Source organism: cf. Phormidesmis sp. LEGE 11477, from assembly GCF_015207105.1.
Lineage (GTDB): Bacteria > Cyanobacteriota > Cyanobacteriia > Phormidesmidales > Phormidesmidaceae > Phormidesmis.
This window is the reverse complement of record NZ_JADEXO010000039.1, coordinates 1-48,503: the sequence shown is the minus strand read 5'-3', so window position 1 is coordinate 48,503 and position 48,503 is coordinate 1. Positions and strand designations below refer to the sequence as shown.

General features: G+C 50.8%; 46 protein-coding genes, 1 tRNA gene and 2 pseudogenes. 25 read left to right on the top strand and 24 right to left on the bottom strand.

Features of this window, described 5'->3' with window-relative positions:
• Nucleotides 1–856: pseudogene (locus IQ256_RS13320) on the bottom strand (AAA family ATPase); the annotation flags it as partial.
• 163 nt (nucleotides 857–1,019) lie between these two features.
• On the opposite strand from IQ256_RS13320, the gene IQ256_RS13315 reads away from it, so the two are divergent.
• Nucleotides 1,020–1,481, top strand: a complete 462-nt coding sequence (locus tag IQ256_RS13315; RefSeq protein ID WP_228024848.1) for a nucleotidyltransferase family protein — start codon at nucleotides 1,020–1,022, stop codon at nucleotides 1,479–1,481.
• On the opposite strand, the gene IQ256_RS13310 is transcribed toward IQ256_RS13315, so the two are convergent.
• Both IQ256_RS13310 and IQ256_RS13305 read right to left on the bottom strand, forming a co-directional pair.
• Entirely contained in the window at nucleotides 1,448–3,550 is a 2,103-nt protein-coding gene (locus tag IQ256_RS13310; RefSeq protein ID WP_193856027.1) for an FAD-dependent oxidoreductase, read from the bottom strand. The two genes, IQ256_RS13315 and IQ256_RS13310, sit on opposite strands and share 34 nt — an antisense overlap.
• A 41-nt stretch (nucleotides 3,551–3,591) precedes the next feature.
• Nucleotides 3,592–4,692, bottom strand: a complete 1,101-nt coding sequence (locus IQ256_RS13305) for a PRC-barrel domain-containing protein (protein WP_193856026.1) — start codon at nucleotides 4,690–4,692, stop codon at nucleotides 3,592–3,594.
• Nucleotides 4,693–4,854: 162 nt separating this feature from the next.
• Between IQ256_RS13305 and IQ256_RS13300 the strand changes: the two genes are divergently transcribed.
• Nucleotides 4,855–5,745 (top strand): hypothetical protein, encoded by an 891-nt coding sequence (locus IQ256_RS13300; protein ID WP_193856025.1) that lies wholly within the window; start codon nucleotides 4,855–4,857, stop codon nucleotides 5,743–5,745.
• Between the two features lie 103 nt (nucleotides 5,746–5,848).
• Here the strand turns inward: IQ256_RS13300 and IQ256_RS13295 are convergent, their stop codons facing one another.
• Complete coding sequence (locus IQ256_RS13295) at nucleotides 5,849–6,796, bottom strand: phosphodiester glycosidase family protein (RefSeq protein WP_193856024.1); 948 nt, start codon at nucleotides 6,794–6,796, stop codon at nucleotides 5,849–5,851.
• Between the two features lie 50 nt (nucleotides 6,797–6,846).
• On the opposite strand from IQ256_RS13295, the gene IQ256_RS13290 reads away from it, so the two are divergent.
• The 3 genes from IQ256_RS13290 (at nucleotide 6,847) to IQ256_RS13280 (ending at nucleotide 8,734) form a co-directional block, all read left to right on the top strand.
• Entirely contained in the window at nucleotides 6,847–7,437 is a 591-nt protein-coding gene (locus IQ256_RS13290) for a hypothetical protein (protein WP_193856023.1), read from the top strand.
• Between the two features lie 291 nt (nucleotides 7,438–7,728).
• Nucleotides 7,729–8,028: a hypothetical protein gene (locus IQ256_RS13285; protein WP_193856022.1), complete on the top strand. Its 300-nt coding sequence runs from the start codon at nucleotides 7,729–7,731 to the stop codon at nucleotides 8,026–8,028.
• A 181-nt stretch (nucleotides 8,029–8,209) separates the two neighbouring features.
• On the top strand, nucleotides 8,210–8,734 hold the full coding sequence (locus IQ256_RS13280; protein ID WP_228024847.1) for a hypothetical protein: 525 nt from the start codon (nucleotides 8,210–8,212) through the stop codon (nucleotides 8,732–8,734).
• Between the two features lie 95 nt (nucleotides 8,735–8,829).
• Here IQ256_RS13280 and IQ256_RS13275 read toward each other — a convergent pair whose 3' ends face one another.
• Nucleotides 8,830–9,996 (bottom strand): DNA cytosine methyltransferase, encoded by a 1,167-nt coding sequence (locus IQ256_RS13275; protein WP_193856021.1) that lies wholly within the window; start codon nucleotides 9,994–9,996, stop codon nucleotides 8,830–8,832.
• A gap of 161 nt (nucleotides 9,997–10,157) precedes the next feature.
• Here IQ256_RS13275 and IQ256_RS13270 point away from each other — a divergent pair, with 161 nt between their 5' ends.
• Nucleotides 10,158–11,972, top strand: coding sequence for an NACHT domain-containing NTPase (locus IQ256_RS13270; protein WP_193856020.1), 1,815 nt, complete (start codon nucleotides 10,158–10,160; stop codon nucleotides 11,970–11,972).
• A gap of 214 nt (nucleotides 11,973–12,186) precedes the next feature.
• Here IQ256_RS13270 and IQ256_RS13265 read toward each other — a convergent pair whose 3' ends face one another.
• Together IQ256_RS13265 and IQ256_RS13260 are read right to left on the bottom strand one after the other, a co-directional pair.
• Nucleotides 12,187–12,618, bottom strand: coding sequence for a hypothetical protein (locus tag IQ256_RS13265; RefSeq protein WP_228024846.1), 432 nt, complete (start codon nucleotides 12,616–12,618; stop codon nucleotides 12,187–12,189).
• Nucleotides 12,619–12,712: 94 nt separating this feature from the next.
• Nucleotides 12,713–12,913, bottom strand: coding sequence for a hypothetical protein (locus IQ256_RS13260; protein ID WP_193856018.1), 201 nt, complete (start codon nucleotides 12,911–12,913; stop codon nucleotides 12,713–12,715).
• Between the two features lie 431 nt (nucleotides 12,914–13,344).
• Here IQ256_RS13260 and IQ256_RS13255 point away from each other — a divergent pair, with 431 nt between their 5' ends.
• Nucleotides 13,345–13,626, top strand: a complete 282-nt coding sequence (locus IQ256_RS13255) for a hypothetical protein (protein WP_193856017.1) — start codon at nucleotides 13,345–13,347, stop codon at nucleotides 13,624–13,626.
• A 57-nt stretch (nucleotides 13,627–13,683) separates the two neighbouring features.
• On the opposite strand, the gene IQ256_RS13250 is transcribed toward IQ256_RS13255, so the two are convergent.
• A complete protein-coding gene (locus tag IQ256_RS13250; RefSeq protein WP_193856016.1) occupies nucleotides 13,684–14,175 on the bottom strand; it encodes a hypothetical protein in 492 nt (163 codons plus the stop codon).
• Nucleotides 14,169–14,504 carry a hypothetical protein gene (locus tag IQ256_RS13245; protein ID WP_193856015.1) on the bottom strand — a complete coding sequence of 112 codons (336 nt, stop codon included), beginning with the start codon at nucleotides 14,502–14,504 and terminating at the stop codon, nucleotides 14,169–14,171. The genes IQ256_RS13250 and IQ256_RS13245 overlap by 7 nt, the downstream gene beginning before the upstream one ends.
• 35 nt (nucleotides 14,505–14,539) lie before the next feature.
• On the opposite strand from IQ256_RS13245, the gene IQ256_RS13240 reads away from it, so the two are divergent.
• Nucleotides 14,540–14,731: a hypothetical protein gene (locus IQ256_RS13240; protein ID WP_193856014.1), complete on the top strand. Its 192-nt coding sequence runs from the start codon at nucleotides 14,540–14,542 to the stop codon at nucleotides 14,729–14,731.
• Between the two features lie 126 nt (nucleotides 14,732–14,857).
• Here IQ256_RS13240 and IQ256_RS13235 read toward each other — a convergent pair whose 3' ends face one another.
• Nucleotides 14,858–16,486, bottom strand: a complete 1,629-nt coding sequence (locus IQ256_RS13235) for a hypothetical protein (RefSeq protein ID WP_193856013.1) — start codon at nucleotides 16,484–16,486, stop codon at nucleotides 14,858–14,860.
• A gap of 139 nt (nucleotides 16,487–16,625) precedes the next feature.
• Nucleotides 16,626–17,051, bottom strand: coding sequence for an AbrB family transcriptional regulator (locus IQ256_RS13230; protein WP_193856012.1), 426 nt, complete (start codon nucleotides 17,049–17,051; stop codon nucleotides 16,626–16,628).
• A gap of 421 nt (nucleotides 17,052–17,472) precedes the next feature.
• Here IQ256_RS13230 and IQ256_RS13225 point away from each other — a divergent pair, with 421 nt between their 5' ends.
• The 6 genes from IQ256_RS13225 to hisC all read left to right on the top strand — a co-directional run bounded on the left by IQ256_RS13225 (nucleotide 17,473) and on the right by hisC (nucleotide 24,170).
• Complete coding sequence (locus IQ256_RS13225; protein ID WP_193856011.1) at nucleotides 17,473–17,946, top strand: Rrf2 family transcriptional regulator; 474 nt, start codon at nucleotides 17,473–17,475, stop codon at nucleotides 17,944–17,946.
• An 11-nt stretch (nucleotides 17,947–17,957) separates the two neighbouring features.
• Entirely contained in the window at nucleotides 17,958–19,040 is a 1,083-nt protein-coding gene (cbiB, locus tag IQ256_RS13220; RefSeq protein WP_370623440.1) for an adenosylcobinamide-phosphate synthase CbiB, read from the top strand.
• Between the two features lie 182 nt (nucleotides 19,041–19,222).
• Nucleotides 19,223–19,759: a bifunctional pyr operon transcriptional regulator/uracil phosphoribosyltransferase PyrR gene (pyrR, locus tag IQ256_RS13215; RefSeq protein ID WP_193856010.1), complete on the top strand. Its 537-nt coding sequence runs from the start codon at nucleotides 19,223–19,225 to the stop codon at nucleotides 19,757–19,759.
• Between the two features lie 86 nt (nucleotides 19,760–19,845).
• On the top strand, nucleotides 19,846–20,988 hold the full coding sequence (gene fni, locus IQ256_RS13210; RefSeq protein WP_370623439.1) for a type 2 isopentenyl-diphosphate Delta-isomerase: 1,143 nt from the start codon (nucleotides 19,846–19,848) through the stop codon (nucleotides 20,986–20,988).
• 259 nt (nucleotides 20,989–21,247) lie between these two features.
• Nucleotides 21,248–23,095: a signal peptide peptidase SppA gene (gene sppA, locus IQ256_RS13205; protein WP_193856009.1), complete on the top strand. Its 1,848-nt coding sequence runs from the start codon at nucleotides 21,248–21,250 to the stop codon at nucleotides 23,093–23,095.
• 4 nt (nucleotides 23,096–23,099) lie between these two features.
• Entirely contained in the window at nucleotides 23,100–24,170 is a 1,071-nt protein-coding gene (gene hisC / locus IQ256_RS13200) for a histidinol-phosphate transaminase (RefSeq protein WP_193856008.1), read from the top strand.
• A 27-nt stretch (nucleotides 24,171–24,197) separates the two neighbouring features.
• Here the strand turns inward: hisC and IQ256_RS30055 are convergent.
• The 3 genes and pseudogenes from IQ256_RS30055 to IQ256_RS13180 all read right to left on the bottom strand — a co-directional run bounded on the left by IQ256_RS30055 (nucleotide 24,198) and on the right by IQ256_RS13180 (nucleotide 26,387).
• A pseudogene (locus tag IQ256_RS30055) lies at nucleotides 24,198–24,683 on the bottom strand (Rid family hydrolase).
• 90 nt (nucleotides 24,684–24,773) lie between these two features.
• Nucleotides 24,774–25,589 (bottom strand): Uma2 family endonuclease, encoded by an 816-nt coding sequence (locus IQ256_RS13185; RefSeq protein ID WP_193856007.1) that lies wholly within the window; start codon nucleotides 25,587–25,589, stop codon nucleotides 24,774–24,776.
• A 69-nt stretch (nucleotides 25,590–25,658) separates the two neighbouring features.
• A complete protein-coding gene (locus IQ256_RS13180) occupies nucleotides 25,659–26,387 on the bottom strand; it encodes a pyridoxine 5'-phosphate synthase (protein ID WP_193856006.1) in 729 nt (242 codons plus the stop codon).
• A 167-nt stretch (nucleotides 26,388–26,554) separates the two neighbouring features.
• Between IQ256_RS13180 and IQ256_RS30400 the strand changes: the two genes are divergently transcribed.
• Together IQ256_RS30400 and IQ256_RS30395 are read left to right on the top strand one after the other, a co-directional pair.
• On the top strand, nucleotides 26,555–28,447 hold the full coding sequence (locus IQ256_RS30400; RefSeq protein WP_370623438.1) for a DUF2330 domain-containing protein: 1,893 nt from the start codon (nucleotides 26,555–26,557) through the stop codon (nucleotides 28,445–28,447).
• A gap of 33 nt (nucleotides 28,448–28,480) precedes the next feature.
• Nucleotides 28,481–28,768 (top strand): hypothetical protein, encoded by a 288-nt coding sequence (locus tag IQ256_RS30395; RefSeq protein WP_370623437.1) that lies wholly within the window; start codon nucleotides 28,481–28,483, stop codon nucleotides 28,766–28,768.
• 170 nt (nucleotides 28,769–28,938) lie between these two features.
• Here the strand turns inward: IQ256_RS30395 and IQ256_RS13165 are convergent, their stop codons facing one another.
• Nucleotides 28,939–30,054: a hypothetical protein gene (locus IQ256_RS13165; RefSeq protein WP_193856005.1), complete on the bottom strand. Its 1,116-nt coding sequence runs from the start codon at nucleotides 30,052–30,054 to the stop codon at nucleotides 28,939–28,941.
• Between the two features lie 225 nt (nucleotides 30,055–30,279).
• Between IQ256_RS13165 and IQ256_RS13160 the strand changes: the two genes are divergently transcribed.
• From IQ256_RS13160 to IQ256_RS13150, 3 genes are all read left to right on the top strand, one after another.
• Nucleotides 30,280–31,035, top strand: a complete 756-nt coding sequence (locus IQ256_RS13160; protein WP_193856004.1) for a proteasome-type protease — start codon at nucleotides 30,280–30,282, stop codon at nucleotides 31,033–31,035.
• Between the two features lie 422 nt (nucleotides 31,036–31,457).
• A complete protein-coding gene (locus tag IQ256_RS13155; protein WP_193856003.1) occupies nucleotides 31,458–34,220 on the top strand; it encodes a cation-transporting P-type ATPase in 2,763 nt (920 codons plus the stop codon).
• Nucleotides 34,221–34,307: 87 nt separating this feature from the next.
• Complete coding sequence (locus IQ256_RS13150; protein ID WP_193856002.1) at nucleotides 34,308–34,763, top strand: universal stress protein; 456 nt, start codon at nucleotides 34,308–34,310, stop codon at nucleotides 34,761–34,763.
• A gap of 53 nt (nucleotides 34,764–34,816) precedes the next feature.
• Here the strand turns inward: IQ256_RS13150 and IQ256_RS13145 are convergent, their stop codons facing one another.
• From IQ256_RS13145 to IQ256_RS13135, 3 genes are read right to left on the bottom strand one after another with little or no spacing between them, the layout of a single operon-like run.
• The gene (locus tag IQ256_RS13145) at nucleotides 34,817–35,722 is read right to left on the bottom strand and encodes a transglutaminase family protein (protein WP_193856001.1); all 906 of its coding nucleotides are present in this window, start codon (nucleotides 35,720–35,722) and stop codon (nucleotides 34,817–34,819) included.
• 6 nt (nucleotides 35,723–35,728) lie between these two features.
• Nucleotides 35,729–36,829 carry an alpha-E domain-containing protein gene (locus tag IQ256_RS13140; RefSeq protein ID WP_193856000.1) on the bottom strand — a complete coding sequence of 367 codons (1,101 nt, stop codon included), beginning with the start codon at nucleotides 36,827–36,829 and terminating at the stop codon, nucleotides 35,729–35,731.
• Nucleotides 36,830–36,835: 6 nt separating this feature from the next.
• A complete protein-coding gene (locus IQ256_RS13135) occupies nucleotides 36,836–38,278 on the bottom strand; it encodes a circularly permuted type 2 ATP-grasp protein (protein WP_193855999.1) in 1,443 nt (480 codons plus the stop codon).
• Between the two features lie 158 nt (nucleotides 38,279–38,436).
• Here IQ256_RS13135 and IQ256_RS13130 point away from each other — a divergent pair, with 158 nt between their 5' ends.
• Nucleotides 38,437–39,321: a helix-turn-helix domain-containing protein gene (locus tag IQ256_RS13130; RefSeq protein WP_193855998.1), complete on the top strand. Its 885-nt coding sequence runs from the start codon at nucleotides 38,437–38,439 to the stop codon at nucleotides 39,319–39,321.
• Between the two features lie 100 nt (nucleotides 39,322–39,421).
• Entirely contained in the window at nucleotides 39,422–39,844 is a 423-nt protein-coding gene (locus IQ256_RS13125; RefSeq protein ID WP_193855997.1) for an ester cyclase, read from the top strand.
• A gap of 9 nt (nucleotides 39,845–39,853) precedes the next feature.
• Here IQ256_RS13125 and IQ256_RS13120 read toward each other — a convergent pair whose 3' ends face one another.
• The 3 genes from IQ256_RS13120 to IQ256_RS13110 all read right to left on the bottom strand — a co-directional run bounded on the left by IQ256_RS13120 (nucleotide 39,854) and on the right by IQ256_RS13110 (nucleotide 41,789).
• Complete coding sequence (locus IQ256_RS13120; protein ID WP_193855996.1) at nucleotides 39,854–40,702, bottom strand: PhzF family phenazine biosynthesis protein; 849 nt, start codon at nucleotides 40,700–40,702, stop codon at nucleotides 39,854–39,856.
• 62 nt (nucleotides 40,703–40,764) lie between these two features.
• A complete protein-coding gene (locus IQ256_RS13115) occupies nucleotides 40,765–41,394 on the bottom strand; it encodes a LysE family translocator (RefSeq protein WP_193855995.1) in 630 nt (209 codons plus the stop codon).
• A gap of 26 nt (nucleotides 41,395–41,420) precedes the next feature.
• On the bottom strand, nucleotides 41,421–41,789 hold the full coding sequence (locus IQ256_RS13110; protein WP_193855994.1) for a hypothetical protein: 369 nt from the start codon (nucleotides 41,787–41,789) through the stop codon (nucleotides 41,421–41,423).
• Nucleotides 41,790–41,998: 209 nt separating this feature from the next.
• On the opposite strand from IQ256_RS13110, the gene IQ256_RS13105 reads away from it, so the two are divergent.
• The 3 genes from IQ256_RS13105 to IQ256_RS13095 all read left to right on the top strand — a co-directional run bounded on the left by IQ256_RS13105 (nucleotide 41,999) and on the right by IQ256_RS13095 (nucleotide 45,180).
• Entirely contained in the window at nucleotides 41,999–43,510 is a 1,512-nt protein-coding gene (locus IQ256_RS13105) for a PLP-dependent aminotransferase family protein (RefSeq protein ID WP_193855993.1), read from the top strand.
• An 84-nt stretch (nucleotides 43,511–43,594) separates the two neighbouring features.
• A complete protein-coding gene (locus tag IQ256_RS13100; protein WP_193855992.1) occupies nucleotides 43,595–44,338 on the top strand; it encodes a Uma2 family endonuclease in 744 nt (247 codons plus the stop codon).
• A gap of 56 nt (nucleotides 44,339–44,394) precedes the next feature.
• Nucleotides 44,395–45,180 carry a TSUP family transporter gene (locus IQ256_RS13095; protein ID WP_193855991.1) on the top strand — a complete coding sequence of 262 codons (786 nt, stop codon included), beginning with the start codon at nucleotides 44,395–44,397 and terminating at the stop codon, nucleotides 45,178–45,180.
• Between the two features lie 97 nt (nucleotides 45,181–45,277).
• On the opposite strand, the gene IQ256_RS13090 is transcribed toward IQ256_RS13095, so the two are convergent.
• Together IQ256_RS13090 and IQ256_RS13085 are read right to left on the bottom strand one after the other, a co-directional pair.
• Complete coding sequence (locus IQ256_RS13090) at nucleotides 45,278–45,868, bottom strand: Uma2 family endonuclease (protein WP_193855990.1); 591 nt, start codon at nucleotides 45,866–45,868, stop codon at nucleotides 45,278–45,280.
• 160 nt (nucleotides 45,869–46,028) lie between these two features.
• Entirely contained in the window at nucleotides 46,029–47,495 is a 1,467-nt protein-coding gene (locus IQ256_RS13085) for a phosphoglucomutase/phosphomannomutase family protein (RefSeq protein WP_193855989.1), read from the bottom strand.
• Between the two features lie 235 nt (nucleotides 47,496–47,730).
• On the opposite strand from IQ256_RS13085, the gene IQ256_RS13080 reads away from it, so the two are divergent.
• A tRNA-Pro gene (locus IQ256_RS13080) sits at nucleotides 47,731–47,804 on the top strand.
• Between the two features lie 79 nt (nucleotides 47,805–47,883).
• Here IQ256_RS13080 and IQ256_RS13075 read toward each other — a convergent pair.
• Nucleotides 47,884–48,138, bottom strand: coding sequence for a hypothetical protein (locus tag IQ256_RS13075; protein ID WP_193855988.1), 255 nt, complete (start codon nucleotides 48,136–48,138; stop codon nucleotides 47,884–47,886).
• Nucleotides 48,139–48,503 lie beyond the last annotated feature (365 nt).

Genomic DNA, 48,503 nt, shown 5'->3' with positions numbered 1-48,503 from the left:
GGTGCCAATGGTGGGCGATCGCCTTCGCAGTCAAAGACTTGCCTGTGCCTTGGATGCCGACTAGCATCAGCCCCCGAGGATGAGGCAATCCATATTGCCGGGCGCGTTCAGAAAAAGCACCGCCGCGTTTGAGTAGCCAGTCTTTGAGATTATCCAGACCACCGATATCAGAGATCCTTTCGCTGGCTGGATAGAACTCTAGGATTTGAGTCTGACGGATGGTTTGTTGTTTCTCTTCTAGAATCAAGTCAATATCACTGGGCTCGAAGCTGCCGTGGGCGGCAATGCCCCTGGCTAAAACGCGGCGGATGCGCTCCATCGCTAGCCCCTGACAGGAGCGAACCAGCTCGTCGGTATCGCGCGGGGAAAGGTTGCTGCCAGTCGTCGAAAGCAGGCGTTCAACTTCGGTGCGGATTTCGCTGGGGCTGGGTAAGGGAAACTCTAGGACGGTGATGATGCTGCTGAGTTCACTTGGAATCGTGAGTTCAGCAGAAAGAATAATGATGTTCTTGGGCTGGGATCTCAGCAGCTTTAGCAGGTTGCGGAGCTTGCGAGAGATGGCGATGTCTTCTAAGAAACGGTGAAAATCTCGTAGGACGAAGATCGCGGCGGCTGAGCTGGGAATTTTCTCGATTAGCTCTAGCGCTTGCAGGGGATTGCGTCTGCCAAAGCCAGCATCGGTAGGGTTGCCCTGATAGCCATCTACATAGTCCCAGGTATAGACAGCGCGGCTGCCGCCAATCTCTTGGGCGCACTCGGCTACGGCGCTTTCTGCCCGCTCTTCTTCTCGGGTGGGAATGTAAATCAAAGGGTAGCGCGATCGCACCAACAAACTCAGCTCATCTTTAAAACCCATGTCGGCTTCTGGTTAGCTCCGCTGCATCAGCCTCTAAATAATAAGCCTTTGCCGATCCAGGAGATATTATCGAGGTCTATATTCCTAATTGAGGCATCAACCATCATTTGGGCTAGCTCATAATCAAAGCTACAAAGGCATGAGAGTCACATATGATCTATCTATGGCAATACCGATAGCACAGCTTTATGAACGATTAGGAGTTTCTGCTGAGAAGCTTCAAAATTTTTGTGAGGAAAAGCCCATCGATGAACTGGCTTTCTTTGGCTCTGTCTTGCGTGCAGATTTTCGTGAAGATAGTGATATCGATATCTTAGTTGTACTAGATACCGACTGTCAGATCGGGCTATTAGAGTTTTTCTCTCTAGAGGAGCAGTTCTCCGAACTATTTCAGCGAGATGTAGATCTTTTAGAGCGAGGCCCTATTGAAAAGGACTACAACTGGATTCGTCGTCGTGAGATACTAAATACTGTGCAGGTTATTTATGAATCGCTTTGCTACCGCAGCAGTAAGCTGAATCATGCAGTCATATCGCTTTCTTTTGAGCTAGCGTCGAAGCTATCGAAGTCAATAGTAGGGGCTTCTCGTTTTTATATCTCCAGTCGGTGCTTCAACAGCGCGTAGAATGCGCGTGATAGCTCTCGCCGACTCAGCGGCGTATTATCTGGTGCCAGTCGCTCAAAGGCTTGATCAAACGCATCTGGCACCGACGCTTTGATCAAGTAAGAGAGCTGCCTTCTCGTAATCGGGGTATCTGGAGAAAAGCGACCTCTGCCAACGCCTGCAATCATCCCCTGTGCCTTTAGCGTTTCAATATTGCTGTATGCCCAGTGCTGACCGGGCTGTACATCGCTAAAGCTAGGCTGAGGTGGAATCACTTTTTCTAAGCCTAATAAACTGACTAGCGCCGTTGCTACCACGGCCCGAGTCACATTCGCATAGGGCCGAAAGTGCAAATTATTTGCGTTCTCACTGCGGATAATGCCTGTGGTCGCCATTACCTGAATCGCTTCAAAATCCGGGTCATCGTGGGCTACGTCATCAAACCAAAACAGCGGTACGCCATTGCGAGCCATGAACCCTTGAAGCTTTCGCAGCAGCGGCGTAGCTTCAACGATTCGGCGCGGACTTTCGCCAGTCCAGGCGGCAAATACGGCCAAAAATCCGCTGGCTTCACCAATCGCCCATTCCATCGGGTGCATCCGATAGGCGGCGTTGGTGATGTGGGTGGTGCCAATGCTTTTGGCCGATAAGACCAGGCCGTCTATGGTCATGGGAACGAGGGCGGTGGCTGGCAGAGAAAAGGGCAGCGCGATCACGTCTTTGCCTTTGGGGGTGATGTGGCCTTCGACGAGGTTGCCGTGCAGGTCGAGGTAGTGGTACTGGCCGATGCCGAGGCTGTCGTTAAAGTTGCGGGCACGAGCCTGGTTGGGGAAAAAGGCTTCGGCGACATCTTCGTGGCGGATGGTGGTGATGGCAATGCCGCGTCTGGCCTCGCGGATGTAGGGTTCTAGAGCGATGCCGTCTGGGGTCCAGGTGAAATCGCCTCGGGTTTTGAGATCTTTGACGCCGTGGGTTTGTAGATAGTAGATGTATGCCTGGGCGCGATCGCGTGCCCGCTGCACAATTTCTTTTCTTTCCTGACGGCTAATTCCAATCAAGTGTCCTCGCCGAAAGTCATTTCCACAGCATTCACCTTTGTATGGATGCGCTGAAGTGCCCCAGTTAATCGCCGCCACATCGCCGATGCTGACGATCTTTTCATGACTCTTTCGCCTTAGCACCCGTCGATAGCGAAAAATACCAAACGGATCAAAAAAGTCACGTTTCGACCACCTGCCGCCTCGGTAAATCCAGTAGACGCTGGTGAAATCATTGGAATTTAGCCACGGTTCTTTGTCATAGCCCAGCGGAGCTGCTAGCCGCTTTCCCTGTCCTGGCGCAGTGTGCTCTACCATCACGTTGAAGGTAAATGACTGCTGACAGGCCGGAATCGCCTGCTCGGGCAAAATCGCTTCACCGGTATCAGTCCTAGCCTCTTGGCCTACCCGCGAGGGAAAATTGCCCAGCTCTAGCAGGTCGCCAAAGTCGGTGGCTTCTACCGTTACCGATGCCATGACGGTAAAAGGTTCACCCGTTTTCAGGTTTTGGAATTTGACACCTGTGACGCGAGAACGGCCTGCTTCTGGCATCTGCGTCACCAGCACCTCTGTGGGCTCGCTCTCCACCACCAGCCGCAGCTTGCCACTTTCTAGGTATGGAATTAGCGGCTCATTCAGCGCCGTTGCGGCCACCACAGGTGTTGTCGTCATCTCGCATACCCAGGCCCCGCCCGGATTATTTTGCACTCTCCCCATCACCGGCTGAAGCTGCCTTTGCCGTTCGCGAAACCATCGCTGGCTTCTCGAAATCGCAAACTGCTCGCCGTCTACCCGGCTAAAGCTAGCCTTTTGCTTGAGCAGATCGCCATCGTCCGAAGCCGGCAGTCCTTGCGCCGTGAACTGTCCGCCCACTAACTTTTGTGGCTGCACTAGGCACACCTCTACATTCATTCGCAAAGCGGTCAGCGCTGCAGTGTAGGCCGCCGTCGAGCCGCCAACGACCAAAATCCGGCAGTTCAGCGTTTGATCAGCAGTCGGCTGGGTAAACGCTGCTGGCGTCAGCACGCCATCTCTCTGACTTATTCTGCTCACAGCGACTCTTCCTTGATGTCCGTAACAGCATCGTGCTGTTATCAAGTATCCCCGCTGCTGGTCTCATCTTCTTCCCAGACTTCAAAAGACTCTACATCAATCGGATCGCCTGCTAGATCAGCGCTTTGAGGATTGAGTTTGTCGAATGTCTTGCCCAACGCTCGCCCGAATGCCGTCTTACCCAGCTTCTTTTCTAGTCCTCTGTTGCCAATCTGCGTTCTAGCTTGCTCTCTAACTCGCTCTTGGGCTCTCTGAAGCTGCTGCTTCATCTGCGCTGTCTTTTCCTGAAGCTGTTCTGTGATTTCAGGCAATTCTTCTCTGTTCTCTCTTTCGCTTTCACTACCTTCGGTAAACCGCTTGGCCTGCTCTCGCACCCTTTCACCCACCTGTCCGGCCAGAGACTGGCCTTTTTGCAGCAGTTCGCCAAAATCTGTCGGTATTTCTGGGAGCTGTTCTGGTTTCCAGTTCGATTTCAACGGTTCTGCCGCTTGCTTTGGCGGCAGGGTTAGCAATTGATGATAGGGCTGCGATCGCGCTGCATCTTCTTCAGCAATCATCATCCGCTTACGCCCCGCGCTAATGATCGTCCGAGGCTCAATCGCATAGACACTTGCGGCAACGCTACTCAGCGACTCGTCGTCTTCGCCTATCGCTTCATCGTCTGCTGTCTCTAGATCAAGCGTCGCCGTCTCATCAGCGGGTTTGGCCGTCGCTTTCTTGGCCGCTTCCGCCTCTGCCGCGTCTTCCTCCACCTTCAAAGCAAACAAATACTGCTCAACTTGCCCACTGCCTTGGTCGAAGCAGATATCGACCACTCGCCCGATCAAATCGCCGCCATCGGTCCATACTTCTAGGTTGGTCATATCTTGCGCCGCTGACAGCCTAGACTCTACCGCTTCCCTGATCTCCGACTGCACCACAATCCGATCCTTGCCAATCTTCACAAGCTGCGCCCAGTCCAAATGCTGTCGCCGTCCGATTAGACCTAGCGCCTTATGGGGCGTCTTGTAGGTGAGGCCAACCACCTTCGCCTGCTGCACATTCACCAGCAGATGCTCTACCACACCCACTTCTTCAGTCGTTTCGTACGCCATCATGCCGCGCCCGACGAGTTCACCTTGACGAATAATTGCTGCCTCCACCGTGCTCACCTCTAGAATTTTGCTTTGTAGGTCGTCTTTAGTTTAGCGACACCAAGCCCAAGCCCATTCGACACCTTACGACCTAACGATATCCGTGAAGGGAACGGTATTCTAGACAGAATAGGAATAGCGTCTGATACTAACTTATTGCTTGTGTTTGTCATGACTGAGAACCAAAAAGTCACACTTGCTGGCGTGCCTGCACTCATTCGATCACCTAAAACCGATATCGGAAATGCACCTCTCATCGTGCTATGGCATGGCTATGGCCCCCCTAGTTCTGAGCAAGCGCTGGCTGAACTTTTGCCTTTAGATGATGTCCCAGCTTGGAAGGTTTATCCCACGCTGCCGATGTTTGGGGACCGGCTGCCGGAGGGCGGTATAGATGAGATCATGCGGCGTCAAATGTCGGATTATGTGCTCGAGCTGTTGCTGCCAACAGTAGAACGAGCAGTGGCAGAGTTACCGCAAGTCACTGCTGGGGTTGAGCGCCAGTTTGGTGCTGATATCAGTAGCATTGGGCTATTTGGATTTTCTGCTGGAGCCGCTACGGTTACTCATGCACTTCTAGATGGATCGGTAAAGGTTCGTGCCGCAGTGCTGGCCGGGGCACCTGCCAGTCTGGATATGGCCGTGTCAAACTTTGAAAAAGGATCTCAGATTCATGCTGACTATCTCCGTGAGAACTACGACTGGTTCAAAGATGAAATGCTGACGTACTCGTGGAGCGACACCTCAAAGACAGCGCGATCGCGGTTTGATCTTGGTGGAAGGTCTAGTGAACTACTGCTTGCAGACATACCGCCCGCTGTATTGCTAACACACGGGGAGCAAGATGAGATGTATTCAGTGGCGAAGATACGAGCCCTAGGAGATACGCTTCGCGCAACATACGAAACAAATGGCATAGCTGAGCGAACTGATGTGCAGACATTTCCACACATCGCGCATCATCTAGATCCTACAGCGGCAGATGAGACAGAGGTAGAGGCTGAGCTTTCGGCGTTTCGAGAGATCGTGTCAGCATGGTACCAGCAGCATCTCTTCCACTAAAAAGGTCTGATTAGATTTGGCTGCAGATTTAGGCTTGCACCATTCTATCGGTCTAATTTTTAACAATGTCTATAACAGCCGTCCTCCCACATTGGATTCTGTTTCAATCGGACCGAAGCGGATTGGCAAAGAAGCCTAAATGGTTTGCAACAGGTCTCTCATTCCCAGGAATCTTTGCGTGAATGATGCCGTTGATGACATCAGGATCATCGTCGGATTCAATAGCTAATGTTGTAGATCCGCCCCCATCTAGCTGCACCGCACTCTGCGCCCCTAGCGCCTGCAAGAAATCCGCCACCTCTGGGCGAGTCATTCCTTCACTATAAAGCGGCTGCTTACCGTCTACTAGCAGCAGCCAAAGCGTTGTTCCTGCCGCGTCCAAAGCCGCAACGCAAACCGGATAGAACTTGTAGAAAGTTTCAGAGTCTTGCGGCGGACGAGTCTCTAAGTTCAGTCGCAACCCCGCAACGGCCTGCCTGGTATCTGATGGACAAACGCCGTCATCTCGAATTTCTGCGCGTCCGCCCAGAAAGCAAAGGGCCGGATAGTTTTGGTTTCCTGGTGACACTATCTCACCCTCAGAAATTGCTAAGCCGATTAGGTTGCCAGGCTCGCCTTCGCGAGGGCTGTACTGCCAAGGCGTTGTTTCAGCAAAAGGATTGAAGAAGTTAGCGTTGACTGCTAGCTGTAGTCCATACATTTCTAAGAAGCTAGAAGTCTTTTGAGCAATGGTTTCATATTGTTGAACAGATTCATATTGTTGGATAGACGAGCTGGTCGGCTCTTCAGCAGCCTCTAGACTAGCGGCGTCTATACCGGGTGTGACAAAAGGAACAATTCCTGATGCGGCTAGATCGATCTCTAGTAAATGGATGAGCTGCGGGCGAGGTTGCTGCCGGACGTAGCGGCTATAGGTGATACCTTCAAACAAAGGCTGACGGTTGATCGGCTCACGTTTGGGCCGGGTCATGACCCAGTAACCATACAGGGCCAGCGGCAGCAACAACCCTATCCAGATGAAAACCTCTTTCCACTTTTGAGAACGGGGCATAACGGCTTGTATCCTAAAGGCTGCCTAGAGACTGACTATAGCTTTCTATCATGACAACTCGTTCTACAATTCGTCGGCCAGCAAAGCTCATATTAACTGCAGGGTTAGGGTTTGTTGTACTCTATGCCTTTCATGCGCTGAGCGTGCTGACATTCGCGGCGATTGGGCAGATACCGGGTACGCCTAACGGGACGAAAGGGCTAGTGCTATCTGGTGTTTTGGCGATCGCATCTACTACCGTTTGCTTCCAAAGTCTAACCAGCCGACAGTCACTTTACCGAGGGTTAGGGACTCTCAGCAGCGCCGCGTCTGGGGCAATTTTGGGCGTATTCGTGGCGAGTCAACTAAGTGGACAGCAAATTACTTGGGTCGTACTGGGGCTGATGGCTGGCTGTTGTTGCTTTGGGTCTATGGCTTTCTGGGCTTATGGCGGGCAAGAAGAGGATATCCGGCGGCTAGTGGGGAGTGCGATCGCGCTGGTCAATGGACTCTGTGCCTATGCCTTAGCTTTTGGGCTGAGTGCTTGGTTTTTTGGCGCGATCGCAGCCAAATCTTGGCTACTTGCCAGCATGTTTGGTATAGCGACCCTATTGTCTCTGTTTGCAGCCCGCCGCTCTTTAGCCATTTGCGAATCGAAGTAGCTATCCTGAATGTTATGCGTTTGTCAAGCAGCTCAAATCTAGTCCCGGCAAAGTACTCGACGCAGGTTCTATAGCTAGACGTTTGCTCAGCCGTATCAGGCGACAAAACTGACGGCCTTGCTGTGGAAGCAATCATACGTAGGGCTACCTGTAGAGAAGTGCCGACTGAACCAACCCTTTCAGGCATGGCGTCTCAATACGTTTGTATCATGATCTGAGGACTAATTTAGAGCGTATGCTACTCTCTAGTGTCATTCACTTTGCTGAAGTAACAGTAATGGAGACAGATTGATGCAGAACGCGGTTAAAGCAGTCTCGGCTCGTGTGAAAGATGGCCAGCTAGAAGTCGTCTTCAGTACAGGGATGAGAAGCCTATGGCCGATCAGCAGCTTACAGTTTGCTAAGCGGATTAACGGAGTCCTCACTAATTTCTACCCTAGCGAGGAAGAACTCGTAGAGGTTGAAGTCTGGCCTAGTGGTGAAGTCATCGAATTTCCCAGAGTGGATCAGGCATTCCAAGTCTCAGCGCTGATGCGGGGCGAAGTTGGAAACGCGGAGTGGACGAGAAGTTTGACTGTGAGCGTTGCTTGAAGAGACCGTCAGACCTGCATCAGCACGTTGGATAGTACTCGAAGTCCAAGTAGTTGGCGTCATTGAGCTACGCTAGAAAATTGCACTGAAGTATTCAGTCATCCAGCGAAAAAGCTCGATATTAGGAGAGTTGTGTGCAGGAGACAGGCACTGCTTATACTAACGCTTAGACTTTCCTAGAGTGTCTGTGTTTCGCATCAACCCTTCAGCAGCTTATTCATTCTATAAACAGTTCATCCTTGACTACAGCCAGGATAAGTCAGCCATCTATGAACAGTATGGCTTCACGTTACAGGGTAGCGTTGGCTCTAAGGACTGGGAGGTCTTTGCCGCTATTCTGATGGGCGATCGCGCTAGCCCTGGTGATGGTGCTGACTTAGAAAACTTCGAAGTCAAGTCAGCGCTCATCGGCAACAGTTTTGAGTATCAATATCATCGCAATCGAGGGCTAGAGAAGCTCCAAAACGAACGCGCAGTCGATCACCTATTCGTGGTTAGAAGCAGCACCTACAAAGATGTCGAGGTTTGGCTTGTAGAACGTAGTGAGCTGATAGCGACTTTTGATAGGTGGCTACCAGAGCTTCAAGAGAATTATCGCGCTGCGTCTCGTCAGCGATTTCGACGTTCTGTCACTTACAGATTTGTCGTGTCACAGGGTACTAAGCTGATGGAGATCAGGAATGGCGCTTTGATTGAGCCGGTATAGCCTGTACCGGATGCATTCGGTACAGGCGCGTCATTTGACCCGTTAGAACACAATGCTTTCAGCCTGAAAGCTGTACCTCAGTCAAGTGACAAAAGCTATAGAAGCGTAGCAGCCAGAGGGTTCAATATGTTCTCGCCTATCCAGGTAACCACGGGAACGCATACAGCATCGCCGAAGCCTGTCAGCGCCTGGTTTATGTTCTTCGGTAGAGGATAGTCGTCTGGAACCCCTTGGAGCCGTGCATATTCTCGTGGGGTCATCATCCGCATTCTAATACCGTCAGGTCCTACTCTGACTAGCATTTGGCGACTGCTTCCGCCTCGCGCTGTCCGTAGGCATCCGGCGATATTGTCCTTGCGAAGTTCTGCTCGCTGCTGGCCGCTACGAACACGGCGATACATCGTGCGATAGGAATAGCCACAGCGTTGTTGTAGTTCGTCAATATGAGCGATGTTGATAGCACTCATCATCTGTAGATGACGCTCTACTTCTGAAGCTGCCCACCATCGCTCATCGACTTCTGATATATCTTCAACAATGCTATCTAGCGGCCTCGCTAGTCCATCAGGCAGTGGAGGAATGTTCAAAAAGTTCCACAGCAGGTCTTGGTTAGAAGCGATCGCTCGGTCTAACGATTTTGTCTTTAGAGACGTTGGCCTTCGCGCCAGTGTCAGCAAGTCATCACTAGGCTCAGCAGTTTGTACACCCACTACAAACACCCTCAGTCTGCTCTGCGGCACGAAACGAGCTGCGTCTACAGCAAAGACATCGCAAGCATAGCCAAGTCGGTTAAGTGCTTCTATCGTGAGCCGAAAGTCTTTCCCCTGATTTGATGTCAACCAGCCACCGACGTTCTCAAGCATCACTAAAGGCGGTCTGCTTTGTTGACGCTTGAGAGCTTCAATGAACCCCCAGAAAGCGCTTGAGTGATGACCACTCAGGCCGTTTTGATTGCCTGCTAAGGAAAGATCGATGCAGGGGAAAGAGGCTGTTGCCAGTAGAGAGGGCGGGACATTCGCCTGGCAGAGATCGAACACATTTTCGAGAGTGTAGTGATCCTCAGCTTCCTGGAAATAGGCAGCGTACATATCAAACTTCTCACGCGCCCAGTCATTGGCGAAAATGATGTTCCAGCCTGCTCTTTCTAGACCTAGCCGCACCAGGCCAATCCCGGCAAAGTACTCAGCACAAGTTCTATAGCTAGACGTTTGGCCAACCGTATCAGAAGATAAAACTGACGGCCTTGCTGTGGAAGCAAGCATAAGCAGGGCTACCTGTAGAGAAGTGCTGGCTGAACCGACCCTTTCAGAAATGGTGTCTCAATACGTTTGTATCATGATTTGAGGACTAATTTAGAACATATGCTACTCTCTAGTGTTATTCACTTTGCCGAAGTACCAGTAACGCTTAAGAAGGAACGCTCATGCCTCTATTTGAAAGTGCGATTGGCGGTATTGCTGTTTCTGTATTTGACCAGGCTATCAATGCAGGAAAGTATGCGGCGAAGGAGATTAGGGGTGCCTATAGCGAAACTCAACATGCACAGTGCGTCATTGAAGCCTCTGATGCGTACATAGAGAACTACATCAAATGGCAGTGCAAGATAAAGATCATGCCGGGGCTGATGAAAGAGCCTCTAGATCTAGAGAAGATCTACACAACTGTCAATCTGCTGGATGATGAGAGCCGTCGGGCTTTCGTTGGATTAGAAGAGCTAGAGGATGGGTATCGGACTCAGGGGCGACGAAGCTTTGGGGCCAGCGAGGCGAAACGACTCAAGGGTATGGACGTTGCTAACGCCAAGCAGTTTCTGATGGTGCTGGGCGGACCGGGTATTGGTAAGTCTACTTTTTTACGAAAGGTTGGTTTAGAAGCGCTGAAGAAAGACGGTCAGATTCATCAGGAGTGTATCCCTGTATTTCTAGAACTCAGGAAGTTTCGAGAAGAGCAGATTGATATCAAACAGAGGATTGTTCAAGAATTTGACAAGTACAAGTTTCCGGCGGCTGAAGCTTTGGTGGAGTCTGCTTTGGAGCAGGGGAAGCTGTTGGTGCTGTTCGATGGATTAGATGAGGTCGCTTCGCAGAATCTCGATCATGTGATTGAACAGATTGAGGATTTTGTCGATAGGTACGACAATAATCGCTTTGTGTCGTCTTGTCGAATTGCGGCCTATCGCAGTAGCTTTCGTCGATTCACGGATGTGACGATTGCCGAATTTGATGATGAACAGATTAAGCAGTTTATCGATCGGTGGTTTGGGTCCGCAGAAGATGAAGATTTGGGGACGGCTGATAAGTATCGCGAGCTACTGTTTGAAGACAAACACGAGGCGGCAAAAGAGCTGGCTCAGACGCCGCTGTTGCTGACGTTTCTGTGTTTGGTTTATGATCGGGAACAGACGCTGCCGAGCAAGCGCAGTGTGCTTTACGAACGGGCACTGAATATCATTTTGCATGAATGGTCTGCTCAAAAGCGTTTGAAGCCAGACCCAATCTATGAAGGCTTTCATCCAGAGTTAGAGAAGCTGATGCTGGCAAAGATTGCCTACGACAGCTTTGTACAAGACCAGCTCTTTTTCTCTAAAGCTGTTGTGACTGAGAGAATTGCGGTGTTTCTATCGGACACGCTGGATGCGCCAGGGTATCTGAATGCTGATGAGGTTTTGACAGCTATTGAAGTACAGCAAGGCATCTTGGTGGAGCGGGCAACGGATGCCTACTCGTTCTCTCATTTGACCCTTCAGGAATACTTGACAGCGCTACATATCGTAGAAGAGCAGAAAGAGAGAGAGTTGGTTGACGAGCATCTGACAGATGAGAGATGGCGTGAGGTCTTCTTGCTAGTGTCTGGTTTGATGTCGAACCGATCGATTCAGCTTTTTACAGCAATTGATTGGAAGACGCGAGCTTATATTGCTCCGTATCCAAGGCTTCAGAAGTTGGTGATATGGGCGGCAGTGAATAATGCGGGGTCTTCGGAATTGTCTCAACGAGCGGCTATGCTTGCGATCTCCATCGACATCGCCAGAACCAGAGCCATCGACAGCGACAGCGACAGCGACAGAGCCATCGACAGCAACAGCGACAGAGCCAGGGCCATTGACATCGCCAGAGCTAGAGCCATCGACAGCGCTATCGACAGAGCTATCGCCATCGACAAAGCTATCGCCATCGACAGCGCCAAAGCCAGCGCCAAAGCCAGCGCCAAAGCCAGCGCCAAAGTCATCATTCTTTAAATACTCGAGTCTTCAATCTAATTGCAGGTGACCTTTCAGCCTATAAAAGTCGCCTGCCTGCTGTTGATGATTTATCCGAAGCATGGCGAGTATGGGCAGATCAGCTTCAGCGTATTTGGCTAGAAGCGTTAGAGCTTAGCGCTGATGATGTTAGTTTCTCCTACAAAGAATCAAAGGCGCTTCAAAACTATCTCTATGTTAACGAGCTACTGATTCAGTGCAAGGAGGCTGCAATCCGCGTTTCTCGCAGTGAATGGGAGATGCTAGAGCGGCGGCTATTGACAATGGACGACGGCACAACATCGGCTGATGCATAGCGCCCCTTCGAGTAGGAAACCTCAATCACATCGCCGGGACAACTCTCCTCCCAGGGAGGAGTACCCGAAGGGGGAGGTGGGTCCGGTGTATGACGCGCGTTGCCGGACCCACCCCGGCCTACGGCCACCCCTCCCCGGAGGGGATTTACTTCGGGCGGTGCTGCTGAAAGTGTTAGCTCACAAGCATCTCGGGCAGTCAGCTTGACCAAATTTCTCTCAGTCACCAACGGGACCTGCTCAGTCGCACTCGGGAACCTTTCCGCACCATAGGGGAATCGTTGAGTCACCAACGGGACTTGCTCAGTCGCACTCTGCAATCGTTCAGTCATCAACTGTACTTTATCAGTCGCAGTCTGCATCAATTCCGCTTTATGCCAGCGCCATTCCCATCTGCACATTTAGGGAAAGCCTTTAGAATGCATTTCACTCCCACAGTCGAAGCTCTTCTTCAGGCAGAGGCTCAAAAAAGGCGTCATCCACAGAGCCTTCAATGAGACCTGGTTTTCTAGGTTGCTGAGGTTCTTTGTCCAGCCCCAAACGAAAGTCGTGAATCAGGTCGTAGATTTCGGCTAGCTTATCTTCAGGAATCTTTTGCAACTCTTGCATGATTTTTTGAATCCACATAGTTTCTATTCTGTTCCGTTGCCAATCAGAATAGCTTGGAACAGTCTTCGACTCACCGCACTTGACTCATCGCAAAAATCAGCCTACCTTCAATAGCTAAGGTGTGATGCCTATCACGCCTATTTTTCAGAACTCACTTGACTCAAGCGCCATCGGTAGGTGTTCCCGCACCCACCGACGGCTAGGCTGACAAACTGAATCAGGCAGTCTGCGAGCTTAAGGGTCACTGTACCTTAGCGCTCCGATTTGCACTACACTTTGCGGCGTCGCTGAGGTCAACAACTTTATGCGGATGCATTCGTATAAAGTTACGCCACATCGCCGAGACAGTCTATAGATATTCGCCAGTATTGTTGTGGTAAACGATGTGGCCCAATGTTAGAAGTTCTGGTTTCCTAGTTCACTTGTCTTAATTCGGAGACCAGACACTCATGTTTATCCCTTCTAACCAGGACGCCCATGCGTCCACTGCTTCGGCTGCGAGCACTTCCCCGTCAGCCGTCATTCCTTCATCCACGTTGTCACTACCGCAGGGGCAGGTTCGCCATCTGCTGCTCGGCCCACCGAGCGCTGTACACAGCACCATTTTACTACTGCACAAGCTGGGCTACGCTGGGCCGAATGACTGGAGCCGGGCGATCGCAATGGGCAAGCCGAATGAAGTCATGGCGATTTTGACCAAGCGAGTAAGCGTGAGCGCATCGCCTGAGTGAGTCCCTCGCCTGACTAGACAGAAGCAGCCTCTGCCTGGCTAACCGCACCGCCTGAAGTCAATCCTCTCTGGAGCGGTAGGACCCCGCGTCGTCGTATGGCGCTAGGGAATGCCTACCAAGACAGAGGTGGCCCGTTAGAGCTTTCAAGGTTTTATGGCGAATGTCTTCGTATTGGCCAATCTTGCTTGTCCATTCGCCATTCGCTAACTGTCTGGCGACGTGCTTTGGTGTCTGATAGGCATCACCGTAGATAGCGATTTTTAGAAAGCCAGCTTCCCTTGATGAGCTATCACATATCTCATAGCCAACAGTTTCAAACGCAGCAACAAAAGCCGATAGCGTTTCTTCTCGCAGAACACCTTCGGGCCAGTATTCTTGACCCATCGCATCTGGCCACCACCATTCTTCTTCTATCTCAACTGCCCAAGCAACGCAGTTATAGTCGATGGTATCTGGACTCGTCATGGTGTAGCCTTCGTCGGCTAACTCAGGAAATTGTTGCTCTAAGTGCTCTTTGGCGTAAGCATTCCAATCGCTGTTGCCTACCATTGATAGCCTTGCTGCTTTCCCCAAGCTAACCAAGCATCAGTCATTTTCTTAGTCTTGCCGCGATCGCCCTTAGGAACTGGATCTTCTCTAGTGATTGACTTCAAAGCCCAAAACCACCGCCCCGATTTTCTTTCGACTTCTCTTAATAGCAAGGGCACCACAGGTTGTCCTAATCCAATAATCTGCTGATAGGCCGGATGCATTGCGATGCGCTGAGTGGATGACTCCAAGCGAGTTTCCGATAGTACTTTTTGCGCTAGACGGTTGAAAAGACGCTCTAGATCATTCGGATCATATTTCAATAAATTCGAGGGAATAGTGGCTGTCATAGAGTTGGCCGTGATGACTTGCTGATCTTTATTGTATGGCGTTCGTCAATTTGCTTTGTACGGCAAGGGTTTCACCGCTAGAAGATGTGCGAAAGCAGAGTAGCGAACGCTATATTTATAGCAATGCGCGGATGCATACTCTACTCTTCGAGAACGCCAGAGGCGAACGAGAAGGCACTAGCGAAGCCATGCCGAAGGCTATAGCCTACGTGCAATTGTCTTGGTAGGCGTTCCCTAGCGCCGCAAAGCGACGCGGGTTCCTACCGCTGCTATGCACTTTGCATTGTCTGACAAGAGCTGTAGCCTTTCGTGGTGTAGTGAGCAAAGTGGGGAAAGCGATACAACAGACAGAGTCACTCTCTCGGCTTCTCGCCCGACGCTCTCACCGACATGACTTTGCGTAGAAGATCGAACCAAAAGCTAGCGCCCATCGATAGCGCCAGCGCCGTAATTCCCCAGCCGACTAGCCGGCGAGGAATCACGGGAACGGGCCAACTGTCTTCTGCAATTTGCTGCGCTCTAAAGATTTTCTGGGTGCGGCCAATCGGCAGCGGATAGTCGGCCAGGCTTTCTTCCACGGCGAGGCCAACCGAGCGCAGATCGCCTCTTAGCTCGCTGACGAGGGTGTCGGATAGATCGTCAATGCCTTGCTCTGCAGCTAGGGCTTCGGCACTTTCAAGGCTGCCAATATCTAGCTGGTCGGCGGTTTGCACGATGCTGCTGCGAACGGCCTGGTTGGTGCTAAGCCGATTGAACATGTAGAGCGTGTCGGCGTTGAGGATGAATGCGATCGCCAATCCCACCATCAGCCCTACCCCTTTGACATTGCGCCGATAGACGCCCGCTGCTCTTTCCATACCGTTGTCAAACCAGGTTTCGACTTCGGTTTGCAGTTGCTGCAGCTCTGTGCCAACGGCATCGACTCTGGTCTCAGCCCTAGTTGCCAGGGTAGCAAGACTCTCTTGCAACTGGGGCGGGATCACTTCTTCCTGTAGCTTTTCGAGGGCGTTACGGATCGCGCCGCCTTCCTTTTGGGCCAGGGCGACTAGCTCAGCATAGGTCGGTGAATTAGGATTGAGCAAATCGGTCAGGTCGGCTAGGCTAGGACGCAGTTTGGCCAACAGCAGCTCATTGGTCTCGGCATGGCCGCTTAGACCCATCCGCAGATAGCGAATTCGACTGAGAAACGTCTGAATCATCTCAGCATTTGCGCCTAGATCGGCTAGAGAGGCATTGGCCGCCCTGGTTTCAAATGCCTGCAGCTCGTAGAGCACCTGGTCTACGGCAGCATCGAGGGGGAGGCGACGGGCCGTGAGTTCGACGGCGATCTGATTGACCGACTGCTCGAAGTAGACGAGCTCGGCGTCCATCAGGTCTTCTTTTTGCAGGCGGGCGCGGAGCTCGTTCACGATGTTGTGCAGCGGGCCGATGACTTCGTCTTCTAAAAAGGTGCTGAAACGCGATCGCATCAGAATCTGCTGAAAGTCTTTTAGCTTCAGGCGGTCGATTAGGCTGGTGGCAAAGGCTTCGGATGGAATATAAGACGGGCCGCTGGTGCGATCGCCAAACACATTGCGGCTAAACGTAACCGTGCGATAGGCAGCACCCACCCCATGCAAAATCCGGCGCAATATAGCAGCGCCTCTACCCTGGGCCTCGTAGTTGAGATTTTCAATCAGTGGACTGCCATAGAGCTTATCTGCCAAGACTCTAGCTGCCTCTCGATTGTCCTCTGGCGGCGCACTCTTAGTATGCGGCACGCTGTCACCTGCCAAAAGCTGTTCGATCGAGCGCTTGAGATGTTCGGCGCGCCACTGAAACAAGGCGCTAAGGATTTCTTGAATCTCACTGGCAACCAGGCTCAAGGTCAGATAGATAAAGATCAGTCCAACCGCAATTTCTAAAACAATCGGCAGGCTCATAGCAAAGACGTTAGGTAGGTACTTTTGGTAGGGCGTTTTAAAGGCGAATAGACTCAACAAAGCGCGCAACCGTAAAAGGAGCGCAATAGTTTTCTATTCGTCTGAACCGTATCACAAGAGCCTATTTATGCATCATTTATGCATCGTCAAGTTATGTATCGCCCGGTGAGGCATCGATCGAGCCTCTAAAAGATGAGTATCACTCGTCGCTCTCATCGTATGGTCCATCTGTATGATCGTCATGATCGTTCGATTGACCAATCTGCTTTAGCTTGATGTGTTTGCGCCCCAGGGAAATTTCAAACTCATCGCCGGGCTGCAATCCCATCTGTTTGGTATAGGCAGAGCCGATCAGCAAATTGCCGTTAGATTGAACAGTAATGCGGTAGCTAGCACTGCGTCCGCCTCTACCTGTTCCGGGCTGAGTACTGTCAATTTGAATGCCTTCAGCTTCAATCAGCGCATTCAGAAACTTCATCATGTTCACGCGGGTTACGCCACTTTTTGTAATTGTGTAGTAACCACAGGTTTTAGCTTTTTCTTCTCTTGATAGATGCTCTAGTTCTTTTACCTTTTTAAGCAGTGCTTTCCCTGTAAGCGCTTCTGTCTCTGGATTGCTGACCATATTCTCTGTGTCTGACTCTCTAAGCGAATAAATGAAGATTGCAAGTAATAAACTCCGCTGCACTCATAAAAGCACGCGGTCTTTTCCCAAATTTGCTGCTTAAAGCTACCTAAGAAAACGATTCTCGTAGAATAGGCCGCAGCAACGTTTCGCTTTTATCGATTCTTAGTCTTATAATTTTGACCTTACTTATGAAACCATATTTTAAGGCGGGTGTAAATGTTACGAATAACCCACTGTATCTACCGATGAAAGGATAAAGCTAACCTATCGATCAAGGGATAAAATATCCTAATAACTACACCCTGTAGCTGTCGCAGAAACCATCTCTTTCTTGCTTTATAGAAAACCCGATTTTAGTCATAAAACGCCTTCTGAAGATTTGACTTGTGGGTATGTCTTTCTAATGTGATCTATGCCGATGAAACTGACTACCCGAGGCCATTACAGTGTCAAAGCTATGCTGGATCTAAGCCTGCAGCCAGTGGGGTCGCTCTCTTCGGTGCGGCAGATTGCCGAGCGACAGCAGTTACCCGCCCCCTATCTAGAAAAGCTGTTAATCGAGCTGAGGCGATCGCACCTAATCAATTCTGTACGCGGCGCGCAAGGCGGCTATCGGCTGGCTAAACCCGCTGCCCAGATCTCCCTCGGCCAGATCCTCGAAGCCGTGGGTGAATCAGCCAGTGCTATGACCGCAGTGACGAGCGCAATGACAGCCGGCAGATCTAAGAGTTCAACGCCGCTTCAAGCTGAAGACTGGGTGACTTCGATGCTGTGGAATCGGCTCAATCAAAAGATTCAAGAGGCGTTTCATAGCATTAGCCTAGAGGATCTTTATTACGATGCTAGGAGCTGGCAAGCGGCTCAAGGTGAGGGAGCTAGCTTTGTTGTTTGAGTTCTTTTAAAGTGAGTGCTTTCCTATTGAGCCCGCCGCTGAGCCTGTTTGATTTGCAGATTTTAGGGTTTGATCTGCCGCTGTCTAATTCTCTTTCGTTTAGTTCTTCTTTGCTTGGATCGTCCGAGGGGCATACCCGGCAGGCCGCCTTATTGATCGCCGCCGCCGGATTGGACTTTGTTGTAGGCGATCCTTGGAGCTGGCCCCATCCTGTACAGGCTATCGGCAAAGTCGTCGATATCTATGCCAAAGCCATTTTGAAGCGGGGCTGGTCGCTATTAGGGCTACGGCTAGCGGGGGTAGGGCTAGCTATTTTAGTAATCGGTGGAACGGGCGGGTTGAGCTGGCTGGGGCTAAGGCTATTGGCGAGTGGCTGGCCAGCGATCGCCTGGGCAGTCGAAGTGGTTTTGCTGGCGAGCTGTTTTGCCGGGCGCAGTCTCAGGCAGGCAGCAGCAGATGTCTTGACACCGTTAGAAAGCAGCGACATCGAAAGTGCGCGGCAGCGGCTAGCGCTGTATGTGGGGCGAGATACGCAGCAGCTATCGGCCCCTGAGATCTATCGGGCCATTTTAGAAACCGTAAGCGAAAATGCCATTGACGGTGTACTAGCCCCTTTGTTTTTTGCCATTCTGGGTGCTTTGGTAGGCGCTAGCGCGCCGCTGGCACTGGCTTATAAGGCGGCCAGCACGCTCGACTCTATGGTGGGCTACAAAGAAGCTCCCTATACCGATCTAGGCTGGTTTAGCGCCCGGTTAGAAGACGGCTTGACCTGGCTACCCTGCCGCATTAGCGTGCTAGCCGTCGCGCTACTGTCGGGGCGATCGCGGCAGGTTTTACAGATCTGTCGGCGAGATGCACCGACAGACCCTAGCCCCAACGCAGGCTGGAGCGAGTGTGCATACGCCGCTGCCCTAGGCGTTCAACTGGGTGGTGACAATACCTATAGAGGTCAAATCAAGCGCAAGCCGCTGCTAGGCAATCCGAATCGGGCGATCGCAGTCGATGTGATTAAACAAGCGCTCAAACTAACCCGCTATGCCTTTCTACTAGGACTGACCTTAGGCGTTTTAATGCTGCTAATTACTTTCGAGTGATTACCCTCAAACATGCGCCATGAAGTAGGTAAATATTATCTACTGATCAGAAGCTGATACGATGATTGACTTACGGTAGAAGTCCTATAGAAAACCGTTTTTAGAGATTATTTTCTCAGGGACTCAGTGTTACTTTCGCAACTGATTTTTCTCAACGCTGTTGATCTTTAAAGGTGGAACTGATGGCTCAGAAAGTAGTTGATATTTTATCTGCTGAAGAGTTGCGCCGGACACTGAACCGCTTGGCCTCAGAAATCGTGGAGCGATCTGGCGATTTGAGCAGCCTGGTGCTGCTAGGCATTCATACTCGCGGGGTGCCGCTGGCCAATGCCTTGACGGAGCAGATCGCGCGGCTAGAAGAGGTTGCGGTACCCGTCGGCGCGCTAGATATCACCTTCTACCGAGATGATCTAGACCAAATTGGCGTACGGGCTCCGGCAAAGACAGTAATCCCTTTTGATCTGACCGATAAGACGGTGGTGCTAGTCGACGATGTCATCTACAGCGGACGGACGGTGCGAGCAGCCTTGAACGCAGTCCATGACTATGGCAGGCCAGCGGCAGTGCGCCTAGCGGTGCTAATTGATAGAGGCCATCGCCAGGTGCCTATCCATCCTGACTTTGTCGGTAAGCAACTGCCGACCTCTAGCGATGAATCGGTACGGGTGCTGCTAGTCTCGATCGACGGACGGGACGCAGTGGAATTAAGCCGGTCATGAGGATGGGATTAAGTTATGTGCGATCGCCCGGCGGCTGGGTGGCAGCATCCTAAAATACTCCAAACCGTTTCGTTAGCCCTTTTCCCGTGAGCTCATCTTCTGTCAATGCCGATGCTCCCACCCTGGTCGAGCAGCCTGTTCAACCAACCAGTCAGTCAGTCAGTCAGCAAACTCAGGGAAGAAAAGCAGATCATCTACGGATTTGCCTAGACGAAGATGTTCAAAGCCACCGGATTACCAATGGCTTTGAGCGCTATCGGTTTACGCACTGCTGTTTGCCAGAGCTGAACCGGGACGAGATTGATTTGGGCTCAACGTTTTTGGGCAAGGCGATCGCGACGCCGCTGTTGATTTCCTCCATGACAGGTGGCACAGAGCAGGCCCAGATAATCAACCAGCGGTTAGCTAAAACAGCGCAGCGGTTTGGGCTGGCTATGGGCGTCGGCTCGCAGCGGGTAGCCGTTGAAAATCCAGCGCTGACGCCAACCTTTTCGGTGCGGCAGTATGCGCCAGATGCCCTGCTATTTGCCAACTTAGGCGCAGTGCAGTTGAACTATGACTACGGCATAGAGCAGTGCCAGAAAGCAGTCGATGCGCTAGAAGCAGACGCGCTAATCTTGCATCTAAACCCGCTGCAAGAGGCAGTGCAGACTGAGGGCGACGTGAATTTCAAGGGGCTGTTTACTAAGATTGAGCGGCTCGCAAAGATGCTACCAGTGCCAGTCGTAGCCAAGGAAGTGGGCAACGGGATTTCGGCGTCAATGGCCCGGCGACTCATTGACGCTGGCGTTGCTGCTATCGATGTAGCGGGCGCGGGCGGAACGTCTTGGGCCAGAGTCGAAAGCGAACGGGCCCAAGACGCTAAGCAGCGGCGACTAGGTAATACGTTTGCCGACTGGGGTATTCCGACGGCAGAGTGCCTAACCAGTATTCGATCGGAATTTAAGACGAGGATATCATCGGATTCGAGCGAATTACAGGCTACAGTACCTTTGATTGCTTCGGGCGGGCTGCGGAATGGACTAGATGCGGCCAAGGCGATCGCACTAGGGGCAGATTTGGTCGGCATGGCGCTGCCGTTCTTGCAGGCGGCAAGTCAGTCGGAGGCGGCACTCGCAGAGCTAAGCGAGGCGCTGATTGCTGAGCTGACGACGGTTCTATTCTGCACGGGGAGTGAGTCGCTGCGGGCACTGCGCCAGCCAGGAGTGATTACAAGCAGGCCATTATAGATGTTCTGAATGCGGGTTCGTATCTGTGCGGATATAGCCTGTGGTGAAGATAACCTTGTCTGAACTAACCCTTGTCTGAATTGACCTTGGCTGAACACTGGTCACAGTTGAGGCGAGGGTTCGAGGCAAGAGTTGTTTAAATCAACTGGATTAGTTTCGCTAAGATTGAGCCGATGGGTTTAAACTATTAGACCCAATAGAAACGGGTTGAATTGAGACCTAACGATATATTTGCTGTCTTTGGCGAGCCGGACGACCCATGCGAGATTTTTTTAAGATTGCGGCTGCTAGTGCCGTAGGAACTTTGGTGGGCCTCTTTAGCCTGGTATTACTGCTAGGAATAGGGGCGTTTGGACTAGTGAGCGTGCTACTAGTGTCGAATTCATCTGAGCCAGAGGCAGAGATTGAAGATCGCTCGGTGCTGGTCTTTGACCTAAGCACGGATATTGTCGATGGCGCTATCTCTGCAAGCGGCGGACTGTTTGATGAGTCTTTTTATGGGGGGTCGCCTTCGATCTCTTTGTACGATGCGCTGCAGGCGATTGATGCTGCTGCCGAAGACGACAGAATCTCAGGCATTTACCTCACTGGAACGCCTACAGAAGGGCTCGCTACGCTCAGGGAAATACGTGCGGCTTTAAAGGACTTCAAGGCATCGGGCAAGCCGATCTTGGCCTATAGCACCGGGCTGCAAGAGCGCGACTATTACATGAGCTCGGTAGCAGATGATTTGTTGCTAGCGCCAGTTGGCTTGCTAGAGATCAATGGCTTTCGCGCTGAGACGCAGTTTTTAGGAAATGCGCTGAAGAAATATGGCGTTGGCGTTCAGGTGGTTCGCGCTGGTCGATACAAGTCGGCGGTAGAGCCATTTATCCGCTCGCAAAGCAGCCCCGAAGAAAAGCAGCAGACTGAAGTATTAGTCACCAGCCTGTGGCAAGACTATCTAGATACCGTCACCGATGAGCGGCAGGTCACGCCCGCCCAGATGCAGACCTTCGCGGATCAAGTGGGCTTGATTGAGCCGGAGCAGGCGCTCGAATCTGGGTTAGTCGATCGGCTAGGCTTTTACACCGAGATGCTAAGCGAGCTTAAAAAGCTGGCAGGTGAGGCCGATGAGGCCAGCGAGGATGCTTCAGCAGAAAGCTGGGCCGAGGCGGACGAGCCAGAATTTGCCAATGTGACTTTGAGTGACTATGCGCGCACCGTGGCTAGAGACCGCGATTTTGGTGAGGATGATGCGATCGCCCTAGTCTATGCCCAAGGCGATATCATCGTTGGCGAAGGCTCGATACCGGGTGCAATCACCTCAGAAGGACTGTCTGCGACGCTACGAGATATGCGCGAAGACGATGACATCAAAGCAGTGGTGCTGCGGGTGAATAGTCCGGGCGGCAGTGCGACAGCCTCTGAAATCATCGCGGATGAAGTGAGGCTGCTAGCAGAAGAAAAGCCGCTGATCGTCTCAATGGGCGATTACGCCGCCTCGGGTGGATACATGATTGCCGCCCCAGGCGCGAAGATTCTCGCTTCTCCTACCACGATTACTGGCTCTATCGGCGTGTATGGACTGCTGTTGAACTTTCAAGAAATTGCCAACGAAAACGGCATCACCTGGGACGGCGTCAAAACCGCGCAGCTAGCGGGCATGCAAACGGTGAGTCGGCCTAAAACAGAATCCGAGCTAAAAGTGCAGCAGGACTATGTAGATACGCTCTACAATCGGTTTACGGGCATTGTGGCGGACGGACGAGGTATCTCTTTAGAGCGAGTTGCTCAGGTGGCTCAAGGCCGAGTATGGGCCGGGGAAGAAGCCGTTCGAGCGAACCTAGTCGATCAGCTAGGGGGATTAAATGATGCGATCGCACTCGCTGCTGAAACCGCCGAGATAGAAGAATTCAAAGTAGAAGAATATCCTCGTCTTCCTTCGTTGGAAGAGCAGCTACTCGATAGTTTGTTCGGTGCAGAAATGATCACTCGTTTACCGTGGAACAAAGATCCGCTAACCGATCAAATCTTGAAACTACGAGAAGACTTCAAGCTGCTAGAACGCTTGAACGATCCGAGCAATATGTATATGCGCCTGCCTTTTACAACAGAAATTGAATAGAGGCATGAATTGGTTTCGTCCGGCTGTTGTTTCAATGGAAGGCTACGCGCCTGGAGAATGGCCTGCGCTTGACGCTGGCGTTCTCAAGCTAAACTCAAACGAAAACCCCTACCCGCCTTCACCTACAGTGATGGCGGCGCTAGCTAACATTGGCGCTGAGCTGCTGCGTCGATATCCAGATCCTTTAGCCAGTGACTTTCGCCAGAAAGTCAGTGAAACTTTTGATATCCCGGCGGATTGGATAATCGCAGGCAACGGCAGTGACGATCTGCTGACGCTGCTGGTTAGGGCCTGCTCAGAAGGCAACGTCAGGTCTTTGGCCTATCCGATGCCAACCTACGTGCTCTATCGCACGCTAGCCGCGATTCAGCCTGCAGCTGTTGTTGAAGTGCCCTATCAGCAAAAAGGAACAGATTGGCGCTTGCCGATCGATCAGCTTTTAGAAACCAACGCAGCGGTCACATTAATCGCTACGCCCAACAGTCCGTCTGGCCATGTGGTGACACGCAGCGATCTTCGTAGGCTTGCCGCCGGGCTCTCTGGTGTGCTGCTGATCGATGAAGCGTACGTGGATTTTGTTGGCAAAGATGCCGACCGAGCGAACTTAGAACTCGTGCGAGAGTTTGAAAACGTGATGCTGTTGCGGACGCTTTCTAAAGGCTATGGGTTGGCGGGATTGCGATTGGGCTTTGGGATCGCGCGACCTGGGCTGTTGGCAGGATTGTTGAAGGTAAAAGATAGCTATAACGTGGATGTGATCGCGTTGAAATTAGGAGAAGCTGCGATCGCCGACCAGACATACAAGCACGAAACCGTTCAAAAAGTGGTTGCTGCCCGTGAACAATTAGCAACAGAGTTACGGTCTCTGGGTTTTTTGGTATGGCCTTCCTCAACTAATTTTTTGCTAGTAAAGCCTCCACAAGACATAGCCCAGTCTTTGCAAACAAAGCTGAAGGCAAAAGGCATCATGATTCGCTACTTCAATCAGCCGGGACTAGACGACAAGCTACGGATCACAGTGGGGACGCCTGAGCAAAATGCTCGAATGGTGCAGGCTATTTCTTGCTTGCTGTAGGGCTTGCTATAGCGGTCTTACAATCAGTCATCCAACAAAAGCCTCCGCTTCGACTTCGATTAGCATATCTGGATTGATCAATCCCTTCACCTCCACTATCGCTGTCACCGGAGGATGCTCTTTGAAGAATTCTTGATGCGCTTTGCCAAACGCTTCCCACTGACCGATATCAGTGACATATAGCTTTCTGCACTTTGCTTACTACACCATTAGAGGCTACACCTCTTGTTCCATAGCGCAAAGTGCCATAGCAGAGCACGAATGCATCCGCGCTCCGCTATATATGCGAGTGCGAACGACCTGATGTAGCCCTGAATCCATAGCGGCGAGCGTGTCTTCAATAATTTCAAAGCAGCGACAGGCTTGGGCGTAGGCGTCCCCAGGCGCGAAGGTACTACCGTCTGCCGCAATCGGCGCTGTGCCAGAAAGATAGATAGTTTGACCTGCGCGGAGGGCACGGCAATAGCCAACTCTAGGCTCCCATTCTGTTTGTGTAAAATGACGCTGAACCATCTTTGTACCAAGCGTTTACACCGAACGAAGGCTGGGCAATATCGAACGAGCAAGGAGCTAACTATTGAGGTTAGCCAGTAGAGCATTTGACTAGAGTAGTGTGTCAGGATCGATGCCCTGTCTCCGCAGTTGCACTTGAAGCGCCGCAAGTTTTGCTTCGGCAGCGTTGGCTCTTTGCTGTTCTACTTCAGCTCTTTGCTTTTCCGCTTCAGCCTCTTGCTTAGCGCCTTCCGCGCCCGTCAGCAGCCAATCTTCATTCTCACCATACCATCGTAGCCAAAGCCTCAGATTTCCCTGTCTATAAATTCCATGCCAGAGCCCTATCCCAATCTTTAACTCTGGTATCCAAAAGCGATTGTTTGATAGTGCTTGCTCTCTATACTGTCTGGCTTCGAGCTTAAACACCTTTAGTTCATCTGTGTAGCGATTGAAGACAACATAGTAAGGAACTTTCAGGATTTGTTCGTAGACAGTCCATTTAGTGGGTGGCGATCCTGGCGGTGAGCTAGTTTTTCCCAAATCTTCATCTTCTGTGCCAGGAGAAATCAGCTCGATGATTAGGTAAGGATTAGCGGGCTCTTGCCAAGTAACGTAGCTCAGCCGCATATCGCGCTCTTCGTATAAAGGCGGCACGCCCACGGCTACAAACCAATCTGGACGCTTGTGCCACAGCGGGCGATCTAGATCGTAATAGACGTTTAGGTCAGTGCCGACAAAATACTCTTCATCGGTGTAGTCTGACAGCGCTAGAGATAGGCTTAAGAGCTCAGGCTGCGAATGGTGAAAAACGTCTGGCAAACCAGGCTCCTCAGGAAACTCACTCGGCAAATCGTACATCGTGGGCAGCTCATGGCGGGCTAACCGATGAGCTGTCTCATTTTTGGTATTAGGTCGAGTGAAAGTCATGGGTACCAGCAGGCGATCGCGTCTGCGTTCATTATGCCACCTATACTAGAAAGCACTGACTAGAAAGCATTACTTCAATGCCTCTAAATAGGCTCTGACAGCGTTGGCATATCCCATCTCTAAGGCATCGGCTGTGAGCGCATGTCCGATAGAGACTTCTAACAGATTCGGAATCTCTTTGAATTTGGGTAAATTCTCCAAATTCAAATCATGTCCGCCGTTAACGCCTAGGCCGACAGCTTGAGCGCACTCTGCGGCGGCTTTGTAGATTTCAAAGCTTTCTTCGCCTTTACCCTCTCGGTAGGCAGTGGCATAGGGCTCTGTGTACAGCTCGATTCTCTCGCAACCTAACTGTGGGACGATCTTGATCTGTTCTAAATCTGGATCCATAAATAGGCTCACCCGACACCCTAGCGCCTTCAGCTCATCGATAATTGGTTTTAGCTTTTCTCCATCATTAGTGATGTTCCACCCGTGGTCTGACGTGTTTTGAGTTGGGTCATCGGGGACTAGGGTGCATTGGTCTGGCTTCACTTCTCGAATGATATCCATGAAAGGAGATTCGAGCGGATTGCCTTCGATATTGTATTCGATAGTGGGATGATTTTTTAATAGATTGGCTAGCTCGTATACATCGGTGCGTCGGATGTGGCGTTCGTCTGGTCGAGGATGGACGGTGAGGCCGTGAGCTCCGGCAGCAATGCTGATTTCGCCCATTTTGACGACGCTAGGAATCGTAAGCGGGCGGGCGTTGCGTAGCATGGCAACTTTGTTGAGATTGACGCTGAGGTTGGTCATAGAAATAGAGTTGGCGGATGTTGTTTCGATCTTTATTTAGCATATCTATCGCCGCCAAAGATTGAGATAAATAATGATGCGGTTACAGATTCGGTAACTGAGGTGAGCAGGTAGTGCCTCAGGGTGGATACTGACCGTGATGTTGGTACTGCACGGGAAAACGCGGCATGTTCAAAGACGCCCGAGACTATCAGATTATATTTCTCACTTTGTTTTTATGCTTGGGCATAGGATTACGAGATTGGTCTTTGCGACCCGAAATGGTTGGCGCAGCGGTGGGGACGGCTATTGTCGTTCAGCTTTTGCTGTCCTGGCTGATAACAGCGGCTGGATTTATCTTGGGCCAGTGGACAGGGTTTCGGACGCAGTCTACTCAACAACGGCTTAGCTGGTCAGCGTTTAGATCAACACTCAATTGGCGCAGTCCTTTGATCACAGCACTGGGACTCAGTTTGTTGCTACGCACGGATCACGTGTGGACGATGGCGCTGGCGGCTGGGTGCGCGATCGCCAGTAAGTTCATCTTCAAAGCGCAGGACAAACATTTCTTCAATCCGGCAAATTTTGGCATTATTGCCGCCCTAGTACTAACGCAAGATGCTTGGGTGTCGCCGGGGCAGTGGGGGGAAGATCTATGGTACGGATTTATCTTTCTAGGCGCGGGGGGACTGGTGCTAAAGCGTGTGGGGCGCTGGGATACGACTGGTATGTTTCTCGCTAGCTATGCGCTGATGGAGGCGCTGAGAAATCTGTATTTGGGCTGGACTTGGGATGTGTGGGCGCATCGGATGATGAGTGGTTCGCTGCTGCTGTTTGCCCTGTTTATGGTGACTGACCCGCGCTCGATTCCCAACGCGCGGTCGGCTCGGCTGGTATGGGCGATGGCGATCGCACTGCTGACTTTTGTCTTGCGAAATCAGTTTTATCTAACGACGGCGGTATTCTGGGCGCTGTTCGCCTTAGCGCCGCTGACGGTTTTGCTCGATAGGCTTTGGCGTGCGCCTCGGTTTGAATGGCGAGCAGAGCTGGCTAGAAAGTGGGTTGGGAAGTGGCCAGTAGGAACGCGAGTTTGTTCCTTGTTGCTGGTGTTCTTTTTCGCGTTTACCTCGCCAGCGCTGGCCTTTTGCGGATTCTATGTGACCAGAGCAGATACGAGTTTGTACAATCAGACTTCGCAGGTGGCCATTGCTCAGGAGGGCGATCGCACCGTCCTGACTATGGCGAATGATTTTCGAGGCGATGTAGAAGATTTTGCTATGGTTGTGCCTGTCCCCGTCGTCTTGAGCGAAGAGCAGGTCAAGGTGGCCGATCCGATTATTCTCGATCGTTTAGATGCCTTTAGTGCGCCGCGCCTAGTAGAGTATTTCGATGACAATCCTTGTGAGCCTGTTAGAGAGGAACCGGAATTCTTACAGCGAGCGATATCTGCGCCTGCATCGGCAGCGGCCATAGGCGAGGCAGATGAGCTAGGCGTGACGATAGAGTCTAGCTTTTCGGTGGGCGAATACGACATTTTGATTTTGAGTGCAACAGAATCCAACGGACTAGAAACCTGGATGCTGCAAAACGACTATCGCTTACCTAGGGGTGCAAGCCGTTTGCTGCAACCCTACATTCGCCAAGGGCTGAAATTCTTTGTTGCCAAGGTGAATTTAGCAGAGTTCGACAGCAGCAGTATGCAGAAACTGCGTCCGTTGCAAATGTCCTATCAGTCACCTCGGTTTATGCTACCGATTCGGCTAGGAATGATGAATGCCGAGTCAGAGCAAGATTTAGTGGTCTATTTACTTTCTCCTTCCGGGCGCACGGAGTTGACTAACTATCGCACGGTGAATATTCCTTCGGATGTAGACGTGCCGTTGTTTGTTCAAGATGAATTTGGTGAGTTCTATACTGCTATGTTTGAGCGTAGCTATAGTCAGGAAGGTAGGAATGTTGCTTTCTTGGAATACGCGTGGGATATGGGTAAGTGCGATCCTTGCGCGGCAGGTCAGCTATCGCCTGAAGAACTCAGACAGGCAGGCGTAACTTGGATAGATCAACAATCTAGAATAGATTAGGGGAGTCGCCGAGCCGGAGGCGGCGGCAGCGATGTGTTTATTACGCGGCTACATGTGCGCTATACCCGCGATAAATTTCCTGAAGATTTGATCTTTCAGCAGACAGCCAATCGCCAGCAGCATCAGGGGCGCTATGTGATTCGCCATCCGTATACGGGCCCAGATAGATGCGCGGCTAGTATCAGCTATCAACGCAATCTGCGAGGGCGGATGGAGCAGCGGGCTCAGACACTGGCGCGGCTAACCGGATGGAATATTGACGATATCCGCCGCAAAATGACCTGGATGGAATCAGGCAGTCGGCCTATCATCGGCTGGTGATTTTCTAGACGGCGCGGCCAGCCTGTCCATTATTGTCTCTACCTATGGCGATCGCAATGGTCAATTATCAGTGACAGACATCCAGGTTTGAACAACCTGGACTCGTCCTGAATCCACTGCATCGAGCGTATCTCTGATAATCTCAGTGCAGCGGCAGGCTTGAGCACATGCTATAAGGGTGCGATTGTTCTCCAAGCTTTGACGACTGCTTGCAGGTTGTCAGGTAAGCCCCTTTCACCAGCACTTATCCCAACAGTTGTTCTAGAAGCGATAATAAACTCGGCTCCATCTATAGCCGACATCGGATTTTCGTTGATGTAGTGGATATGGTCAAAGTCGGAGAACTGCTGCTGAGTTAGAAGTTTCTCGAAATCGGCAACTTCGTCTACTGACACCGGGCGGAGCATTATTGTCTCAATAAGCTGGTTGCTTCGAGTGTCTCTCATTTCAATCCAAACTTCACCATCGGCAGTAAGCGTCCTGAAATATGTTGTACCATCAACAAAACTATAGGCTATGGACTGAAAGACAATTCGAGAATTGAACGGACTAGAAGCAGGCATTACGACCTCTAGATTAGAGAAAAAGGTTCCCACATAAGCCTTAGTCTCACTTGCTACAGTATTTTGAACAATCTGTGAACCGTCCTCACTCAGATGATAGATCCACTCCGTCGGGCCAGGCTCTTCACTCGCATATCCTAAGTTTGCTCTAGGTCCATTGGCCACGATAGCTCTAAATCCTGGTACCTGCGCCTGTGTGCAAGCCACATCAGGTGTACTGATGCCTAGGCAGCCGCTGTCCCAGACGACAGGCTGTATATCTAGAATTTGGAGACTCGTGGCTGGCTGCTGCGTGTCTTTGGCGGCGGTTTCGAGCAGCTGCTGGCTGAGTTGATTAGAGAAATTTGGCAGGGATTCTAGGCGGAGGCGGTTGGCAGTGCGATCGCTCCGATACACCCACCGCCGCTGCTCGCTACTGACTGCTATCTCCCACCCCTTGACCTCGTCACCCACACAGCGCTCGTTAGGTCGGTTTAGTCCTAGGCACTGGTCTGGCCAAGTTTGTACCGTCGCCTCCTCAATCTCAATTGTGTGGAAAGGAACATTTAGCTGTCGGCCTAGATCTAGCTGTACGCGCCGTGACACTAGTCCTGGCAGAGAAGATGGCATGGGCAGATCCGGTCGCACCGCCAGCAGGGGTACGGCACTCGCAGATAGTGCATTAGATAGTGCATTGGTGAGTAGCATCAGGCCCACACCTAAACTAACAATTCGAGTTGACATACGGTTCAAAGCCTTTTTTCAGGAAAGTCCTTCTAGCTTGCCTAGGGGTTACCTTTGAGCGGCGCTGTAGCATGCTACTTGTAGAATTGGATATGACGATACAACAGCGTCTATAGGTTGAGAAGCTGCGCCTAGTCTTAGTCAATCAATCTCTGTCTGTGGTATCAGCGTAAAGAGGTTGGCTTCTGATAATGTCTGTGGGTTGTATATCTGCTGTAGAAAATTATGACCTATTGTCTAGGTGTCAGAGTAGAGAAGGGTCTGGTATTTGCAGCCGACTCTAGAACCAATGCTGGAGTAGACTACATCTCCTCTTATCAAAAGCTGTTTGACTTTTCAGTGCCAGGCGATCGCGTCATTGTCCTTTGCACTGCCGGCAGCCTTTCCACCTCTCAGGCCGTACTACACAGCATTCACCAAGATATCGACTCAGCGACTGAAGGCGTAGATAGTTTATATTCTCTGCCTTCTTTGCACGACGTCGCTAGCTATATTGGCCAAAAGCTACGCACGATTCAAGACAAAGAGCGAACCTGGTTAGAGAAAGATGGGATCGACTACCAAAGTACATTTATTGTCGGTGGACAAGTAGCCGGAGAAGAGCCAGGCATTTATCTAGTGTATAGCCAGGGAAACTTTATTGAAGCGACGCCAGAAACGCCTTTTCTACAGATTGGAGAAACCAAGTACGGTAAACCAATACTCGATAGAACAATCAGCTACGAGTCATCACTAGAAAGAGCCGCAAAGACGGCCTTGCTTTCTCTAGATTCAACAATGCGCTCTAATATCTCGGTAGGGCCGCCTATCGACATGGTGCTCTATGAAACAGATGCCTTAGAAATTCGCAATCGCGTTCGCTTACAAGATGACGATCCCTATCTAGATAAGATTCGTGAGTATTGGGAGCGAGCGCTGGCGGAAGCCTCTAGCCATCTACCAGAAATTGCCTGGAATCGAGTAGAAATTCAAGAAGATTAACGGCTAGCGGATTGAGCGAATCTAGGCCCGCTCAGCTTGAAATTTTCAAACCAATGCTGATCATAGAAATAATTGTGTATTGGTTTAACTGTTGGATAAAGGCTGATATCTTTAGTTCGACGATTAGTACTGTCTCATCCACATAAGGGCTGATGGCTGTAACTGCTATAACGACTGCGTTATAGCATTTTTGAGGTGTCATGTATAGGCTATCTTGTGTGAGATGCGATGTCTAGCATTGACAGTACTCACTGGTATACTGCTGCTGTCTTTGCGTCTGAAAATTCCTGAAAACAACAAACTCTATGAGAGATATAGAGCGATATCAGGGATGACAACTTTGAACACAAAAAAGTAAGGCACGAGTCTCTCTCACGTTTGCTAACATCGATCTGACGAAGGTAAGCGAGAGGCTTTCTGCCATGCCAGAAGTCAAAGGAAAACGCGAGTTACCGTTCTTGCCGTTTCAGGATGATGTTACTGAAATTGTAGAGCGCCTGAATAGTGATATAGAAAACGGCTTGAGCGCAGAAAAGGTCGCAAAGCGCTATGAAACTGACGGTTGGAATGAGCTGCCTGTCATCCCCGGAAAGCCTGCCTGGTGGCGATTCTTACTGCAGTTTCATCAGCCGCTGCTCTATATTTTGTTGATGGCGGGCGCGGTCAAAGCCTTTCTAGGATCTTGGACGAATGCAGGCGTCATTTGGGGAGTGACGGTTCTCAATGCTGTAATTGGCTATGTGCAAGAAGCCAAAGCAGAAGATGCGATCGCCTCCCTATCCAAGGCGGTAACCACAGAAGCGACTGTTCTTCGCGATAGGCAAACGCTGCAGGTACCCTCGCGAGACTTAGTTGTCGGCGATGTGGTGCTGCTGAGTTCGGGTGATAAAGTGCCCGCTGACTTGAGATTGTTCAAAACGCGCAGCTTGCAAGTAGATGAGTCAGCGCTGACCGGAGAATCTCTGCCGGTTGAAAAGTCTGTGCCGCCCCTATCGGCTGATACGCCGCTAGCAGAGCGGATAAATATGGCCTATGCCGGTAGTTTTGTGACATTTGGCCAGGGACGGGGCGTAGTGGTCGCGACGGCGGAAGCTACTGAAGTCGGTCAGATCTCGCAGTCGATGGGAGATAGTGTCAATCTGAGTACGCCGCTGACCCGTAAGTTTGCCAAGTTCAGTCGGCTGCTGCTCTATGCCATTTTGACCGTGGCGACGCTGACTTTTGCTATCGGGCTAGGGCAAGACGAATCTTGGGTCTATATGTTTGAAGCGGTGGTGGCGCTGGCGGTGAGTGCCATTCCAGAAGGCTTACCGGCGGTAGTTACCATCACTCTGGCAATTGGGGTTAATCGGATGGCTCAGCGCAATGCCATTGTTCGCAAGCTGCCTGCGGTTGAGGCGTTGGGCAGTGCGACCGTGATTTGTTCTGATAAGACAGGCACGCTGACCGAAAATCAAATGACCGTGCAGGCAGTTTATACGGGCGAGCAGCACTACCGAGTGAGCGGCAGCGGCTACGGCCCCAAGGGAGAGATTGTTCTTTTAAAAGATGGCAAGGACGGCAATCTAGAGCACTCGTTCGAGGGCGACTTGCCCAAGACGCTGCAAACTTGTCTGACGGCGGGGGTGCTGTGCAATGATGCTCAGCTCAAGCATGAAGACGAGCAGTGGTCTGTAGTGGGCGATCCGACGGAAGGTGCTTTGCTAGCGGTGGCTGTCAAGGCAGAGCTGACCCAATCTGGGCTCACTGCCCGCAATCCTCGCTTAGACTCTATCCCCTTTGAGTCTCAGTATCAGTACATGGCGACGCTGCACGATGCCGATTCTCGGATGATCTATATCAAAGGCTCGGTCGAAGCCATTTTGAGTCGCTGTAGCCAGATGGTAGATACTCAAGGAGACATTGTTCCGCTGAACCAGTCGTCGATTGTTGAAGCGGTTGAAGCAATGACGGCGCAGGCTTTGAGAGTTTTAGCGTTTGCTTACAAGCAAGTAGGCGCTCACGTGCATGCAATCGAGCATGAAGATATTGAAACAGATCTGGTGTTTTTGGGCTTGCAGGGCATGATTGATCCGCCGCGACCAGAGGCGATCGCAGCTGTTCAAGCCTGTCGCAACGCGGGTATCCGCATCAAGATGATCACAGGCGATCATATTTCAACGGCTCGGGCCATTGCCCAACGGATGAATATTCAACAAACTAATGAGGTGCTGGCTTTTGAAGGACGTGCCCTAGTGCCCATGCCAGACGATGAGCTAGCTAGAACAGTCGAAGCGGGCGACGTTTTTGCGAGGGTCGCCCCCGCCCAAAAGCTGAGACTAGTCGAGGCGCTCCAATCACAGGGAGAGATTGTGGCGATGACGGGGGACGGAGTGAATGACGCCCCGGCTCTCAAGCAGGCAGATATCGGCATCGCGATGGGCAAAGGCGGCACCGAAGTGGCTAGAGAAGCGGCAGATATGCTTTTGACCGACGACAACTTTGCCTCTATCGAGGCGGCAGTCGAAGAAGGGCGAACGGTCTATCGAAATCTGCGGAAGGCGATCGCGTTTCTGCTGCCAGTTAACGGCGGTGAGTCGATGACTATTTTAATCAGCGTGCTCTTGGCTAGAGCGTTGCCGATTCTATCGCTGCAAGTCCTCTGGCTAAACATGATTAATTCCCTGACGATGACGGTGCCGCTAGCGTTTGAGCCAAAGTCAAAGTATTCGATGCAACAGCCGCCACGAAACCCGCAAGAACCGCTGATTACCGGGTTACTACTCAAGCGTATTCTGCTGGTGTCTTTGTTTAACTGGATTTTGATCTTTGGCATGTTCGAGTGGGCAAAAATCACCTTTGACGATGTTGTTGTTGCCCGGACGATGGCAATTCAAGCTTTGGTCGCGGCTCGAATTGTTTATCTATTAAGTATTAGCCAGCTAGGTGCTAATTTGCTGGCGTGGCTGCGCGATCGCTCTGTCTCGATAACTAATGCGCCTTTTCTGCTCTTGGGTATTGGGGGTGCGATCGCCTTGCAAGTAATCTTCAGCCAGTGGTCTTTGATGAATACGCTGTTTGAAACAGCGCCTTTAAGCTGGGCGCAGTGGTTAATTTGTCTATTGCCGATGCTGCCGATGCTGCCCTTTGCCATCTTTGTCAATCGAGTAGATCCACAGCATCAAACGCTCTCGTCTAGTCGATAGGGTTTTTCGATGGGTGCCGCTCAGTGAATCTTGTTGAACGCAGCTCCTGAGTTTTATTGAAAGTAGATTCTAGAGGGAATAAGTGAGATGATCCAAAAGATTTTGACTGCACTGGACTACGGCGATACCTGTCAGAGCGTCTTCGAGCAAGCAGTCAGCTTGGCACAGGCCACGCAGTCAGAACTAAAGCTGCTGAATGTTTTAGCGCTAGAAAGAGATGACAGCCTGATGTTCTCTCCTTACACCGATGTGGATTGGAGAGAATATCAAGAACAATACGGCCAGCTAAAAACGGACGGCCTCAAACTGCTAGAGGACTTTGCAGAAAAGGCCAAAGCTGCCGGAATATCTACTGAATTTGCTCAGGAGTTGGGGTCTGCGGGGCGGGTGATTTGCAAACTGGGTAGCGCTTGGCAAGCGGATTTGATTGTTGTTGGCAGTCACGGTCGCAAGGGTCTGAGTGAAATGCTCTTAGGCAGCGTCAGCAACTATGTCGTCCATCATGCGACCTGTTCTGTCATGGTTGTTCACGAGCCGGACTAAAGGGCTCCGAATGCGAGTCAACGGGTGAGGCAGCGGGCGATTGAGTGAAACCGTTAGCTTGGCCTCAGACAGATATTGGTATCAAGGGTTGTTTCTACTAACTGTCTTGTACTTTCTCCTTGATTTAAACTGCCGGAAACTGGGGCAGCTTGCTCTGGATCGACAGCAGCAGCGATCGCAATATGCCGATCGCTCACCGCTAGCCCCAAAGTTGGATCGAATCCTCGCCAGCCGCCCCCCGGCACGTACACTTCCGCCCACGCATGTAGGTCATGTGATAGATCTTCTGCGCTTGATTTCTCTCCTGATTTTTCCAAATCACCTTCTTGGTAGCCACTGACAAACCTAGCGGCCAATCCCACTGCCTGACAAACTGCCATGAACAGCACGGTAAAGTCTCGGCAGGTGCCTACTTGCTTTTGCAGCGTGAGCGCCGCCGGGTAGGGCATGCCCTCTAGGCGCTGCTGATAGCTGCACTGGCTGGGAATTTGCTGCGCTAGACGAGTGAGAAAATAGCCGATATTATCGCCGACTTCCTGACGAATAGATTGAGCTAGCTGAATGACTTCGGGCGCGATCGCATCCCCCACGCCTGCTCCCATCGGTCTAGCCAAATAGGGCTGTAGCTGTAGCGCCAGCGAGCTAGGATAGTCGAGCGGAAACTGCACCGCCCAGGGCTCAGCTAGGTAGTCAAAAGGATTTTCTCTGGTTGTACTCACTTCGCTAGTCGTTTGGATTTTCCAATTTGTAATAGGCATATCAAAGGCGACGCGCAAGCAGGTATTACCGTGAATGTCTAGAAAGTAAGTTTGGTGACTAGGGGCTGGGTCGATGGTGAGATCGAACTGACGTAGCCATTGAGTTCCGTCACTGCGAGGGCAAAGTCTAAGAATGTGATGATTAAGGCTAACCGCGCTGCTGTACTGGTAGTGAGTGGTATGAGTAATTTGATAGCGCATAGAAGACTACTCTGCGGCGGTGGCGGTAAGCTGACTAGCTGTCTGGTTAGCTATTTGGCCGTTTGATTGGCGAAGAACAGGTGAAGTCGCTTGATTCATTTGACTAGAATTTTCTGGTTGTGTTGTATCAGAGCTGCCCCCATCAGAAGATTGTTGAACAGAAGGTGGAACAGCAATAAAGTCTGCGTGGACGCGATCGCCGACCTGATTTAATCTCAATTGCAGTCCATCTAGAAACTCATGCAGTCCTAGCGAGAAGATCTCTTCAAAGGTGACATACTCAATCTCGGCTCTTAGCTTACCTAATTCTCTTTGACTAGAAAAAGAGATATCTGAACTCGGCCCGATAATGCTTTCTAAAGATCTCTCCGCGTGCCGCAAGCAGAACTTGATTGAGCGGGGAAACTGAGGATTAAAGATTAGAAAACGAGCTACGTTAGCAGGCGTTAGCTCCTGTTCTACTTTGCGATACATCTCATAAGCGCTTGCCGACTTTAGCAGCGAAATCCACTGCAAATTGTCCAACGGTGAACCGACTGCTTTTACAGAAGGCAGCAGTAAAAAGTATTTCACATCTAGAATTCGGCTAGTTTTATCAGCTCGCTCTAACAGTCGGCCTAGTCGGCCAAAGTGCCAGCTTTCATTCCAGGACGAAGTGGCATTCATCACCCCAACAAAGCGGTGGCTAGCCAGCTTAACATCTTCGTAGAAATTATGAATCTCGCGAATATCTTCAGGTCTGTTCTTGGCAGCGTCCTCAACCATCAGATAGAAAGTGTTGATCTGCTGCCACATTTCTGATGAGATGGTTTCGCGTACCGATCTAGCATTTTCTCTGGCCGACCGGACGCAAGAGATAATTGAGTTTGGCGATTGGGTATCAAACGTCAGAAAGTTGAGAACGTGGGTCGAAGTTGTCTCGCCGTAGCGTTCTTGAAAGAGCGTGCGATCGCCTGTCACCGCGATTAAAGGCTCCCATTGCTGCGTCACGCCCACTGGATTATCCATCAATAGGTTGAGATTCACCTCAACGAAGCGAGCAACGTTTTCAGCCCGCTCGATATAGCGATTAAGCCAATAAATAGAATCTGCGACCCGGCTTAGCATAATTATTCACTCCTGATTCATGACCCAAGTATCTTTACTACCGCCGCCCTGCGATGAATTCACCACCAGCGAGCCTTCCCGTAGCGCGACTCTAGTCAGTCCGCCCGGATTTACATAAGGAACGCTGCCTTTACCGTACAGAATAAAGGGGCGCAAATCGACATGCCGCCCCTGAAATGACTGATTGATCAAAGTCGGCACTCTAGAGAGGCACAGCGTCGGCTGAGCGATATATCCTCTCGGATTGTTCTTGATCTTATGAGCGAACTGCTGCTGTTCTTCTTTAGAAGACTGGGGGCCAATCAGCATACCGTAGCCACCAGAGGCATCTGTTGCTTTTACCACCAAAGAATCTAGATTGGCCAGAACGTGCGACTGTTGCTTTTGATCTTCACAAAAGTAGGTGGGCACGTTTGGAATAATCTGTTCTTCATTCAGATAGTACTTAATCATCTGCGGAACATAGGCATAGACGAGCTTGTCGTCGGCAATGCCCGTACCGGGGGCGTTGGCGATCGCCACTCTGCCTTTTCGATACACCTCCATCAATCCTGGCACGCCCAGCATAGAATCAGGACGAAACACCTGAGGATCGATAAAGTCGTCGTCAATGCGGCGATAGATCACGTCTACTTTGCACAGCCCTCTGGTCGTCCGCATTTTGACATAGCCGTCATCTACGACTAGATCAGGCCCTTCGACTAGGGTGATGCCCATCTGCTGAGCCAGGAAAGAATGCTCGAAATAGGCTGAGTTAAACGAGCCCGGCGTTAGTAAAACAACAGTTGGATTGCTGATGTAGTCAGGTGCGAGCGCTCTTAGGGTGCCGAGTAGCTGTGAAGGATAGTCGTCAACCGCTTTGATATCTAGCGCTTCAAACAGGCTAGGGAATGAGCTTTTCATCACCGTCCGATTTTCGAGCACGTACGAGACACCCGACGGACAGCGAAGGTTATCTTCTAACACATACCAGCTGCCCTGACGATCGCGCACCAGATCGGTTCCCGTAATATGACACCACACCCCGCCAGGCGGCTTTAGTCCCATACAGGGGGGCAAAAATCCAGACGCCGATTCAACCGTCTCTCTTGGAATCACACCGTCTTTAATAATTCTTTGATCGTTATAAATATCATCTAGAAAACAATTGAGCGCAGTAATTCGCTGCTGCAATCCCTCTTCTAGCCAGTTCCAATCTTTTCCGGTGATAATACGAGGCACCACATCAAAGGGGAAAACCTTTTCGGCTCCTTGCTCATCGCCATATACATTGAACGTCACACCCATCTTAAAAAGCGTATTTTGGGCGGCCTGCTGGCGCAAAATCAGGCTGTCTATGGGCACAGACTCAATGCGTTCAATCAGCAACGCCGCTGCACTGCGCGGCGCACCAGTCGCTGTGAAGAGCTCATCGTAAAAGTCACCAGGATCATACGCTTTGAAAGACATGGCAGTGTAGCTACAGACCGCGAATTAGTAACTCTACATCTATCGCGTCTTGACCCGCAAATATGTATATCTTGAAACGGACTTGAGGTTGCAGGTATGCTGTGTGTCTTACAATATATTCCTTATAGTGTCCTCTTTTCGTCGCTGACAGACTTAGTATGACCTCGTCTGAACACACGCCAAGCACACTGACAGAAAGCCTATTTGATCTACCACACCCACCCAGCCTGTGTAGCGCACAAGCTAATTGGGATAGTATTCAGCTGGCGCTTTTCGAGCAGCCACCCTACTGTATTCCAGAGCATGTTGCTCCTTACCATATTGTTTGCATTAATGCGGGTGAGCCTGTCACACTAGAACAAACCATAGACGGCAAGTCAGAGATAGGGAATTCGGTCGCAGGTGACATCAGCATCTATCCTGCTCATCTTTGGCAAACGTTTCAGTGGCATCAAGACGCTAAATTCCTACAGCTCTATCTTGAACCAATGCTGCTTAATGAAATTGGCTCAACCCTCTATCAGCAAGAGTCGATTGAGCTGCTGCCACAATCAATTCCTCATGATCCGGTGGTTTTTCAGATCGCGATCGCCTTGCAAGATGTTCTTGTAACTCAGTCGGCTGGCAGCAAGCTATACGCTGACACCCTAGCCACAGCCTTGGCCACCCACCTAGTGTACAAATATTCTAGTCGTGGGCTATGCCCTCATCAAAAAGTAGGCCAGCTCTCATCCCGTCAGCTAAAACAAGTGACTGATTATATCAACGACAACCTAGATCAAGACTTGAGCCTAGCAGAACTATCAAACATCGTTCGGCTCAGCCCGTCTCACTTTGCCCGCTCATTCAAGCGCTCTACAGGTATTGCCCCTCATCAATATCACATTCGCTGTCGCGTAAAGCGCACTAAGGCACTGCTTCTTACCAGGAGGTTTACCATCGCAGAGATCTCTCACCTGGTAGGCTTTTCTAGCCAGAGTCATCTCAACTATCACTTTAAGCGCCTTGTTGGTCTCACGCCTACAGCATTTTTGCGTCAGTAGCAAGAACGTTGAAAAATAGCCCTGTTTCTTAGAAGACAATAGCCAGCTAAATTTTCGATACTGATGGCTGTAGAGAAAAGTCTTTAGGAACATAATTGCTATGTCTGTAGAACAAAACAAGGCGATCGCCCTTCGCTTTATGAACCAGGGATGGGGAACTTGTCTAGGGTGGCAGACCGTTTGGGACGAGTTGATGACTCCTGACGTCACCTATCACTTTAATAGTGAGCCAGAGCCCATTGTCGGACTAGGTGATAATAAAATCTTTAATTCAGCCTTGTTTGAAGGTTTTCCAAACATTGAACACACCTTAGAAAGTGTTGTTGCCGAGGATGATAAGGTCGTGTATCGCACAGTGCTGAGGGGAACACATACTGGAGAGTTTCTAGGCATTCCCCCGACAGGAAAGGTCGCTGAGATCAGTGACTTCACAATGCTGAAAATTACAGGCGGCAGGATTTCAGAATGGTGGTATGACTGTAATCTGCTGGCCCTGATGAAGCAGTTGGGTGTGATATCGTGATCTTCGCCGCTACCGTATCATCAAATCTCCTTGCAATATAGTGATAGCCTGGCCGCTAATGAGGATTCGATTCTCGCTATCGGTGGGTGCCGTGTTGCTATTGGGTAGCTTGCAATGCACGCGAATAATACCGCCTCTGGCTGACAGCTGCTGAGCGAGCATATTAGATTTCCCTAGTTTCTCTTGCCAGTAGGGGGCGAGTGAAGTGTGGGCAGAGCCGGTCACCGGATCTTCGTTGATGCCGACAGCGGGCGCAAAATAGCGACTGACAAAATCGTACTCGTCGCTATCGGCAGGCGCTGTGACAATAATGCCGTGGAGGGGCAGTTTCTTGATCTGGGCGAAGTCCGGTTCTAGCGATCGCAATACTGTCTCGGACTGAAGTTCGATCAGATAGTTGACCTCGTTTTTGGCAACCGTGCGGATATTGCCGCCACAGCAAAGCGATTTGATCAGCGCTGGCGCAACATATGAGGTGACGGTCACGGGCTGGGCTGGAAAGTCTAGTTCAATCCAATCTTCTTTCTTTGCGGCGCTCAGCCAGCCGCTTTTGGTACTAAAACGAGCCGTCTCTTCCGGCTTTAGATAGCCTTCACTCCACAGCACATGAGCACTAGCAAGCGTCGCATGACCACACAGATCGACTTCTGTTGCTGGGGTGAACCACCGCAGGCTGTAGCCGCCTTCTGTTGCTCCTTCTAACGGCCAGAGAAAAGCCGTTTCAGAGAGATTCATTTCGGCTGCGATCGCCTGCATCAAGTCCGCTTCTATCGGCGTATCCATCACGCATACAGCCGCCGGATTACCCGCAAAAGGTCGATTGGTAAACGCATCTACTTGGAGAATCTTTAGCGACATTTTGTTTAATCTCTTCCTACGCAAGCGACTTCAATCATATGTAAACCGTGATGTGCAATCGATTATTTCAACAATAAAACAACGCTAGCAGCGAGCAGTGCGCCCATCGCCACATTAAACCATCGTAGCCGAATAGGATCTGATAGAAAACCACGCAGCGCACTACCAAAGACCGCCCAGCTACAAACGCACGGCCAGTTGAGCAAAGAGAACAGAACAGCGACTATGACTGTGGATCTAACTGGCTGCTGCGAGCTGGTGTATAGAGATATTCCAGAGATGGCCATCACCCAAACCTTCGGATTCACCCACTGGAACAGCGCCGCCTCTACTACATTGAGCGGCTGAGTTTCTTTTTGCGCCTGATCTTTGGCCTTCTCTTCTTTGCTGGTCTTGTTTGAAGTCAGCGAGCGGCTAGTCGCAATTCGCCCTGCTAGATAGAGCATGTAGATCGATCCGATAATCTTTAGCACTAGCTGTAGGGCCGGGAAAGTCGTGAACAAAAAGCCTAATCCTAGCCCCATAGAAATGAGTAAAGCGAAAAGCCCCCCCGATATTCCTACAGTGTGAGGCAGGGTCCGCCGAAAGCCAAAATTGACGCCGGATGCCAGCAGCATGATGTTGTTGGGGCCAGGGGTAATCGAAGTGGCGATCGCAAACAGACACAGCGCCACAATAACTTCACTACTCATTCAAATACTCTTATTTGTTTAAACACTCAGCTAGCTGAACGCTCTTCTAACCATACGCGCACAGCCTGTTCCGAGGAAAATGACAGGCGAGTCTGGGTCACAGGATCATAGATTATCCACTGTAACTCACCTGTTGTTGTTGTCTGCTGTCGAATAGATAGCGACTGCTGGCCCGTGAGGAAATCTACAAGATATTGGCCAGTCCGAGCCCAGATCGCCTTTAACGGGTGATTTGACCAGGTTTGTTGTTTTGTCGCAAACGGTCTGCTCTGTTGGCGACTAACGATGCGCTGAAATTCGGATTCTAGACTAGTTTCTTTGGAACTGGCTTCTTCAAGACCAGCTCCTAAATAGGCTTGAGAGTCAAACTCTGAATCGTGGGCAGAATTTATCATGGTTGTGCAATAGCAATCAACAGCCTCACTATCGCCAGCCAGTGGCTGCTGTTGGAAGGTACAGATCTGTCCGATTTGACTAGTACAGTTCGCGATGCTGACGACTTTTTGACACTGTACTAGCTAAAGTTCTGATAACTGTACCAGCGGTGACTTCTAGCATTTTGATAGGCTAGTGCTAGTGCTGCTCGTATGCCGATCATAAGCCGATGAAGATTCCTCTCGATCGCCAAGCCAAACAGCCAATCTACTTGCAGATACGCGATCGCATCCATCACCTTATCCATACCGGGCATCTGCCGCCTAACAGCCAGCTTCCCTCTATCCGTGCCCTGGCTCAAACCACGCAGGTCAACAAGCTCACCGTCATCGAAGCCTACAGCGTTCTAGAGGCCGACGGTTTGGTTCAGGCTAGGCAGGGTGCTGGATACTTCATTACCAGCGGTCATTTGCCCTCTTCAGCTACTCAAAGAAAAGAGCAAAGCGCTGTGATCGCGTTCGGTCAACATCCTCAGCCCGACCCGCCTACTGCCACATTCAATCCTGCTCAGCAAGTCATCCTGCCAACACAGGACATCAACGATTTTCCCAGCATCTACTCAGCTTCTCTTGGATCTCACAACCATCCAGACTACATCGACTTTGGCCTTGGCTTTCCACAGCCTATTGCCCTTGCAGACCTCCAGCGTATCGCTCGTCGCGCGATGAAAGAAGCCGCTACCTTCTACCATCCTGGCGACCCTCAGGGCAATCTCGATCTGAGAAGGCAGATTGCTCAAATTCTCTTACAGCAGGGTTTAGAGATTACTGCTGAGAATCTAATCATCACTAACGGCTCCATGCAGTCTCTCTCTTTGCTAACACATCAGTATCTGATGCCAGGGGATCGGGTAATTGTAGAAGCGCCTACTTATCACGGTATGCTTTCGGTCTTTCAGCAGCGCCAGGCTCAGATCATTGGCATTCCGATGACTGCCGACGGTATGAATCTGGCTCTATTAGCCCAATACCTGGAAAGCCATCGACCCAAGCTAATCTATACAATCAGCACCCTACACAACCCGACTGGGATTACCACTTCTATTGAACATCGAAGAAGGCTGCTGGCGCTAGCTGAAGAATATAGCTGCTCGGTGATAGAAGACAATGCCTACGAGCCGTTGAGCTTTGACACGACTCCGCCACCTATTAAAGCGTTTGATCAAAGCGGTAGCGTGGTCTACGTCGGCACCTTCTCCAAAGCATTAATGCCAGGGTTGCGAGTAGGCTATATGGCCGTCACCGGAGATGAGCGTCAAGCCATTGTTGAACGCAAGCTGCTGCACGACTTTCACGTATCTGCTGCGTCTCAGGCCATTGTGAAAGAGTATCTAGCCTCAGGTCACTACCGACGGCGACTCGCTCAGATTAAACGGATGCATCGCGATCGCCGAGACTATATGGTCCAGTCACTGATCCGTCATTTTCCACCAAGCGCAACCTGGACTGTTCCTGAAGGCGGCACCTTCTTGTGGATTCAATTGCCCAATGCGATCACCCTTCAGCCTCTGTGTCATGCCGCTGCTAAGCGCAAAGTGCTAGTCGGGTCAGGCGCGGCCTTCTTCCCGAAAAATCAGGGCTATCCGGCTCTGCGACTAAACTTTTCTCTACCGCCAGAAAAGACAGAGCACGGGATACGGGTACTAGGCAATATTTTGCACGATATGCTCGGACAACTATAGAAATAGCCTCACAGCAAAAGCGATATCCATCAAAAGCGCTAGAATATAGCGGTCTCGCGCTTTCGACGTAGGAGAGAGCCCACCATGTCAATTACGGCTCAAGAGCTGGCAAACCTGATGCCAGATGCGACCGAACTAGAGAGCAACGAGCCAGAAATGGAAAGTTCTTTACACTACCTCCAACTGGCACTGCTAGTCTCTTGTCTGGAATGGCTGTGGCGTGATCGCGACGACTTTTTCATCGGCGCAAATCTCACTGTTTACTTCAGCCGAGAACAGCTCAAAAATAAAGATTTTCGCGGGCCAGACTTTTTCCTAGCAACCCCTACCGAAAAGCGTCCTCGCAAATCTTGGGTGGTCTGGGAAGAAGGCGGCCAATACCCCGAACTCATTATTGAGCTATTGTCTGACTCAACGGCCAAGGTCGATAGAAACCTGAAGAAAGTGCTGTATCAAGATAGATTCAGAACGCCTGAATACTTCTGGTTTTCTCCAGAAACGCTTGAATTTGAAGGCTATCGCTTAGTCAATCGTCAATACGAACCCATCGCCGCTGACCGTAACGGGCATCTTTGGAGCGAAGTATTAGGACTTTCCTTTGGCGTCTATCAAAGCAATTTGCGCTACTTCTTTGAAAACGGCGATCTAGTCCCGACCCCGCAAGAAGCAGCCGCAGCAGCGCTAACAGAGGCAGAGCGAGCCCAGTTAGAGGCAGAGCAAGCCCAGTTAGAGGCAGAGCAAGCTCAGTCAGAAGCGCAGGTAGCTAAATCACAAACTGAAAGACTGCGATCGCAGCTCAAGGCATTGGGTGTAGAGCCTGATCTATAGCGCTCGGTCTAACGCCTGATGCCCTATGATCAAAAGCTTGACTTAAGGAACTGCGGATGATCTTGCTGGTGGTGTTTGGGGTGGGGCTAGTCGCTGGCTTTGTCGATGCGATCGCCGGGGGCGGTGGTCTAATTATGCTGCCGGGATTGTTGTTTACGGGGCTGCCAGTGGGGGGTGCGATCGCTACCAACAAACTCTGCGGCACCTTTGGTGCTCTGACCAGCTCTCTTAAGTTTGCTCAGAGCAGACAGGTTAGCTGGCGAGCCTGCGCTCTCATGAGCATTCCTGTTGTGGTCGGCGCTTATCTGGGCAGTCGCAGTATCAGCCTATTGCCAACTGACTGGGCCGAGCCCGTGGTGATTGCGCTGATGGTGGCAATTACCTTGTTTGTTGTGCTTAAACCTGAGTTTGGAATTGACGAATCGCGTCCTAAATCTACGTCAGCAACCTCTCAAAATAAAGTTCACAGTCAAGTTCGTAGACGTACCGTATGGAGCGTACTAGCAGGTAGCGCCATCGGTTTTCACAACGGATTATTCGGCCCTGGTACGGGCGTATTTCTCGTGTTTTCCTTGCTTTTGCTTTGGCCTATCAACTTTCTACGAGCCACGGGCACAACCAAAATTCTCAACTTCCTTGCCAATGCAACGGCCCTAGTTACCTTTGCCTTTGGTGGCAACATTGACTATACCAAAGGGCTATGCGGCGCGGCTGGAGTCATGATCGGGTCTTTCTTAGGCGCTACTTTCGCCACGAAGAAAGGAGCCAAACTAATCAAACCTATCTTTGTGGCCGTAACCACAGCTCTAGTCGTTAAGCTTTTGTTCGACTATGCAAGATAGCTAAAACTATGTCCTCAGCCCATCTCTACTACTCAAGACGATGACTCAAGACGATGACTCAAGACGATGATTCAAGACTATAACTCAAGGCTACAACTCAAAACGATGAAGCATTCTCTGGCGTAAGCACCAGTCCCCGATAAACCTGTTCGATCGGGAAGCTTAGATCGATGCTTGCTAGCTCAATACTATCTCCTTCTTTGTAATTGCGAATAATCCAGTCACCTATGTCGTTTTTATGATACAAATCCATCTCGATTCGATGAGTACTGACTAGTAAATAATCTTGTAGCGCCGGGTTGTTTCGATAGAGTCTAAACTTGCCTCCTCGATCATAGGCTTCTGTACTATCAGACAAAACTTCAACAATCAGGCAGGGATAGGTGATGTATTGAGCGGTTGCCTGATCGCGTTTGTCGCAGGTTACGCTTGCATCTGGGTAGGTGTAGTCTGACGTAGCAGCGATATTCACTCTAATGTCGGAATTACCCGTTATACAATCGCCACTGTCTAGATGATTGTCAAACAAGCTCGTAAATCTGACCGCGATACGTCCGTGATTGACACTGCCGCCGCTCATTGCATAGACTTCACCACCAATATACTCATGCTTTGCGAGCTGCTTTTCCTCCCAGACAAAGTACTCTTCTGGGGTCAACTGTGGCAGCTTATCTTTCGCGGCGACCATGAATGTTTTCTATCTTTTTAATCTATAGAGTTCGCACTTAGCGCAAAACCTCATTCTATGGTAGCTAGTTTTGCTCGATGGCTCAATACAGCTTTTACAATACAGCTTTTATCTGATCACTTGAGCCAGGCACCGCGCGCAACAGACAACAGCGCCTGATCTAACTAACAGAATTTGCCCAGTCCTTCGCCCAGGCCAAAATTTCATGAACTCTTTCGATCGAACCCGCTTCAGAGTAAAGCCTTAGTACCGGTTCTGTTCCAGAAAAGCGAATCAGCAACCAGCTATTATCTTCTAGATTAAACTTGTAGCCGTCAATCGTCAGACAGCTCTCTACTTTCTTGCCAGCGATCGCTTCAGGCGTGCTCGACTGCAGAGCTTCTAACAGCTTTGCCCTAACTTCCATATTGGCCAGCGGCAAATCAATCCGATCATACGCAGCGCTAAATCCAGTTTGTTCTCTAAGTGAATCGTTCAACTCGCCGAAATCTTTTCCACTTTGAACCACCGCCTCTAATAAATAAAGCGCCGACAGCAAAGCATCTCTTTCAGGAATGTGGTGACCGTAGCCAATCCCACCAGATTCTTCTCCGCCGATTAAAACATCGGCATCTAGCATCCGATCGGCAATGTATTTGTAGCCAATCGGCGTCTCATACAGCGGCAGCTCATATAGTTTGGCCAGCGCTGGAAATAGATTCGAGCCGCTGATAGTCTTAACGACCTCGCCTGTCATTCCTCGGCGCTGAGTTAAGTGCTCCATCAAGATCGGAATCAAAACCTGAGAGCTGAGGAAGTTGGCATTTCCATCCATTCCGGCAATGCGATCGCTATCCCCGTCAAAAATTAGTCCGACTGTCAGTCCAGCATTCTTCTTATTCTCAATCGCCTCAAACAAATTCGGAATATACTTCGGCAGCGGCTCCGGCGCGCCCCCGGCAAACAGCGGATCGGCCTCGCTATCAATTTCATTGATCTCCCGCTCTAGCAGCCGCCCTACTCCCGTCGCCGCTGCGCCATGCATCACCTCAGAAAACACGGTCAATCGGCCTTCATCCACCGCCGTACGTATCGCCTCAATATCCACCATCGATTGCAGCGCTGTGCAATAGCTAGGCCAGGGGTCAAACGGCGTAATCTTACCCGGCGTCTCTGCCCCAGACATCTTTGCCCCAGGCGCGTCCTGGTCTAGCATCGTCTCTACTTGCTTCGTCACCTCCGGCGGCACCGATCCGCCAAACGCGCTCTTCACCTTCAGCCCGTTATACACCGCCGGGTTGTGGCTCGCCGTAATCACAATCGCCCCTAGTGCCTTTTGATCAAACGCCGCCCAGCTAAACGCGGGAGTTGGTGCGAAGCATTCTGAGAGCATTACCTCATACCCAGCCGCCGCGATCGCCTCTGCCGCATACCGGGCAAAATCTGCTGATAAAAACCGACGGTCATAGCCCACAATCACCGTCTTACTGCCATTGCTGCCATACGTCTTTTCTAAGACCTGTGCCGCCAGCGCCGCCACCTTTCCCACCCGGTCAAACGTAAAATCAGCTGCCATCACGCCGCGCCAACCATCCGTTCCAAACTTGATTTCTTTACCAACAAAAGTCGAGGGAGAAACAGCAGCCATGAGGGGTCTATCCGATAGCAAAGATAACGTCGAACGAGTAGGGCTAGTTTGCACTCAAAGCCTTACCCACAGCAGTGTACCGACGACACGCCAAAAACACCAGCGATATGAGGACAGCGTAAAGTAAGGCCAGCAGCAGAGCAGACGATTGAGTCCTATTTAACGCTTTCTAAACCTGTACTTCCGCCCTCTAGAAAAATGCTTTACAATGCTTCAGCGCAGTCATGCACATAAACGGGATGTGGCGCAGTTTGGTAGCGCACCTCGTTCGGGACGAGGGGGCCGTGGGTTCGAATCCCGCCATCCCGATTTTTTTACAAGCAGAGGTTTCCAATGAGACAGTGGAACCCCTGCTGCATAGAAGCAAGATTGCATAGAAGCAAGACTGCTATCTCACAGTTGTTCTCCGTTTTAGAACAGAGATAAATTCGTTATGCCGACCAGTTGGCTGCGGTTGGCTCCAGTCGGTTGGGGTGGCGTAGCCGAGTTTATACAACAGCTTGATGGTGGACTGTACGGCGGCGAGGCTACCAGACAGCGTATGGCGGACAGGTTCGGCCTGGGCAACGGGCCGCTGAGTCGGCGGCTTTGATGCATCGGAAAATGTGGACGCAAAAGCGCCCTGAGAAGTGGGGGTAAACATAGTGATTCTGGGATTCCGTGGGTAAGGTGTTCAAGGAAACCCAGAACTCACAAATCCTTAGCCATCCACAGAAATGACGTGCAAATCGGGGTGGCTAGAGGTTATCTTTACCCTTAGCGTCCGGGATTGCTTGCGAATCCTGTGCGTTAGCCGTTGGTAGGTGTGTCTGCACCTATCAGCGGTGCTAAGGTCTTGTCGAGTTCTGAGAAGGTTACGGCGTTGAGCCGCAGCCTTAGAAATGATGATAAGAGTATTTTTACGTAGAGGCAAGTAGGAATTACTACTGAGTAAGAATTTCTTGAGCGATCGCACGACTTTTCTCTTCACAACACAACATTTGCTATTCTAGTCATTGCTTTTTATAT

What these genes read in the sequence shown, in the direction of transcription:
- IQ256_RS13315 (WP_228024848.1), top strand. Translation starts at nt 1,020, where the DNA reads ATGGCAATACCGATAGCACAGCTTTATGAACGATTAGGAGTTTCTGCT.
- IQ256_RS13300 (WP_193856025.1), top strand. Translation starts at nt 4,855, where the DNA reads ATGACTGAGAACCAAAAAGTCACACTTGCTGGCGTGCCTGCACTCATT.
- IQ256_RS13295 (WP_193856024.1), bottom strand. Translation starts at nt 6,796, where the DNA reads ATGCCCCGTTCTCAAAAGTGGAAAGAGGTTTTCATCTGGATAGGGTTG.
- IQ256_RS13290 (WP_193856023.1), top strand. Translation starts at nt 6,847, where the DNA reads ATGACAACTCGTTCTACAATTCGTCGGCCAGCAAAGCTCATATTAACT.
- IQ256_RS13285 (WP_193856022.1), top strand. Translation starts at nt 7,729, where the DNA reads ATGCAGAACGCGGTTAAAGCAGTCTCGGCTCGTGTGAAAGATGGCCAG.
- IQ256_RS13275 (WP_193856021.1), bottom strand. Translation starts at nt 9,996, where the DNA reads ATGCTTGCTTCCACAGCAAGGCCGTCAGTTTTATCTTCTGATACGGTT.
- IQ256_RS13270 (WP_193856020.1), top strand. Translation starts at nt 10,158, where the DNA reads ATGCCTCTATTTGAAAGTGCGATTGGCGGTATTGCTGTTTCTGTATTT.
- IQ256_RS13265 (WP_228024846.1), bottom strand. Translation starts at nt 12,618, where the DNA reads ATGACTGAACGATTGCAGAGTGCGACTGAGCAAGTCCCGTTGGTGACT.
- IQ256_RS13260 (WP_193856018.1), bottom strand. Translation starts at nt 12,913, where the DNA reads ATGTGGATTCAAAAAATCATGCAAGAGTTGCAAAAGATTCCTGAAGAT.
- IQ256_RS13255 (WP_193856017.1), top strand. Translation starts at nt 13,345, where the DNA reads ATGTTTATCCCTTCTAACCAGGACGCCCATGCGTCCACTGCTTCGGCT.
- IQ256_RS13250 (WP_193856016.1), bottom strand. Translation starts at nt 14,175, where the DNA reads ATGGTAGGCAACAGCGATTGGAATGCTTACGCCAAAGAGCACTTAGAG.
- IQ256_RS13245 (WP_193856015.1), bottom strand. Translation starts at nt 14,504, where the DNA reads ATGACAGCCACTATTCCCTCGAATTTATTGAAATATGATCCGAATGAT.
- IQ256_RS13240 (WP_193856014.1), top strand. Translation starts at nt 14,540, where the DNA reads ATGGCGTTCGTCAATTTGCTTTGTACGGCAAGGGTTTCACCGCTAGAA.
- IQ256_RS13230 (WP_193856012.1), bottom strand. Translation starts at nt 17,051, where the DNA reads ATGGTCAGCAATCCAGAGACAGAAGCGCTTACAGGGAAAGCACTGCTT.
- IQ256_RS13225 (WP_193856011.1), top strand. Translation starts at nt 17,473, where the DNA reads ATGAAACTGACTACCCGAGGCCATTACAGTGTCAAAGCTATGCTGGAT.
- pyrR (WP_193856010.1), top strand. Translation starts at nt 19,223, where the DNA reads ATGGCTCAGAAAGTAGTTGATATTTTATCTGCTGAAGAGTTGCGCCGG.
- sppA (WP_193856009.1), top strand. Translation starts at nt 21,248, where the DNA reads ATGCGAGATTTTTTTAAGATTGCGGCTGCTAGTGCCGTAGGAACTTTG.
- hisC (WP_193856008.1), top strand. Translation starts at nt 23,100, where the DNA reads ATGAATTGGTTTCGTCCGGCTGTTGTTTCAATGGAAGGCTACGCGCCT.
- IQ256_RS13185 (WP_193856007.1), bottom strand. Translation starts at nt 25,589, where the DNA reads ATGACTTTCACTCGACCTAATACCAAAAATGAGACAGCTCATCGGTTA.
- IQ256_RS13180 (WP_193856006.1), bottom strand. Translation starts at nt 26,387, where the DNA reads ATGACCAACCTCAGCGTCAATCTCAACAAAGTTGCCATGCTACGCAAC.
- IQ256_RS30400 (WP_370623438.1), top strand. Translation starts at nt 26,555, where the DNA reads ATGTTCAAAGACGCCCGAGACTATCAGATTATATTTCTCACTTTGTTT.
- IQ256_RS13165 (WP_193856005.1), bottom strand. Translation starts at nt 30,054, where the DNA reads ATGTCAACTCGAATTGTTAGTTTAGGTGTGGGCCTGATGCTACTCACC.
- IQ256_RS13160 (WP_193856004.1), top strand. Translation starts at nt 30,280, where the DNA reads ATGACCTATTGTCTAGGTGTCAGAGTAGAGAAGGGTCTGGTATTTGCA.
- IQ256_RS13155 (WP_193856003.1), top strand. Translation starts at nt 31,458, where the DNA reads ATGCCAGAAGTCAAAGGAAAACGCGAGTTACCGTTCTTGCCGTTTCAG.
- IQ256_RS13150 (WP_193856002.1), top strand. Translation starts at nt 34,308, where the DNA reads ATGATCCAAAAGATTTTGACTGCACTGGACTACGGCGATACCTGTCAG.
- IQ256_RS13145 (WP_193856001.1), bottom strand. Translation starts at nt 35,722, where the DNA reads ATGCGCTATCAAATTACTCATACCACTCACTACCAGTACAGCAGCGCG.
- IQ256_RS13140 (WP_193856000.1), bottom strand. Translation starts at nt 36,829, where the DNA reads ATGCTAAGCCGGGTCGCAGATTCTATTTATTGGCTTAATCGCTATATC.
- IQ256_RS13135 (WP_193855999.1), bottom strand. Translation starts at nt 38,278, where the DNA reads ATGTCTTTCAAAGCGTATGATCCTGGTGACTTTTACGATGAGCTCTTC.
- IQ256_RS13130 (WP_193855998.1), top strand. Translation starts at nt 38,437, where the DNA reads ATGACCTCGTCTGAACACACGCCAAGCACACTGACAGAAAGCCTATTT.
- IQ256_RS13125 (WP_193855997.1), top strand. Translation starts at nt 39,422, where the DNA reads ATGTCTGTAGAACAAAACAAGGCGATCGCCCTTCGCTTTATGAACCAG.
- IQ256_RS13120 (WP_193855996.1), bottom strand. Translation starts at nt 40,702, where the DNA reads ATGTCGCTAAAGATTCTCCAAGTAGATGCGTTTACCAATCGACCTTTT.
- IQ256_RS13115 (WP_193855995.1), bottom strand. Translation starts at nt 41,394, where the DNA reads ATGAGTAGTGAAGTTATTGTGGCGCTGTGTCTGTTTGCGATCGCCACT.
- IQ256_RS13110 (WP_193855994.1), bottom strand. Translation starts at nt 41,789, where the DNA reads ATGATAAATTCTGCCCACGATTCAGAGTTTGACTCTCAAGCCTATTTA.
- IQ256_RS13105 (WP_193855993.1), top strand. Translation starts at nt 41,999, where the DNA reads ATGAAGATTCCTCTCGATCGCCAAGCCAAACAGCCAATCTACTTGCAG.
- IQ256_RS13100 (WP_193855992.1), top strand. Translation starts at nt 43,595, where the DNA reads ATGTCAATTACGGCTCAAGAGCTGGCAAACCTGATGCCAGATGCGACC.
- IQ256_RS13095 (WP_193855991.1), top strand. Translation starts at nt 44,395, where the DNA reads ATGATCTTGCTGGTGGTGTTTGGGGTGGGGCTAGTCGCTGGCTTTGTC.
- IQ256_RS13090 (WP_193855990.1), bottom strand. Translation starts at nt 45,868, where the DNA reads ATGGTCGCCGCGAAAGATAAGCTGCCACAGTTGACCCCAGAAGAGTAC.
- IQ256_RS13085 (WP_193855989.1), bottom strand. Translation starts at nt 47,495, where the DNA reads ATGGCTGCTGTTTCTCCCTCGACTTTTGTTGGTAAAGAAATCAAGTTT.
- IQ256_RS13075 (WP_193855988.1), bottom strand. Translation starts at nt 48,138, where the DNA reads ATGTTTACCCCCACTTCTCAGGGCGCTTTTGCGTCCACATTTTCCGAT.